At 67.7% G+C, this 57,671-nt stretch carries 48 protein-coding genes (1 of these 48 running past the window's edge); 29 read left to right on the top strand and 19 right to left on the bottom strand.

What is annotated here, in order from left to right; genetic code table 11:
* Window positions 1-611: the 3' portion of a GntR family transcriptional regulator gene (locus ACFFGN_RS33290; protein ID WP_380056275.1), read on the top strand. Its footprint begins 43 nt before the window's first position; only the last 611 of its 654 coding nucleotides appear in the window; its start codon lies beyond the left edge, outside the window; its stop codon occupies window positions 609-611.
* 169 nt (window positions 612-780) lie between these two features.
* Here ACFFGN_RS33290 and ACFFGN_RS33285 read toward each other — a convergent pair whose 3' ends face one another.
* Complete coding sequence (locus ACFFGN_RS33285) at window positions 781-2,097, bottom strand: ricin-type beta-trefoil lectin domain protein (RefSeq protein ID WP_380056272.1); 1,317 nt, start codon at window positions 2,095-2,097, stop codon at window positions 781-783.
* A gap of 291 nt (window positions 2,098-2,388) precedes the next feature.
* Here ACFFGN_RS33285 and ACFFGN_RS33280 point away from each other — a divergent pair, with 291 nt between their 5' ends.
* The 3 genes from ACFFGN_RS33280 (at window position 2,389) to ACFFGN_RS33270 (ending at window position 5,843) form a co-directional block, all read left to right on the top strand.
* Window positions 2,389-4,308 carry a ricin-type beta-trefoil lectin domain protein gene (locus ACFFGN_RS33280; RefSeq protein ID WP_380056270.1) on the top strand — a complete coding sequence of 640 codons (1,920 nt, stop codon included), beginning with the start codon at window positions 2,389-2,391 and terminating at the stop codon, window positions 4,306-4,308.
* Between the two features lie 128 nt (window positions 4,309-4,436).
* Entirely contained in the window at window positions 4,437-5,258 is an 822-nt protein-coding gene (locus ACFFGN_RS33275; RefSeq protein ID WP_380056267.1) for a MerR family transcriptional regulator, read from the top strand.
* Between the two features lie 225 nt (window positions 5,259-5,483).
* Window positions 5,484-5,843 (top strand): VOC family protein, encoded by a 360-nt coding sequence (locus ACFFGN_RS33270; protein ID WP_380056265.1) that lies wholly within the window; start codon window positions 5,484-5,486, stop codon window positions 5,841-5,843.
* A 169-nt stretch (window positions 5,844-6,012) separates the two neighbouring features.
* On the opposite strand, the gene ACFFGN_RS33265 is transcribed toward ACFFGN_RS33270, so the two are convergent.
* The 4 genes from ACFFGN_RS33265 to ACFFGN_RS33250 are packed head-to-tail and all read right to left on the bottom strand — an operon-like array spanning window position 6,013 to window position 9,718.
* Complete coding sequence (locus ACFFGN_RS33265; RefSeq protein WP_380056262.1) at window positions 6,013-6,318, bottom strand: ArsR/SmtB family transcription factor; 306 nt, start codon at window positions 6,316-6,318, stop codon at window positions 6,013-6,015.
* A 51-nt stretch (window positions 6,319-6,369) separates the two neighbouring features.
* Entirely contained in the window at window positions 6,370-7,593 is a 1,224-nt protein-coding gene (locus tag ACFFGN_RS33260; protein WP_380056259.1) for a phosphotransferase family protein, read from the bottom strand.
* Complete coding sequence (locus ACFFGN_RS33255) at window positions 7,590-8,234, bottom strand: response regulator transcription factor (RefSeq protein ID WP_380056256.1); 645 nt, start codon at window positions 8,232-8,234, stop codon at window positions 7,590-7,592. Before ACFFGN_RS33255 ends, ACFFGN_RS33260 begins: the two co-directional genes overlap by 4 nt.
* Window positions 8,225-9,718 (bottom strand): sensor histidine kinase, encoded by a 1,494-nt coding sequence (locus ACFFGN_RS33250; protein ID WP_380056253.1) that lies wholly within the window; start codon window positions 9,716-9,718, stop codon window positions 8,225-8,227. The genes ACFFGN_RS33255 and ACFFGN_RS33250 overlap by 10 nt, the downstream gene beginning before the upstream one ends.
* A 132-nt stretch (window positions 9,719-9,850) precedes the next feature.
* Here ACFFGN_RS33250 and ACFFGN_RS33245 point away from each other — a divergent pair, with 132 nt between their 5' ends.
* On the top strand, window positions 9,851-10,531 hold the full coding sequence (locus tag ACFFGN_RS33245) for a DedA family protein (protein ID WP_380056251.1): 681 nt from the start codon (window positions 9,851-9,853) through the stop codon (window positions 10,529-10,531).
* Window positions 10,532-10,654: 123 nt separating this feature from the next.
* Window positions 10,655-11,203, top strand: a complete 549-nt coding sequence (locus ACFFGN_RS33240) for an NADPH-dependent FMN reductase (RefSeq protein WP_380056248.1) — start codon at window positions 10,655-10,657, stop codon at window positions 11,201-11,203.
* A 194-nt stretch (window positions 11,204-11,397) separates the two neighbouring features.
* Here the strand turns inward: ACFFGN_RS33240 and ACFFGN_RS33235 are convergent, their stop codons facing one another.
* The 4 genes from ACFFGN_RS33235 to ACFFGN_RS33220 all read right to left on the bottom strand — a co-directional run bounded on the left by ACFFGN_RS33235 (window position 11,398) and on the right by ACFFGN_RS33220 (window position 16,617).
* Entirely contained in the window at window positions 11,398-12,189 is a 792-nt protein-coding gene (locus tag ACFFGN_RS33235) for an aminoglycoside 6-adenylyltransferase (protein ID WP_380056245.1), read from the bottom strand.
* Between the two features lie 306 nt (window positions 12,190-12,495).
* Window positions 12,496-14,979 (bottom strand): ABC transporter permease, encoded by a 2,484-nt coding sequence (locus tag ACFFGN_RS33230; RefSeq protein WP_380056242.1) that lies wholly within the window; start codon window positions 14,977-14,979, stop codon window positions 12,496-12,498.
* A complete protein-coding gene (locus tag ACFFGN_RS33225; protein WP_380056239.1) occupies window positions 14,976-15,779 on the bottom strand; it encodes an ABC transporter ATP-binding protein in 804 nt (267 codons plus the stop codon). Before ACFFGN_RS33225 ends, ACFFGN_RS33230 begins: the two co-directional genes overlap by 4 nt.
* Before the next feature lie 244 nt (window positions 15,780-16,023).
* On the bottom strand, window positions 16,024-16,617 hold the full coding sequence (locus ACFFGN_RS33220) for a TetR/AcrR family transcriptional regulator (RefSeq protein ID WP_380056236.1): 594 nt from the start codon (window positions 16,615-16,617) through the stop codon (window positions 16,024-16,026).
* A 97-nt stretch (window positions 16,618-16,714) separates the two neighbouring features.
* Here ACFFGN_RS33220 and ACFFGN_RS33215 point away from each other — a divergent pair, with 97 nt between their 5' ends.
* From ACFFGN_RS33215 to ACFFGN_RS33190, 6 genes are all read left to right on the top strand, one after another.
* On the top strand, window positions 16,715-17,749 hold the full coding sequence (locus ACFFGN_RS33215) for a hypothetical protein (protein ID WP_380056233.1): 1,035 nt from the start codon (window positions 16,715-16,717) through the stop codon (window positions 17,747-17,749).
* A 251-nt stretch (window positions 17,750-18,000) separates the two neighbouring features.
* Window positions 18,001-19,398, top strand: a complete 1,398-nt coding sequence (locus tag ACFFGN_RS33210) for an extracellular solute-binding protein (RefSeq protein WP_380056230.1) — start codon at window positions 18,001-18,003, stop codon at window positions 19,396-19,398.
* Between the two features lie 2 nt (window positions 19,399-19,400).
* Complete coding sequence (locus ACFFGN_RS33205) at window positions 19,401-20,336, top strand: carbohydrate ABC transporter permease (protein WP_380056228.1); 936 nt, start codon at window positions 19,401-19,403, stop codon at window positions 20,334-20,336.
* Window positions 20,333-21,157 (top strand): carbohydrate ABC transporter permease, encoded by an 825-nt coding sequence (locus tag ACFFGN_RS33200; protein ID WP_380056226.1) that lies wholly within the window; start codon window positions 20,333-20,335, stop codon window positions 21,155-21,157. Before ACFFGN_RS33205 ends, ACFFGN_RS33200 begins: the two co-directional genes overlap by 4 nt.
* Before the next feature lie 85 nt (window positions 21,158-21,242).
* Window positions 21,243-22,682, top strand: coding sequence for a sensor histidine kinase (locus ACFFGN_RS33195; protein WP_380056223.1), 1,440 nt, complete (start codon window positions 21,243-21,245; stop codon window positions 22,680-22,682).
* Complete coding sequence (locus ACFFGN_RS33190; RefSeq protein WP_380056220.1) at window positions 22,658-23,296, top strand: response regulator; 639 nt, start codon at window positions 22,658-22,660, stop codon at window positions 23,294-23,296. The genes ACFFGN_RS33195 and ACFFGN_RS33190 overlap by 25 nt, the downstream gene beginning before the upstream one ends.
* Window positions 23,297-23,347: 51 nt before the next feature.
* Here ACFFGN_RS33190 and ACFFGN_RS33185 read toward each other — a convergent pair whose 3' ends face one another.
* Complete coding sequence (locus ACFFGN_RS33185) at window positions 23,348-24,832, bottom strand: PxKF domain-containing protein (RefSeq protein WP_380056217.1); 1,485 nt, start codon at window positions 24,830-24,832, stop codon at window positions 23,348-23,350.
* 185 nt (window positions 24,833-25,017) lie between these two features.
* On the opposite strand from ACFFGN_RS33185, the gene ACFFGN_RS33180 reads away from it, so the two are divergent.
* The 4 genes from ACFFGN_RS33180 to ACFFGN_RS33165 all read left to right on the top strand — a co-directional run bounded on the left by ACFFGN_RS33180 (window position 25,018) and on the right by ACFFGN_RS33165 (window position 29,818).
* Entirely contained in the window at window positions 25,018-26,310 is a 1,293-nt protein-coding gene (locus ACFFGN_RS33180; RefSeq protein WP_380056214.1) for a M16 family metallopeptidase, read from the top strand.
* Window positions 26,307-27,659, top strand: a complete 1,353-nt coding sequence (locus ACFFGN_RS33175; RefSeq protein WP_380056211.1) for a M16 family metallopeptidase — start codon at window positions 26,307-26,309, stop codon at window positions 27,657-27,659. Before ACFFGN_RS33180 ends, ACFFGN_RS33175 begins: the two co-directional genes overlap by 4 nt.
* A gap of 22 nt (window positions 27,660-27,681) precedes the next feature.
* Window positions 27,682-27,996 carry a DUF4190 domain-containing protein gene (locus ACFFGN_RS33170; protein WP_380056208.1) on the top strand — a complete coding sequence of 105 codons (315 nt, stop codon included), beginning with the start codon at window positions 27,682-27,684 and terminating at the stop codon, window positions 27,994-27,996.
* Between the two features lie 112 nt (window positions 27,997-28,108).
* Complete coding sequence (locus tag ACFFGN_RS33165) at window positions 28,109-29,818, top strand: S8 family peptidase (protein ID WP_380056206.1); 1,710 nt, start codon at window positions 28,109-28,111, stop codon at window positions 29,816-29,818.
* A 64-nt stretch (window positions 29,819-29,882) separates the two neighbouring features.
* Here the strand turns inward: ACFFGN_RS33165 and ACFFGN_RS33160 are convergent, their stop codons facing one another.
* Window positions 29,883-30,314 (bottom strand): CBS domain-containing protein, encoded by a 432-nt coding sequence (locus ACFFGN_RS33160; protein WP_380056204.1) that lies wholly within the window; start codon window positions 30,312-30,314, stop codon window positions 29,883-29,885.
* Window positions 30,315-30,425: 111 nt separating this feature from the next.
* Between ACFFGN_RS33160 and ACFFGN_RS33155 the strand changes: the two genes are divergently transcribed.
* From ACFFGN_RS33155 to ACFFGN_RS33140, 4 genes are all read left to right on the top strand, one after another.
* On the top strand, window positions 30,426-31,652 hold the full coding sequence (locus ACFFGN_RS33155; protein ID WP_380056201.1) for an MFS transporter: 1,227 nt from the start codon (window positions 30,426-30,428) through the stop codon (window positions 31,650-31,652).
* Window positions 31,653-32,226: 574 nt separating this feature from the next.
* Entirely contained in the window at window positions 32,227-33,138 is a 912-nt protein-coding gene (locus tag ACFFGN_RS33150; RefSeq protein ID WP_380056198.1) for a hypothetical protein, read from the top strand.
* A 212-nt stretch (window positions 33,139-33,350) separates the two neighbouring features.
* The gene (locus ACFFGN_RS33145) at window positions 33,351-40,106 is read left to right on the top strand and encodes an Ig-like domain-containing protein (protein WP_380056196.1); all 6,756 of its coding nucleotides are present in this window, start codon (window positions 33,351-33,353) and stop codon (window positions 40,104-40,106) included.
* Window positions 40,107-40,236: 130 nt separating this feature from the next.
* Window positions 40,237-40,938, top strand: coding sequence for a hypothetical protein (locus tag ACFFGN_RS33140; protein ID WP_380056193.1), 702 nt, complete (start codon window positions 40,237-40,239; stop codon window positions 40,936-40,938).
* On the opposite strand, the gene ACFFGN_RS33135 is transcribed toward ACFFGN_RS33140, so the two are convergent.
* The 5 genes from ACFFGN_RS33135 to ACFFGN_RS33115 all read right to left on the bottom strand — a co-directional run bounded on the left by ACFFGN_RS33135 (window position 40,925) and on the right by ACFFGN_RS33115 (window position 44,961).
* Window positions 40,925-41,452, bottom strand: coding sequence for a GNAT family N-acetyltransferase (locus tag ACFFGN_RS33135; protein WP_380056190.1), 528 nt, complete (start codon window positions 41,450-41,452; stop codon window positions 40,925-40,927). The genes ACFFGN_RS33140 and ACFFGN_RS33135 overlap by 14 nt on opposite strands.
* Window positions 41,453-41,505: 53 nt before the next feature.
* Complete coding sequence (locus ACFFGN_RS33130) at window positions 41,506-42,399, bottom strand: RNA polymerase sigma-70 factor (RefSeq protein ID WP_380056187.1); 894 nt, start codon at window positions 42,397-42,399, stop codon at window positions 41,506-41,508.
* Window positions 42,400-42,453: 54 nt separating this feature from the next.
* Window positions 42,454-43,005, bottom strand: a complete 552-nt coding sequence (locus ACFFGN_RS33125; RefSeq protein WP_380056185.1) for a carboxymuconolactone decarboxylase family protein — start codon at window positions 43,003-43,005, stop codon at window positions 42,454-42,456.
* An 88-nt stretch (window positions 43,006-43,093) separates the two neighbouring features.
* On the bottom strand, window positions 43,094-43,441 hold the full coding sequence (locus ACFFGN_RS33120) for a hypothetical protein (protein ID WP_380056182.1): 348 nt from the start codon (window positions 43,439-43,441) through the stop codon (window positions 43,094-43,096).
* 59 nt (window positions 43,442-43,500) lie between these two features.
* The gene (locus tag ACFFGN_RS33115) at window positions 43,501-44,961 is read right to left on the bottom strand and encodes a SulP family inorganic anion transporter (RefSeq protein WP_380056179.1); all 1,461 of its coding nucleotides are present in this window, start codon (window positions 44,959-44,961) and stop codon (window positions 43,501-43,503) included.
* A gap of 368 nt (window positions 44,962-45,329) precedes the next feature.
* On the opposite strand from ACFFGN_RS33115, the gene argC reads away from it, so the two are divergent.
* Genes argC through argH form a run of 7 tightly spaced genes read left to right on the top strand, consistent with a single transcriptional unit; the run spans window position 45,330 to window position 52,487 of the window.
* Entirely contained in the window at window positions 45,330-46,361 is a 1,032-nt protein-coding gene (argC, locus tag ACFFGN_RS33110) for an N-acetyl-gamma-glutamyl-phosphate reductase (protein WP_380056176.1), read from the top strand.
* A complete protein-coding gene (gene argJ / locus ACFFGN_RS33105; RefSeq protein WP_380056173.1) occupies window positions 46,358-47,560 on the top strand; it encodes a bifunctional glutamate N-acetyltransferase/amino-acid acetyltransferase ArgJ in 1,203 nt (400 codons plus the stop codon). Before argC ends, argJ begins: the two co-directional genes overlap by 4 nt.
* The gene (gene argB, locus ACFFGN_RS33100; RefSeq protein ID WP_380056170.1) at window positions 47,557-48,441 is read left to right on the top strand and encodes an acetylglutamate kinase; all 885 of its coding nucleotides are present in this window, start codon (window positions 47,557-47,559) and stop codon (window positions 48,439-48,441) included. The genes argJ and argB overlap by 4 nt, the downstream gene beginning before the upstream one ends.
* On the top strand, window positions 48,438-49,637 hold the full coding sequence (locus ACFFGN_RS33095; RefSeq protein WP_380056167.1) for an acetylornithine transaminase: 1,200 nt from the start codon (window positions 48,438-48,440) through the stop codon (window positions 49,635-49,637). The genes argB and ACFFGN_RS33095 overlap by 4 nt, the downstream gene beginning before the upstream one ends.
* Window positions 49,634-50,566 carry an ornithine carbamoyltransferase gene (gene argF, locus ACFFGN_RS33090; RefSeq protein WP_380056164.1) on the top strand — a complete coding sequence of 311 codons (933 nt, stop codon included), beginning with the start codon at window positions 49,634-49,636 and terminating at the stop codon, window positions 50,564-50,566. Before ACFFGN_RS33095 ends, argF begins: the two co-directional genes overlap by 4 nt.
* Complete coding sequence (locus ACFFGN_RS33085) at window positions 50,563-51,087, top strand: arginine repressor (RefSeq protein ID WP_380056162.1); 525 nt, start codon at window positions 50,563-50,565, stop codon at window positions 51,085-51,087. Before argF ends, ACFFGN_RS33085 begins: the two co-directional genes overlap by 4 nt.
* Window positions 51,084-52,487 carry an argininosuccinate lyase gene (argH, locus tag ACFFGN_RS33080; protein WP_380056160.1) on the top strand — a complete coding sequence of 468 codons (1,404 nt, stop codon included), beginning with the start codon at window positions 51,084-51,086 and terminating at the stop codon, window positions 52,485-52,487. The genes ACFFGN_RS33085 and argH overlap by 4 nt, the downstream gene beginning before the upstream one ends.
* A gap of 219 nt (window positions 52,488-52,706) precedes the next feature.
* On the opposite strand, the gene ACFFGN_RS33075 is transcribed toward argH, so the two are convergent.
* The 3 genes from ACFFGN_RS33075 to ACFFGN_RS33065 form a co-directional block, all read right to left on the bottom strand.
* Complete coding sequence (locus ACFFGN_RS33075) at window positions 52,707-53,222, bottom strand: GNAT family N-acetyltransferase (protein ID WP_380056157.1); 516 nt, start codon at window positions 53,220-53,222, stop codon at window positions 52,707-52,709.
* A 105-nt stretch (window positions 53,223-53,327) separates the two neighbouring features.
* Window positions 53,328-53,936, bottom strand: a complete 609-nt coding sequence (locus tag ACFFGN_RS33070; RefSeq protein ID WP_380056154.1) for a DNA-3-methyladenine glycosylase — start codon at window positions 53,934-53,936, stop codon at window positions 53,328-53,330.
* A gap of 3 nt (window positions 53,937-53,939) precedes the next feature.
* Window positions 53,940-54,896: an LLM class flavin-dependent oxidoreductase gene (locus ACFFGN_RS33065; RefSeq protein WP_380056151.1), complete on the bottom strand. Its 957-nt coding sequence runs from the start codon at window positions 54,894-54,896 to the stop codon at window positions 53,940-53,942.
* Window positions 54,897-54,963: 67 nt separating this feature from the next.
* Here ACFFGN_RS33065 and ACFFGN_RS33060 point away from each other — a divergent pair, with 67 nt between their 5' ends.
* Together ACFFGN_RS33060 and tyrS are read left to right on the top strand one after the other, a co-directional pair.
* Window positions 54,964-55,992, top strand: a complete 1,029-nt coding sequence (locus ACFFGN_RS33060) for an App1 family protein phosphatidate phosphatase (RefSeq protein WP_380056148.1) — start codon at window positions 54,964-54,966, stop codon at window positions 55,990-55,992.
* 72 nt (window positions 55,993-56,064) lie between these two features.
* On the top strand, window positions 56,065-57,351 hold the full coding sequence (gene tyrS, locus ACFFGN_RS33055) for a tyrosine--tRNA ligase (RefSeq protein ID WP_380056145.1): 1,287 nt from the start codon (window positions 56,065-56,067) through the stop codon (window positions 57,349-57,351).
* Window positions 57,352-57,671: the final 320 nt, after the last annotated feature.

The raw sequence follows: 57,671 nt of genomic DNA, 5'->3' as shown, positions 1-57,671 counted from the left end.
TGGCCGATGAGGTGGCCGACAGCATTCGCGAGGCCATCTTCAGCGGCGTGTACGGCCCGGGCCGGCAACTGCGCGAGGTGGAACTCTCCAGCGCTCTGGAGGTCAGCCGCGGCCCAGTTCGCGAGGCCTTACTCCGGCTCGAAGGCGAAGGCCTGGTCCGAAGCGCCTGGCATCGCGGCGCGACGGTGACCGCCTTGTCGGCCGAGGACATCGCCGAGCTGGACAGCCTGCGCGACGCGTTGGAGCAACTCGCGGTCAAACGAGTCATCGCGCACGCCTCGGAAGACGACCTCGCCGCCATCGAACTCGCCGCCAGCCGGATGGACCGAGCGGAGGACGAACACGCGATGGTCCGTTGCGATATCGCCTTCCACGACGCGGTGTACGCTGCCGCCCGGCACCGCCGTCTCCAGGAGGCCTGGCAGGCCATTCGTTGCCAGGTGCACCTATTCCTGCTGACACGCATCGGGGTCAGTACGGAGAACTACCACGGCAACATCCCGCACGAGCACCACGAACTGGTCGCCGCCCTCCGCTCCCGCGACACCAAAACCGCCCTACTCCTCTTCGCCACCCACCGCCACCACGCCGTAACCATCCTCACCCCCTAACCCGGGTTGTATACCGTTCATCGGACGCTTGTTACCAGGCGTGTCGCGGTTCATCGGACGCTTGTGACCGCTTTGCGGCGGGGAGTCTTTGGCAGGGCCAGAACGCGGCAACGCCCGAAGGCCTGGGGCGTGGCCTTCGGACGTTGTGCGATTCCGCCGCGGTTGGGGTTTAGCTGACGTTCCACTTCTGGTTGGCGCCGCCACCGCAGGTCCAGATCTGGGTTGGCGTCGCGTTGGCCGAATTGTTGCCGGTGACATCGAGGCACTTGTTGGCCAGCGGGTTCACGAGATCTCTCGCGCCCGTGTAGACCCATTGCTGGGCGGCATTCCCGTTGCAGGTGGCGATTTGCACGCGAGTGCCGTTGGCGGTGTTGGCGCCGGCCACGTCGAGACACTTGCCCAGGGCACGGATTGTGCCGTCACCTGGACGGGTCCACTGCTGCGCCGCCGTACCGTTGCAGTCGTACAGCTGCACCGTCGTACCGTCGGCCGAGTTGGCGCCGGCGACGTCGAGGCACTTGCCCGCGAGGCCGGTGATCTGGCCGCCGCCGCTGCCGCCGCTGGTCAGTTCGTAGACGCGCACGTAGTCGATCGCCATGGTCTGCGGCATCACCGTGCTGCCGTCGGGATAGCCCGGCCAGTGACCGCCCACCGCGACGTTCATGATCATGAAGAACGGGTGGTTGAAGACCCACGGGTCGCCGCCGAGATCGGCCGGGGTCTTGCGGGCGAACTGCTGGCCGTCGACGTACCAGGTGACGGCGTTCGGCTCCCAGTCCACCGTGAAGGTGTGGAACGCGTCCGCGAACTGCTGGCCGTTCGGCAGGGTGTAGCGCGAGCTGACGGCCTCGCCGGCGGAGTAGCCCGGGCCGTGCAGAGTGCCGTACGAGTTGCTCGGTTCGCGGCCGATGTTCTCCATGATGTCGATCTCGCCGTTGTTCGGCCATTGCGCGCCGCCATCGCCGAGCATCCAGAACGCGGGCCAAAGGCCTTGGGTACGAGGCAGTTTGAGGCGCGCCTCGAATCGGCCGTACTGCTTGGCGAACGTGCCGGCCGTGAGCAACCGGGCCGAGGTGTACTCACATGGGCCGTAGTGGCAGTTGTAACCACCTTCGCGGCGTGCGGTGATCACCAGGTTCCCGTTGCCGTCGTGGGCGGAGTTGCGCGTGCTGTTGGTGTAGTACTGGCGCTCGTTGTTGCCCCAGCCGTGGCCGCCGATGTCGTAGCGCCACTTGCTGGAGTTGGGCGGAGTGCCCACGGCGGCGTTCATCTCGTCGGACCAGACCAGCGGGCCGACGGCGGCGGGTGCGTTCACGGCGCTGGCCGCGGTTGTGGCTGTCGCCGCGGTTTCGGCTGTGGGGAGAGCGGTGGATTGGGCGCTCGCGGTGGGCTGGATCAGGCCGGAGCCGGCCAGCAGCGCGCCGGTGGCGATCAAAAAGGCGGTACGGCGACGCCGCCGCCGGGCGGACAGGGTGTTCGGAAGCATTGTGGAGCCTCTACTTTCGCTCGGCCGGCGGGGGCACCGGCCACGGGGGCGGGTACGAACGAGGCAGGGGAATCGCAGACGCAGCCTGCGGGTAGAACGGGGTCGCGGTCAAGACCAAGTATTAATACAAGTCTTAAAGAAAGTCGATGGCGAGTCGTTGACACTGCTCGCGGACAGGTGGTTACCTCGGGTTGACCAGTTGTTGCGGCGCGGGCAGACGCCGGGAACGCGGGCATTCGCCGGCTGGTCGTCAGCCTCTGTAAAGCCCTTGGCACAAAGGGAGATCCCGCCATGCCCCGATCCGCCCTCATCGCCCGCCTGGCTACTGCCGGCCGGTCCCGCCCGAACTTTCGTACGGCTATTGCCGGCCTTACCGCGGTCTGCGCGGTCGCCGCAGGTCTCACCGTTCTTGAACCTGCGGACTCGGCGTACGCCGCCGGCGAGCAGGTCAACGTTTGGCTCACCACCACGAACGACAGCGCCGGGCGGAACGTGACGAGAGGCCTGCAGCAGCAGACGCCCGTCAGCTTCGGTCCGGCCGGTGGCAGCGCCAACCAGACGATCACGGTCAACGAGAACACCACGTACCAGTCGTTCGAAGGCGGCGGCGCGTCGTTCACGGACAGCGCGGCCTGGTTGCTCAACAGCAGCAACACGATCAGCGCGACCACCCGCAACCAGGTGATGCGCGACCTGTTCGACCCGGTCAACGGCATCGGCCTCGCCTTCATGCGCAACCCGATGGGCGCCTCGGACCTGGCCCGGTTCAACTACTCGTACGACGACACCTGCTGCGATCTCAACGACTTCACCATCAATCACGACCTCGCGGACGTGGTGCCGTTGACGAAACAGGCCCGCCAGCTGAACCCGGCGCTGAAGGTCAAGGGCGCGCCGTGGAGTTCCCCGGCGTGGATGAAGGACAACAACAAGTTCACCAACCGTGGCTGGCTCAAGTGGGAGTACTACCCGATGTACGCCCAGTACTTCGTGAAGTACGTCCAGCAGAACGCTGCCCAGGGCAACCGCATCGACTACGTCTCGGTGCAGAACGAGCCGACGTGCTGCGGTACCGACGACACCGGCTACGCGTCGATGAACTGGAACGGCGCGGGCCTGCTCGAGTTCACCAAGAATCACCTGATTCCGGCGTTCCGGGCGGCTGGCATCACGACGAAGGTGATGGTGCTGGACTACAACTGGGGCAACTACAACGACCTCGGATCGGTGCCGTTGGCCGACGCGGCGTTACGCAATGACCCGCTGTTCGGCGGCATCGCCTGGCACGGGTACGGCGGTGACGTGAACCTGCAGACGACGGTCCACAACCAGTACCCGGCGGTCAACCACTACATGACCGAGCACTCGGGTGGTACCTGGATTCCGAACCAGCAGGTCGAGGACATGAACAACCTGATCGACTACACCCGCAACTGGAGTAAGTCCTGGGTGAAGTGGAGCCTCGGGCAGGACCAGAACATGCTTCCGTACGTCGGTGCCGGGTGCAACGTCTGCACGGGCCTGGTGACGATCCAGCGTGGTGGGCCGCGTGCGGGTCAGGTCGACAAGACCGTCGAGTACTACACGATGGGCCACCTGACGAAGTTCGTGAAGCCTGGCGCGGTTCGGATCGAGTCCAACGCCAACAGCGCCGTGAAGAACGTCGCGTGGAAGAACCCGGACGGCTCGAAGGCTTTGATCGCCTTCAACACGACGAGTGGCTCGCAGTCGGTACGGGTCAACTGGGGTGGCCAGTCGTTCGTTTACACCTTGCCGACCAAGACCTCGGCCACGTTCACGTGGTCGGGTAGTCAGAGTGGTGGCGGGGGTGGGACCACCGGGGCCATTACTGGTCTCGCGGGCAAGTGCGTCGATGTGGCGGGTGCGAATACCGCTGACGGCACGGTGGTCGACTTGTACGACTGCAATGGCACCTCGGCTCAGCAGTGGAACCGGCCCGGCGACGGAACGCTGCGGGCGCTTGGGAAGTGCTTGGACGTCAATGCGGGTTCGACGGCCGACGGGGCGAAGGTGCAGCTCTGGACCTGTAACGGGAGTGCGGCCCAGCAGTGGAACTACACGGCTGGCAAGGATCTCGTGAATCCGCAGGCCAACAAGTGTCTCGACGTCACTGGGAACAACTCTGCCAACGGCACGCCACTCCAGATCTGGAGCTGCTCCGGTGCCGCGAACCAGAAGTGGAACCTCTAACTCTGACCGATCACTAGTCCCGCCTCAGGCAGCTCGGGTGGGGACTTCGCGTCGGCCCGTGGCCAATTCGGTCGCGGGCCGGCGACGGCGTTTGACCCTCCGGTAGCCGGAGGGTGAATGCTAGGCACATGACCGCATCGGTGACCGTCGGGGAGTTCTCCCGGCTCACGCATTTGAGCGTGAAGACGCTGCATCACTACCACGACATCGGCCTGCTCGAGCCGGCCCGGATCGACACCTCATCCGGCTACCGGCAGTACGAGACGTCCCAAGTGGCTGTGGCCCAGCTGATCCGCCGGTTGCGTGAACTGAAGATGCCGCTGCCGCAGGTCCGTGCCGTCATCGAGGCGCCGGACGTGCCGACGCGGGACCAGGCGTTGCGTGCTCACCTAGATCAGATGGAGAGCGAACTCGTCCGGACGCAGCAGGTGATCGCCTCACTCCGGTCGATGCTCACACTGGCCGTTCCGCCGGCCCAGGTGGAGTACCGGTTCATTCCCGCGTTCCGGGCGTTGACGATCACCGACCAGGTCAACCGCTCCGAGATCGACTCGTGGTGCTCAACCACCTTCGAGCGCCTCGGCGGAGTAGCCGCTGCTCTAGGCATCAACGCCACCGCCGGTGCGACGTACGACGACGGGTTCTTCACCGACGACGTCGGCGAGGTGGTGGCCTTCCTCCCGGTCTCACCCGGGCAAACGCCGTACGGCGGCTTGGACCTGACCGACCTACCAGCCGGGTACTTCGCGATCTCGGCGCACGAAGGTTCGTTTGCCGACTTCGACCGGACGTACGGCGCACTAGGCAGCTACGTCGCCGAAAACTGCGAAGTGGCTCCAGGCCCGATCCGCGAGCTGTACGTCGTAGGGCCCGACGCCACGACCGACGAGACCGCCTTCCGAACCGATGTCTGCTGGCCAATCCAGGCTATCCCCGGCGTACCCAAGTAGCAGCCGCTCCAGCTTTACTCCACGAACTAGCCACGGCGGCGGCGCTCGCGATCAACACGCGCGACGACGCCATCACGGCCATACCCAAAGCCACCCCGACACGACGCGACCAACGCCGTGCCGAACCGCATCCACGCGCTGACGCCTGCAAGACGTGCGCCAAATCCACATCGACGCGACGACGCATTCAAAGGCGTGTCCGAATCAGTGAAAGGTTTGAACCACATGTCCATCCACCTTGAGCATGTCACCTTCGACGCGGCCAACGCCGCCGACCTCGCGGCCTTCTGGGGCGGCGTCTTCGAACGCCCTGTCGACGCCGACGCGACCCAGTACTTCGCCACTGTCGGCCGTACTGACGGCGGGTTGTCTCCGGTACTGATGTTCATCCAGGTGCCAGAAGAGCGCGCCGGCAAGAACCGCCTTCACCTCGACCTGGCCACCACCAACTGGCCCGCCGAGATCGACCGCCTGGTAGACCTCGGCGCCAAGCGACTCGGCGAGTACGACGAATACGGCGCCCACTGGGTCACCCTCGCCGACCCCGAAGGAAACCTCTTCGACCTAGCCGAAATTCGCGCCTAACACTCGGGCCCGCGTCGCCGCCTCCATCCATCCGGCCGTCGATCCGCGTCCTTCGGGCGTCCGGTCTCGGCTCCCGCCAACCGCTTCCCTCGGCTGTTCCGTCTCCGGCTTCAGCCTTCAGCCTTCGGTCGAAGGTGGCGGGTCGCCAGATCGGTTTGGAGGGGGCGGTCTAGTCCATGGTGTCGAGGTGGCGTTCGAGGGCGTCCAGGCGGCCGTGCCAGAGGTCGCGGTAGGGCTCGAGCCAGGCGTCGATCTCGGTAAGTGGCTCGGGGCGAAGGCGGTACCACCGTCGCTGCGCGTCCTGCCGAACTTCGACCAGCCCGGCGTCGCGAAGGATCTTCAGGTGCTTCGAGACGGCGGGCTGGCTCAGGCCGAGGTGGTCCACCAGGTCGCCCACCGGCCGTTCGCCAGCGCGCAACAGGTCGAGGATCTCGCGTCTCCGCGGCTCCGCCAGCACCTCGAACGTAGTTGCCATACCAGCAATATAACCAACGCGGCACCAACGCGCAGCTCAATCAGGTGGGTCTCAGGTGAGGTGACGCCAGGGCGCGGGCGGATCGGCGGCGAAGAACTGAAGTAACCCGAGCACCCGGCTGGCAGGTGGCGCCGTCCAATGTCGCTCACCTGGCCGCGGGCCGTTGGCGAGGCCGGACAGCCCCCAGCTGAGGTGATACCAAAGAGCACGAGCGGCGATCTCGTCCGTATCCGACCCCCTGACGCCGCGGTCACCGTGCTCGCCGGTGTCGCCGGTGTCACCGGTGTCACCGGTGTCGCCGGTGTCACCGTAGCCACCGGGGCCGCCCCCGCTGCTCGTGTAGCCGCGCAGCGTGGCGGCGACATCGCGCAGTCTCAGCTTGGCGAACTCCAGGCCAGGTTCCGCCCAGGCCGCGTCACCCCAGTCGATCAGGCCGGTCAGTTTTCCAGTGCTTGGGTCGGCCATGAGGTTCTGCGGAGCGATATCCCCGTGCACGAGCACGACCTGCTTGCTCGCAGGGAATCTCGCCGCCAGCCGGTCGAACCATTCGATCAGCCAGCTCGCCGTGGCCGGATCGACGTACCCCTCTCGTGCCAGGCCTTCCACGCTCAGCCGCGGATCGCCTTCCGAGTCGAACGCGACGCCGGGAAGTGGCCCTGCGACCTCGGGTGTCACCTGATGCAACACCGCTAGTTCTCGCCCGAGCGCGGGCCAGGCCTCGGCCGCAGGCTCTTGACTGGTGAGGTCCACGCCGGGCTGCCGCTCAAGCACCACGTACGGCGTATCGACCAGGCTCCGGCTTTCGTCGAACTCGACGATCGCAGAGGTCCGAACGCCGGCCGCCCGAGCCACTGGGATGACGCCAACCTCCTTTCGCAGGTCCGCCACGAACTCATGGCTCCGCGGGATTCGCAGCACTAGTCGATCGCCGAGCAGGTACACGTGATTCGCCATCCCACCCGGAACGCTCCGGACCTGATCGCCCTGGACGCCGTACCGTCCGGCGATGGCCAGCACCTCTCCTGTGACCATGAGCCTCGCGGCGTCCCCCGCGCCCACGGGCCCCGTGTGGTCACCCGCGCCCACGAGTCCCGCGGCGCCCGCGCCCACGGGCCCTGCGTCGGCGCCCGCCAGCGGAGGCCCAGCGGCAGGCGTTCGGGCGGACATCGCCACGCGAGCGGTCGTGTCCGGCTGGGCGGGAGTGGCCGACACACCCGAGACCGCTTCGGTGTTGGTCAAGGTGGCGCCGTCGTCTTCGGCGAAGTAGCTGGTCATGAGCCGAGGTAGTGAAGGATGGCCAGGACGCGACGGCTGTACCCCGTCGTGGGAGCAATGCCGAGCTTGTCGAAGATCGCGTTGACGTTCTTTTCTACGGCGCTTTGCGAGATGAACAGCTCGCCGGCGATCCCGGCGTTGGTATGTCCTTGTGCCATTCGCTGAAGTACCTCCGATTCCCGGGCGGTGAGCTGGGCGAGCGGATCGCTATGGCTACTGCGTGAGAGCAACTGGCGAACGACTTCGGGGTCGAAGGCGGCGCCCCCGTTGCCGACGCGTTCCAGGGCGTCGAGGAATTCCTCCATCCGCATCACCCGGTCCTTCAGCAGATAGCCCACGCCATCCGCGTCAGCGGTGATGAGCTCTGCCGCATAAGACCGTTCAACGTATTGCGAGAGGACCAGAACGCCCACGCTCGGCCAGCGGCGGCGGATCTCCAGCGCTGCCCGCAGGCCTTCGTCGGTATGTGTCGGTGGCATCCGCACGTCGACCACCACCACGTCCGGCTGGTCGGCGGACACCGCGGCAACAAGCGCGTCTCCATCGCTGACCGCGGCCACCACCTCGTGGCCTTCGTCGACGAGTAGGCGAACCAGCCCTTCCCGCAGCAGCGTCGCGTCTTCGGCCAGGATCACCCGCATGGCAGCTCCGCTCGAACCGTGGTCGGACCGCCCAGGGGACTGGTCACGCTGAATCGGCCGTCCGTGGCAGCCACCCGTCCGGCCAGGCCGGTAAGTCCGCGACCGGCAGGATCGGCTCCACCCCGCCCGTTGTCGACGACCGTCACGGTGATCGAGTTCAGCCTCGCGATGGCAGACTCGCCTCCGTTCTTGCCGCCCCTGCCGCCCACGCGGTCCGTTCGGCCCTTGTCGCCCGTGCTATTCGCTGGGCCCGTGTCATCCGCATGGTCTGGGTGGTCGGTTCCGCTCGTGGGCACGGCCGATCCACTCGGGGCCGGACCGTGGGGTGGCGAATTCGTTCCGGGGCCTGGCTGGCTACCAGGGCTCGTCGTACCAGCCGGCGTCGAGACAGCGCCCACTATTGCAGGCGCGGAGGTTTGCGTCGTTGTGGACGAGTTCGCGGCCGTCACCGCCGCGGAAGAGGTGAGCCCATACGTCGCACGGGTTGAAGAATTGCCGGTGACGGTGATCTCGACCCGGTCCGCGCCCGAGTGCTTGACGGCATTGCTGACGGCCTCCGCGATGACGAAGTAGGCGACCGTTTCGGTGGATGCGGGTGGCCTGCCGTCGAGTTCGTACCTCAGGGTGACCGGGATACCCGCGCGATCGGCCACGTCGACCAGCACGTCATGCAGCCCGAGCTGATCCAGCACTGTCGGGTACACCCGCCAGGCGACATCCCGGAGGTCGTGCAGCGCCTGTTCGGACTCCTCGTGCGCCTGGCGGACGAGGTCGGCGGCCTTCGCTGGGTCCTTGCTGTGGCGGGCGCGGCTGAGCAGTAGGCCGAGGGCGACAAGGCGTTGTTGCACCCCGTCGTGCAGGTCACGCTCGATGCGGCGGCGCTCGTCGTTCACCGCCTGCACGACCTCCGCGCGACTGGCCGACAATTCGGACACACGGCGGCGGAGCAGGTCGTTGGCTGACGGCCCGAGATAGCGCGTCGCGATGAATGCCTCGAGATCGGCCACACCCAGCAGGCCCATCACGTCGAGGTAGAGCAGCACCACACCGGGAATGCTGGCGGAGAGCAGCACTTTGTGGGTGACCCGGTCGTCGCCCTCCTCGATGTAGCCCCATGAGCCGCCCGTGATCCACGCGCTGATCATCGAGACGGCCACAGTCAGCCCCAGCAGCAGCAACAACATCACCACCGCGCCGAGCAGTCCGACTAGCCAGCGCACGGCCAGATAGCTGACAGCGCCACGATCGGTGTAGGTGCGGACGTCATCGCGGCCGAGATACCGGCGCAGCCGCCAGAGCTCGAAGCGGGTCAGTTGCCGAGCGCAACGGTAGACCGGCCGTCGTAGCCCTGGCAGCGCCTTACCGCCGAGCAGTAGGGGGCCGGCGACGATCAGGAAGACGAGCTCGATCAGGGCGGAAAGCGAGCCGACACTGACGCCCAGCGCCGTCCGCCCGCTTTGCTTCATCAGTTCCGCCGCGCTCATGGGCTCGAGAGTAGTCGGCGCGACCGGTTCGCAAACTGTGGTTTTCCACAATTCAGTACTGTGGAAAAACCGCCGCCAACCGGGTGGCGAACCCCAGTGTGCGCGAAGCGCCGCATTCCTAGGGTTGACGGCATGATGTGGACGAATGTGGTGGTGACCTCGCTAGCAGGAGCGGCAGTCGACGAACCGACCGGTGGTGTGGCGGGCTGGGCCATCGACATGATGGAGAAACTCGGCGGGCCGGGAGCTGGCCTGGCGATCGCGTTGGAAAACCTCTTTCCACCGCTGCCGAGTGAGGTGATCCTGCCGCTGGCGGGATTCGCGGCCAGCCGCGGCGACTTCGGCCTGGTCAGTGCCATCGTCTGGACCACGCTCGGTTCGATCGTCGGCGCGCTCGCGTTGTACGGCATCGGGGCCGTGCTCGGGCGAAAACGAACCAGAGCACTGGCCGGCAAGCTTCCTCTGGTCAAGATCGAGGACGTCGACAAGGCCGAGGCCTGGTTCGAGCGGCACGGGCCGAAGGCGGTGTTGATCGGTCGGCTGGTTCCGGTGGTGCGCAGCCTGATCTCGGTCCCGGCGGGCGTGGAGCGGATGAACATCGCCCTGTTCTTGGCCCTCACCGCGACCGGCAGCCTGATCTGGAACAGCCTGCTGATCATCGCCGGTCATCAACTGGGCGAGCAATGGCACCTGATCGAGCAGTACGTCGGTGTGCTGCAGAAGGTTGTGATCGTGGCAGTGGTCGGCGCGGTCGCCTGGTTCGTGTACAGCCGGATCCGGCGCAAACGTCCGACAGATGAGAAAGTCCAGTAACGCACTCGACTTTAACTAGGCTCGGGTCATCACCCGATCTCTTGCTGGGAGAAATGCCCGATGCCTTCAGTCGCCTTCGAGCCGCGGTTCCTTCCTGATCCGCCGGTGTGGCCGCAGTCCGTCGTGACCGTCGTCGGTAATCCCAAGCCCGCCTCGCGGACGGCAAACGCCGCCGCTTGTGTGGCCGAATTGCTGGCGTCGGAACTCGGCGCGCCTTTCAAGATCGATCAGCTGGTAGATCTCGCGACCTTCGCGCCCGCGTTGTTCCAGCAGGCAGGTGAGTCGGATGAGCAGATCGCGCTGGCTGATGCGATCGACCTGACCACTTCGGCCTCGGTGCTGGTGCTGGCCACGCCGGTATACAGGGGCAGCTACACCGGCTTGCTGAAGTCGTTCCTAGATGTGCTGGCGCCGGGAGCGTTGGCTGGTTCGGTGGTGGTACCGGTGACGATCTCGGCGTCGCCGGCGCATCGCCTGCTGGCAGATCTTCAGCTGCGGCCAGTGCTGGCAGAGCTGGGAGCGAGTGTGCCCACGCCACCGGTTGCCCTGGATGAACGCGATCTCGAGGACCTCCAGTTGGCAGTCTCCGGCTGGGTGCGGCGCAACGCAGGCCTAGTACGGGCAGCAACCAACGCCCTCCAGCCCGTTGCCGAGCCCACCCCCGCGCGCTAACCAACAGTCGACGGCAACCGCCTCTCGTCGTACGGACGCTCGCTCGACGAGCGGTGATCGACCCCGTGCCGGACGCCGGACGCCGGTACCGGACACCGGACAGCGGTACCGGACGCTGGCACCGGACATCGGGCGTCGGTGGGCGGGCGGTGGGTGGCCGGGGCCGAGCGGGGGCGGTCAAGCGGTGGTGGTGGTCAGGGGGTGGCGGGGAGGCCTCGGAGGAGGAGAAGGTCGTTGCCCCAGTCGTCTAGGACGGAGGCGTGGCCGGCGGCTCGGGCGTGCGGTTCTAGGCCGTTGAAGAGGGTGTGGATGGCCTCGACGGTGTCGCCGGTGTGGGCTTGGACTAGAAGGGGGAGGAGGGTTTCGGCGTCCCATTGGGGGTGGGAGAGGGGGAAACGTTCGAGTTCCCAGGCTAGGTACTTGTTGTACGGGCGTACTCGATCGTGGAGGGCGAACACGTAGGTGAGGTAGGGCGAGATGGCCTCGGCGCCGTCTAGGCGAGCGGCGACGGTATTGCCGTCGCGGTTGTTCTTCAGGCAGCGGTAGGCGCTGTTGAGGAAGCCGTCGAGGATTGCCGGTGCCAACTGTGCCGCTTCGGCGGGTGAGAGTTGGGCCTTTGCCGCGGCCAGTTCGGCGATGAGGCCGTCAGGGGTGTCCTTGAGGATCTTGGCGTGGGTGAAGCCATAGCGGTTCCACTCGACGCCTGAGCCGGGCAGTGCGTGGGTGCGGAATTCCGTGAGGGGGATCGTTGATACGTCCAGGCGTGAGTCGCGGCGGTGTTCTGCGGTGAATTGCGTTTCTGCGGCGTCCTCGACGACCAGCAGTACGTCGTAGTCCGAGTAGGTGGTTGCTGTGCCCTCGCGGGCTTGGGAACCACTCAGGATCACGCCGAGGATCCGCGCGTCAGCGGTGGATCTCGTCAGCAGGGCAGCGAATTCTTCCGCGGCGGCGAGTGCATTGGCTTCGGTAGAACCGGTGTCGGTCACCAGTTCAACCAACCACGCGCTCGCGGCCTGGCGCACGGCATTTTCGCTGCCGCCACGAGCTGAGTCTGGTTCGGGCTGCCGGGCCGGGCTGAGTCTGATTCGGACAGCCGGGGCGGGTTGAGCCCGACCCGGACAGTCGGGTCGGGCTCAACGGCAGGACTGGCATCAAGCGCCAAGTCAGGGCTCGCCATGGAGCGACGTATGGCGAACGGCGGCTGGCAGGCGAAGGGTGACTGGGCGGCGAGGGCCGAATGGCGGAGGGCGACTCGGCGGGGGAGGCGGACGGTGGGGAGGTCGGTAGGTGGGTTATTCGATCCGGGCGGCGGCTTCGGCGGGGCGGGAGCGGAGGGAGAGGGTGGTGGGGAGCAGGGTGGCGGTCAGGGTGAGGAGGAGGGCGGTGGCGACGATGCCGAGGTAGATCCAGGGTGGGCCGCTCGGCAGGACCGAACCGGACAGCGACTGGGCGAACGGCATCAGGCAGGCGAGGGCCACCGCAGTACCAAGGGCCAGGCCGGCCACTGCGACCAGAAGGCCTTCGGTTGTCATCATGCGTACGACCTGCAGCCGGGTCGAACCCGTCAGTCGTTGCAACGCGAACTCGCGGCGCCGGCGGATCGTCGACGAGGCCAAGGTGTTGATGACCGAGACCGCCGTGTAGGCGATGATCATGCCGACCAGCAGGTAGTTCACCCACGCCTGGGTCTGCAGGCCTTCCTCGTTGTTCTTGATCAAGGTCTCCCGATCCGCGACAGCCACGCCAGGCGGCAGCGAGGCGAAGACCGGCTGCGCGCCAGGTTCGGTGCGGATCAGGATCTGCTCGGCCAGCCCGTTCGTGGTGTGTGCCGCGAGGAACTCGGCCGGCAGCAGCAGGCTCTCGTAACCACGCTGCGCCTCGAACGTCGCAACCACCCGCAGGTCCACCCGAGCGCCGTCGCCAAGAGTCATCGTGATGGTGGAACCAGGCTGCCGATCGATCTTCTCCGCCAGCTTGGTCGGCAACGCGACGGTCCGCCCGGTCAAGGCCTTCAACGAACCGGACGCCACCGTCACCTTGGTGGTCCCGTCCGTGCCGATGCCTTGCAGGAGCCAGCCATCGTCATTACGGCCACGGGCGGGTTCGTCGATGACGCCCAGGCTGCGAACGTACGGAGAGGCGCTCGCCACGCCAGGCGTACGGCGTACTTGGTCGAGCAGGTCGGGGGCGAGTCCGCCCGTGGTGGAGACTAGTACGGCGTCTGCCTGGAGGTCGTCCGTGAACGCCTTCGCAGCGGCGTCGACTTGAGTCGTCTGCATGTAGAGATTGGCCGTCGCGATACCGGTGGCGAGCATGACCGGCATGACCGCGGCGGACATCGCCACGGTTCGGGCGGTCACGTTGCGTACCGCGAGCCGCCCGTTCACACCGGCGAAGGCCTGCACCGGCCAACGCACCAGCGCGAGCACAGCGGCGGTCATCGCAGGGCCGAGCAGTGCGACGCCGATCGCCAGGCAGAGCACCGCGGGTCCAGCCGTTGCAGAAGCCAGCGGACCACTCATGACGGCGGCGGTGATGATCAATAGTGCGACGCCACCTGAGAGGAAGAGCAGGCCAGCCACAAGCCGGGTCCAGGTGAACCACTTCCGGCCAAGACCGGCCTCGGTGAGCGCCTCAACCGGACGGGCCTTCCCGGCCCGGCGTCCGGCGATCACGGCCGCACCGATGGCGGCGAGTACGGCGGCTCCAGCCCCGGCGCTCAGCGGGATCCAGCCCTGCGAGTAGGTGATCAGCGGCGAGGTGACTCCCTGCGCCGCGAGCCGGTCGAACAGGAACCGCCCGAGCGCCAGGCCCGGCAGGCACCCGATCAGTACGGCGGGCAGGCTCACGACCATCGCCTCGCCGAGCACCATCCGGCGTACCTGCGCCGGGGTGGTGCCAATCGTGCGCAGCAGCGCGAGCTCCCGCTGCCGCTGTTGCGTCGACAGGGTCAACGTCGACGCGACCACGAACATCATCGTCATCGCGGCGATACCGCCGAGGGAGCCGGCGAGCGCGATCAGGTTCTCCCGATCGGTGAACTCCGGGTGTTCCGCGAGTCCACGATCCGTGCCCTGCAAGACGACCGCCCGGCCGTCAACAGCCTGGCGCAAACCATCCAGGTCGGTGCCAGGGGCAACCGTCACGCCGATGGCGTCGATCTGCCCGGGCCGTCGGGACAACCGCGAGGCCTCCGCGTGGGTGAAGAAGGTGGCGCCGGCGGGTCCGGCGGCGATGCCGCGAACGGTGAACGTCGACGCCGAGCCCCGAACCAGCAGGCTGACCTTGGATCCGGGCTTGGCGTTCATCCGGTTGGCCGTCGCCTCATCCAGTACGACGTCCCCGGCGCGGGCGGGCGCCGTACCGGCCACCAACCGGTACGGGGCGAGTCCGGCAGCGGCCCAGTTGTGGCCAGAACCGCTGCCAGGTAAGGGCTGTCCGTTGTCGAGGGCAACCACTGGGAAGGAGATGTCCGGAATGGCCGAGGTGACTCCGGAGACGGCCCGCACGGTCGCGACCAGGTCGGACGAAAGGCGGACGCGTTCGGTCAAGGGAACCGATTCGGTCTCGTCGCCCGCCTGCCAGCGGTGGCTCTGATCGGCCGTGACCACGATCGGCGCGGCGGCGTACCGCTCGGCGGGAATGTTCGACCGGATGCCGGTCTCCATCAGGCCACCGCAGGCCATCACGATCGCGGCGCCGAAGGCCACCGCGACGAAGGTGGCGACGAAACCGCCCTTGCGATAGCGCAACGTGCGCAGGGCAAGCCGCATCATCGTGCACCACCAGCGGACAGCGCAGCGGCGGGGGAGCGGTCGGCCCAGGCGCCGAGGTGGGTCATCCGGTCGGCGATCTGCTCGGCCGTCGGGGCGATCAGGTTGCCGACCAGAACGCCGTCGGCGAGGAAGACGACCTGATCGGCGTACGACGCGGCGACCGGATCGTGTGTCACCATCACCACGGTCTGGCCGTCGGTGCGAACTGGTCCGCGGAGAAGATCCAGCACGTCGGCGGCGGTGCGGGTATCAAGGGCGCCGGTCGGTTCGTCGGCGAAGATGACCGCCGGTCGCGCGACTAGGGCCCGCGCGATCGCCACTCGTTGCTGCTGGCCACCAGACAGTTCAGCCGGGCGGTGCTTGTGCCGATCACCGAGGCCGACCTGGTCGAGCACGGCCGCTACGGCCCGTCGGTCCGGACTGCGGCCGCCGAGTTCGAGCGGCAGGGTGACGTTCTGCCAGACCGTCAACGCAGGCAACAGGTTGAACGCCTGGAAGATGAAACCGACCCGGTCGCGGCGCAGCCGGGTCAGCTGCGCCTCCTTCAGTTCGGCCAGTGGGGTGCCGTCGATCAGCACCGAGCCGGACGTCGGGCGGTCGAGGCCCGCGGCGCAGTGCAGGAAGGTGCTCTTGCCGGAGCCGGATGGGCCCATCACCGCGGTGAAGGTGCCGCGGGCAAAGGAGATGCTCACTCCGTCGAGCGCGGCGACGGCGTTTCCGCCGCGGCCGTAGACCCGGCGTACGTCGTGCAACTCCACCGCGTCCGCTGCATCGGCCCCGCGCTCGTATCTGTTCTTCATGGTTGCCCCTCGGCTCACGTCTTACTCGCTGTCAACGCGAAAGACGCTACGGATCACCGACGGAGCTCCCCAGGGCGCTGAACCGCCTTCTGGGGTAGACTTAACTCCCCAAAGCCACTGGCGCCGGCGGGCCTCATCAGACCGGCCGTCGAGCTTCAGCCGACGAGGCTCATGGGGCTTAGCAGACGAGGCCCGCGGGCTAAGCAGACGAGCCTCGTGGGCTAAGCAGACGAGCCTCGTGGGCTTAGCGGATGAGCGCGGCGAGCCCGGCGGTGTAGCCGGCCGGTGTTACGTCTCCCAGGATCAGCCGCTGCAGGACGAACCCGGGGATCAGGCCGAACAAAACCTGCGCGACCTGTTGCGAATCGGCGTCGGCCGCGATCGTGCCGTCGGCCTTCGCGCGGTCGGCCACGTCGACGAAGTACCCGCGGAGCAGGGCGTACTTCGAGCTGGCCGTCGCGTAGATCGCCTCGTTGTGCAACGCCTCGGCCCACGCTTGTACGCCGACGCGGGTGACGTCGCCTTCCGGTCCCTCCGCCGCCGTCACGACGTACTCCAGGGCGGTCCGGAGGGCGTTGACCGGCGTGACCGGTTCGGCGCTCGCGAGGATCGCGCGGAAGACCTGATCGACCGAGCCGAGGGCCTCGTCCGCGATCGCCGCGACCAGCTCCTCTTTGCTCTTGAAGTAGCTGTAGACGGCACCGGCGGACAGGCCGGACTCCTTGATGACGTCGGCCATCGTCGTCTTGTGGAAGCCCTGCGCGATCACGCAGCGGCGAGCCGCCTCGACGATCTGGCTGCGGCGGGCCGTGCGGTGCTCATCCGTGACCTTGGGCATACGTCGACAGTAAAACGAATGTCCGTTCTTGACAACTTGATCTCTCGCTGGCACGCTCGAATCCAAGAGAACGAACATTCGGTTTAGGAGCGATGGAATGACCGAGAGCACCCGCCTTGAGACCAGGCAGCCCGATGAGGAAGGCAAGCGCACGCCGCCGGTGGCCGCGGTGGTCACGCTGTTGACCGTGGTGCTCACCGTTTTGCTGATCGCCTTCGCGTGGCCGGCGAGCCGGTCGGAGCCGCGCGACCTGCCGATCGCGCTCGCCGCGCCCGCCCCCGTCGCCGCCCAGATCACCGGCGCGCTGAACGGCGCGATGCCTGGCGCCTTTGAGGTCAAGACGGCCGCCGACCGGAATGCCGCGTTCGAGGCGATCAAGGACCGCGAGGTGTACGGCGCGATCGTGGTGGGGGAGAAGGGCCCAGAGGTGCTCACGGCCTCCGCTGCGAGCCCGGCCGTCGCGCAGATCCTCAGTCAGCTCGCGACCAAATTGTCCCAGCAGCAGCCTGGTGCGGCTGTCACCGTCACGGACGTCGTACCGGTGCCGGCGGACGATCCGCGAGGTGCGGGTCTTGCTGCGGGCGCCTTGCCGCTGGTGCTTGGGGGAATCCTCGCCGCGGCAGGGCTGACCAAGCTGGTTCCAGCCGGTCGCCGCCGGATCGTTGGCGCACTGGCATTCTCGGTGACGGGGGCGCTCGCGCTCACCGCCGTACTCCAGTACTGGCTTGGATCGCTCGGGGGTAACTACTGGGCGAACTCCTCAATCATCGCGCTCTCGGTGGCTGCCGTCTCGATAACGTTGCTCGGCCTCGAGTGGCTGCTCGGCACGGCTGGTCTCGGTCTAGGCGCTGCCACGATGATGCTGCTCGGTAACCCGCTGTCGGGTCTCTCCAGTGCGCCCGAGATGCTGCCGACTGGGTGGGGTGCGTTCGGCCAGTTCCTGCCGCCGGGAGCGGCTGGTACGGCGCTTCGCTCGGTCTCGTTCTTCGACGGCGCCGGCGCGGGTCGTTCGCTGATCGTGCTGGCGGCCTGGCTCGCGTTCGGTCTGGCCCTGGTCGCGATCGCCGCCGCCCGCACCCGCCGTACCGCCATCACCGCCGCCCCAACCACCACTGCCGCCGTAACCGCCTAAAGGAGCTCTCCGAACTCGCAGCGGCGGCAGTCGTCCCAGGCCCTCGTAGCCCTCATCTGAGGGTGCGGGGGCCTTGTGGTGTCAGGTGATCGGATTGTTATGTCAAAGTCACGCGAGCTCGGCGACAACGTTGTCTACCAACCATTGACTTCGATGGTCCAGGACTTCTACGGTCACGGACTAGGCCGACTGTTTACCCCCGCAGTCGAGCGACCCGACGCGATGACAACGATTGCCAGAAGGTGGACGCGATGGTCCTGAGGAGCGGTATCAAGCGGGCGGGAATTCTCGCCACGGGTGTGGTCTTGCTGGCGCTGTCGGCCTGTAGTCAGGGCTCGACCACCAAGCAGCCCGATGCCGGTGGTTCGCAGAGCGCCGGCCCGGCGAACATCAAGATCGCCTACCAGCAGTGGGGCCCCGGCACGGTGATGAAGAAGTTCCTCACCTCCGCGAAGGCCGAGTACGAAGCCGCGAACCCTGGTTCGACCGTGGAGATCGTGCCGATCGTCGCCAGTGAGAACGACTACTACACGAAGATCCAGTTGATGATGCGGTCGCCCAACACGGCGCCGGACATCGTTTACGAGGACACCTTCCTGATCAACTCCGACATCACCGCCGGGTATCTCAAGCCGCTTGACGACTACATCAAGGACTGGCCGGACTGGAACCAGTTCGAGGAGACCGCGAAGGGTGCGGCGAAGGGCCAGGACGGCAAGATCTACGGCATTCCGGACGGCACGGACACCCGTGCGCTCTGGTACAACAAGGAACTGTTCGCCAAGGCGGGTCTGCCGGCTGACTGGACGCCGAAGACCTGGGACGAGGTTCTGACCACCGCGCGCACTATCAAGCAGAAGGTGCCGGGAGTCATCCCGCTGAACGTCTACTCGGGTAAGCCGATGGGTGAAGCCTCGGCCATGCAGGGCCTGGAGATGCTGCTCTACGGCACCAAGGACACCTTGTACAACTTCGACCAGGCCAAGTGGGTCGTAGGCAGCCAGGGCTTCAAGGACTCGCTCGGGTTCATCAAGACGATCTTCGACGAGGGCCTGGCCCCGCAGCCCAAGCAGGCTCTAGACCCGAACTGGGGCAACAAGGTCGGTAGCGATCTTCTGCCCAACAGCAAGCTCGCCATCGCGCTCGACGGCTCCTGGCTCTACAACAACTGGATGAAGTCCGGTGCGAAGCCATGGCCGCAGTGGTCCGAGGTGCTCGGCCAGACCGCAATGCCGACTCAGGACGGCAGTGGCAAGGGCAAGGTCAGCCTCTCCGGTGGCTGGACCTGGGCCATCCCGGCCAAGTCGAAGGCGCCCGACGCCGCCTGGAAGTTCATCCAGACCCTGCAGACGCAGAAGAATGCGACCCGCTACGCCACCGAAGGCGCCCAGATCGCCGTACGGAAGGATGTCGCGGCTGACCCGGGCTACAAGTCCTCGGCCAAGAGCACGCAGTTCTTCACCGACCTGGTGTCGGTGACGGTCTATCGCCCGGCGCTGCCGGAGTACCCGAAGATCTCCAACGAGATCATCACCGCGATGGAGGCCGTGATGACCGGCCAGTCGTCACCCGAAGAAGCCGCGAAGAACTATGACGAGGCCGTCGAGAGCATCGTCGGCAAGGACAAGACGACCACCGAGAGCCAGTAACGGTGACTTCCACGATCGCCCCTGCGGTGCCGGGTTCCGTCGGCGACGGACCCGGCCCGGCGGGGCCACCGCGCGGTGCCAAGCTGGTGAAGATGTTGCCGTTGGCACCTTCCATCGTGCTGATGCTGGTCTTCCTGGCCGGCCCGATCCTCTACTGCCTGTACGCCGCCTTCACCAACATGGCGCTGACCGGTACGGGCGCGGCCGAGGTCGAGTTCATCGGCCTCGACAACTTCCGTAAGGCCTTCGGCAGCAACGCGTTCATCAACTCGATCTGGCTCACGCTGGTCTTCACGCTGATCTCCGCGATCATCGGCCAGAACACCCTTGGCCTCGGGCTGGCGCTGCTGATGCGCCGTTCGACCAAGCTGGTCCGCTCGCTGGTCGGTACGGCGGTGATCGGCGCGTGGGTCTTGCCCGAGGTGGTCGCGGCGTACCTGCTGAGCGCCTTCCTCAACTCCGACGGCACGCTCAACGTCATTCTCGAGAAGGTCGGCCTCAACGGCCAGGACTGGTTGTACGGCGCCCCGATCATCGCGGTCTCGATCGCGAACATCTGGCGCGGTACGGCGTTCTCGATGCTGGTCTACTCGGCGGCGCTGAGCGAGATCCCCAAGGAGATCGAGGAGTCGGCCGAGATGGACGGCGCGGCCGGATCGCGGCGGTTGTGGTGGGTCACGCTGCCGATGATCAGCCGGGCCATCCTGACCAACCTGATGCTGATCACGCTGCAGACGCTGAGCGTGTTCGGCCTGATCTACGCGATGACCCGTGGCGGTCCGGGCACCAAGAGCCAGACCCTGCCGCTGTACATGTACGAGCAGGCCTTCAGCTTCTCCCAGATCGGTTACGGCACGGCGATCGCCCTGGTGATGCTGGCGATCGGCGCGGTCTTCTCGCTGATCTACCTGCGCGGATTGAACTCGGAGGCGGCATGACCCGGGCCCAAGTCAGCAAACTGACGGCCAACCTCGTCCTGCTCGGCATCGGCGCGCTGTTCGTACTGCCGCTGCTGTGGGTGTTGTTCGCCTCGATCAACTCAACGGCAGGCCTTCGGGTGGAGTTGCCGGATCGCCCGACGTTCGACAACTTCCGGGCCGTGCTGAACGTCGATACGACGTACCGGCCGATGTTGAACGGTCTGATCCTCTGCGGCGGCTCTGCCCTCTTGACCCTGCTCTGCGCGGTCTTGGCGGCTTATCCGCTGTCTAGGTTCAAGACGAAGTTCAACCGGCCGTTCCTGCTCACGGTGCTCTTCGCGACAGGCCTGCCGATCACGGCGGTCATGGTGCCGGTCTACGGCCTGTTCGTGCAGCTGAACCTGGTGGACACGATCGGCGGCACGATCATGTTCATGGCGACCAGCTCGTTGCCGTTCGCGATCTGGCTCACCAAGACCTTCATGGACGGCGTGCCGCTGTCGCTGGAGGAGGCGGCCTGGGTGGACGGCGCGGGCAGTATGCAGGCGTTGTTCCGGATCGTGTTGCCGCTGATGTGGCCCGGTATCGCGGTGGTGCTGATCTTCACCTTCATCGGGATGTGGGGCAACTTCTTCGTACCGTTCATGCTGCTGCTCTCACCCGAGCGGTTGCCGGCCTCGGTCAGCATCTTCACGTTCTTCAGCCAGTACGGCGAGGTCAACTACGGCCAGCTCGCGGCGTACTCGCTGATCTACACGATGCCGGTGCTGATCCTCTACCTGCTGCTCAGCAAGAAGCTCGGCGGCGCCTTCGCCCTCGGTGGCGCGATCAAGGGCTGAGCAAGCGGCAGAAGCAACCAACAGCGGTCGCTAGCCGCACACTGCCCTTCCGGCGACCTTCGCGGGGGGCGTACGGTCAGTGACTATGGGCCATGGGGGCACGCTTAGAGCGCGAACCGCGGCCTGGCGAGCCCAGGAACCGGCGACGGCCGTCATGGCGGCCGTCGCCGCCTGCGTTGTCGGTACGGCGATCGTGGTGGGCCAGCCCGGGCTAGTGGTCGGTTCGCGCAACCCGGCGGTCCACCTGGTGCTCGAGACGGCCGACGCGGGTATCGCGCTGCTACTCGCTTACCTGGTCCTAGGAAGGTTCCGTCGCACTGGCCGTTGGCAGGACCTCCTGCTGTTGCAGGCGCTTCTACTGCTGGGAACGGCCAGTCTGCTTCACACCGTCACGCTGGCCCGGAACGACCAACCGGGCGAACTGGCGTTCTGGCTGCCGCTAGCCGTTCGCGTTCTCGGGGCTTTGTCCCTGGTCACAGCCGCCCTACTAGCCACTCGGGTGGTTGGTCGGCGGCTCGGCCGCGGTTGGGAGTTGGCGCCGGCGTCGCTGGCCGCAACCACTCTGGCTTTCGTACTCTGGCGGCTCGCGCCTTGGCTTCCCGAAGCGTCCTGGTTACGGCTGCAGCGTTCCAGCGATGGCCATCCGCTTCTGTCCGGCGTTCAGGTCTTTGCTTTTCTTTGCTTTGCCGTCGCGGCTACGGCCTTCGCGATCCAGGCGCACCGCCGCCGCGACGACGTACTGCTGCGGTGGCTGGCGCCCGCCTGCGTGTTAGGCGCGTTCGCCCGGCTGAACTACCTGTTGTTCCCCTCGACTCATCCGGACTGGTTGTACAGCGGAGACGTACTGCGGACCGGCTGCTACTTCCTACTGCTGATTGGCGCCGGCCAGGAGATCAGCCGCTACTGGGCCTCGCAGGCACAACTAGCGGTCGCAGGTGACCGGAGGCGCCTCGCCCGGGAAATGCACGACGGCGTACTGCAGGAACTCAGCTATATCCGCTCCGAGGTGGTCGCCTTCGGTACCACCGACGGGCCCAGGGTGAACCGCATCCTCGCCGCCAGCGAACGTGCGCTGGACGAGGCACGGGACATGGTCGACGCGCTCGGCCGGGAACCCGACGAGCCACTGAGTACGGTGCTCGCGCGGGCGGTTCATCACCTGGCGGACCGCCACGACGCCAACGTCGAACTGGATCTCGACGAAGCAGTGCGAGTGTCTCCGCAGCAGCGGCATGCGCTGGTACGGATCACGCGGGAGGCGGTGCTGAACGCGATCCGGCATGGACGGGCGGGCCGGATCGACGTACGGCTGGAACGGGACGGGAACAACGCGCTGCTCACGGTGACCGATGACGGCGAGGGGTTCGATCCGAGCCGGCCCGCGCGCCGCGGCAGCGGGTTCGGCCTGATCAGCATGCGGGAACGAGCGGAGGCCCTGCCGGGCTCGTTCGACATCGTCGCGGCCGCGGGTGGCCCGACCACGGTGAAGGTGAGGTGGCCATGGACCAGCCGATCCGGGTCGTGATGGCCGACGATCATCCGCAACTGCGGCACGGTATCCGGGTCGCGCTGGAGGCGGGCGGATTCGAGGTGTGCGGTGAGGCCGCGGACGGGCCTGGAGCGATCCGCTTGACCGAGCAGCACCGGCCCGACGTAGCGCTGCTGGACATCCACATGCCCGGTAGCGGCATCCGGGCGGCAGGCGAGATCCGCCGCCTGGTGCCCGAGACCGCGATCGTGATGCTGACGGTCTCCCGTGCCGATGCCGACCTGTTCGACTCGCTTCGTGCCGGGGCGTCCGGCTACCTGCTCAAGGACACCGATCCGGCGCGGCTGCCGGCGGCTCTGCGCGGCGTACTGGCCGGTGAGGCGGCGATCCCGCGCTCTTTGGTGGCGAGGATTCTGGACGAATTCCGTGCGCCCGGCCGTCCCAGTCGCCGTACTCCTGCCGCCAGCCGGCTCAGTTCCCGCGAGTGGGAGGTGATGGAGCTGCTGTCCCAGGGCTTGACCACCGAGGCGGTCGCGGAGCGGCTCTTTCTCGCGCCGACCACGGTGCGCGTGCACGTCTCGTCGGTACTGCGAAAGCTTCGGGTCACCGACCGGCAGGCGGCGATCGACCTGCTGCGCGATGACCACTAGCAACGCCGGCGAGTGCGGGATTCGACCCGTCACTCGCCGGCGTGCTGCTCCTTACTTGCGGAGATCGACCTGTGCCACGACCGGAGCCAGGAAGCTCGGGTCCGAAACAGTGATCCGGTAGGTGCCGGCAACGAGTGCCGCGCCGGTCTGCTGGCTCAGCTTCGTCGACAGGTTGTAGATGTACTGCGGTTCTGCCCAGCGCATGGCCAGGCCGTTGGTCGGCACGGTGTCCAGGCTCGCCTCGTTGATCGAGCCATCCGGTTGGGAGTCGAGCTTCGTCAGCGCGACCGCCGGGCTCAGCGTGGTCACGGGGGCGCCGTCGCAACCCGTCACCTGAACCTTGACCGGAATCGTGCTGCCCAGCTTGAACACGCTCCGGGTACCAGCCGCGTTGATCGGCTGCATCAGCGTGCCCGGCGTGTTCTTCGTCGCGAAGGCAGCGGCGGCCGTGTCGGCGCCCTGGTCGTCGTCGGTCACGGTGATGCCGATCTGGTAGCTGCCGTTCGCCGGGTACGTGTGGCTGCCGGCAACCGCCGTGGCGGCCGAGGAGTCGATGATGCCGTCGCCCCAGTTGATCGCCGCCGTGTGGGTGTCGGCGCTACCCGCGTCGGTGAACGCGGCGCTGACCGTGACGGCGCAGGCGCCGGTCCGCGTGGTGCTGACGCTGCCGACCACCGGCGCGACGTTGTCCGCGGTCCAGGCGAAGGTCTGCGAAGCGGTCTCGTGCTCACCGTCCGAGGCGCGCACCTGCACCGTGCCGGTGGCGTCGTCGTTGGTGCTGTGCTGCCACGACCAGGTCCCGTCACCGTTGTCGGTGATCGAGCCGGCTCCGCTGACCTGGCTGATCGTCAGCGTGTTGTTGCCGTCGGCATCGGTGAACGAGCCGGCGGCTGACAGCCCGGAACCCTCGGTGCCGTTCTCGTCCGAAGGTGCGTTGGCTGCCACCGGCGGGTAGGAGTTGTCGTCGCAGGCGTTGCCGAGGGTGTCGCCGTCGGCGTTGGCCTGCGTGGGATTCGCGACGGTGGGGCAGTTGTCGGTGCTGTCCGGAACGTTGTCGTTGTCGCCGTCGGCCACGGGCGGCGGTGCGGTGACGACGATCGGGATGCCGACGACGTTCTGGAACGAGCCGTCCCCGGTGGTGTTCTCGGTGATCTTCGCGGTCACCGTGCCGCTGACGGCGTTCGCCTGCGCGGCGAAGCTGACCGGGAGGGTCTGACAGCTGGTGAAGGTGAGCGTGGCGGGCGTTGCCACCACGCCGGCCGGAGTCACCAGCTCAATTGTCAGTTTCTCGTCGTCGTCGATGTTGCAACCGTTGTCGCCGTCATTCTTGTTCTCCACCACCTTGACCGTGGCGCTGCCCGTGGAAGCGGGATCGCCGGCCGTCAAGATAATGGGAGTGTCGCTGCTGTCGATCGACGCGTTGATGACGTCGGCCCGCGCGATCCCGGCGGCCAGTAGCGCCACCGTCGTCAGCACCGCTGCCGCACCGGCCGCGGTCCCTCCCCGCCGGACAAGTCGAGTGGTGGTCCATCTCATGGTGTTTCCTCCCCTGGTGACGAGCACCCCTCCGCGCCCATCTGGTGGTAACCGTAGGTAGCCGCCGCCGGGAGGCATAGGGCCTTTGGTCCTCTCAAGCGTTCAACTACCTAAACGGGCCGGAGCTTCGCGGGGCCTGTGGACAACGCCGTGAACGAGGTCCGGTCGCCACGTAGGGTGGCGTCATGCCGCTGACCTACCCCATCGCCGAGCAGACGCTGGACAACGGGCTCCGTGTTGTCGTCAGCTCGGATCGCGCCGTCCCGATCGTCTCCGTGAACCTCTGGTACGACGTCGGGTCGCGCCACGAGCCGCCGGGCCTGACCGGTTTCGCGCACCTTTTCGAGCACCTGATGTTCCAGGGATCGCGCAATGTCGAGTCCGGGCAGCACTTCGCCCTGCTCGAGGCCGTCGGCGCGAGCCTGAACGCGACCACCTTCTTCGACCGGACCAACTACTTCGAGGCCCTGCCCAGTGGCGGTCTCGACCTGGCCCTGTGGCTCGAGGCCGACCGGATGGCCTACCTGCTCGACGCGGTGAACCAGGAGAACCTGGACAACCAGCGCGACGTGGTCAAGGAAGAGAAGCGGCAAAGCTACGACAACCGGCCGTATGGCGACTCCTACGAGCGGCTCGTCCGGCTGGCCTTCGGCGACTCCCATCCGTATGGCCATATGACGATCGGCTCGATGGCCGACCTGGACGCTGCCACCGTCGAGGACGTGCACGCGTTCTTCCGCACCCACTACGGGCCGAACAACGCCGTGCTGTCGATCGTCGGTGACGTGGCCGAAGAGGACGCGTTCGCCGCGGCCAAGCGCTATTTCGGGCACATCCCGGCCATTCCGAAGCCACCCGCGGCGCCGGACGGCACGATCGGCCCGCTGCAGGGCGTGTTCCGCGACGACGTGGTCGAGGATGTGCCGTCCGACCTGGTGACGATGCTGTTCCGCCTCCCGGCCGACGGCACGCCCGAGCTGGACGCGGGGGCGCTCGCCCTCGACGTACTGGCCGGTGGTCAGAGCAGCCGGCTCAACCGCCGCCTGGTTCGGGACGAGCAGATCGCCCAGTCCGTATCGGGTGGTGCGCTGCCGCTGATCGGCGGCGTCTCCTTCGGCACCTTGACGGGGATCGCGGTCGAGGGCGTTGAGTTGCAGCGTGTCGAGGACGCCATCGCCGAAGAGGTCGAGAAGCTCGCAGCCGAGGGCGTGACCGAGGAAGAACTGCTGACCGTGCAGGCCCAGGCCGAGCGCGACTGGCTGGAGCAGCTGTCGACGTGTTCCGGCCGGGCAGACGAACTGTCGCATCACGCGCTGCTGTTCGGGGATCCGGACCGCATCAACCGCCGGATCGACGACATTCGCGCGGTCACCGCTGAGCAGGTGCAGGCCGTCGCGGCCGAGTGGATCCGCGCGGACCGCCGGGCGCAGGTCACCTACCGCAAGCCGACCGACACCACCGATGGGGAGCAGCAGTGAGCAGCCCAGCCGTGACCACCCCGCCCGCCGTCGCGCCGCCGCGGCCGTGGAAGTTCCCGACCGCGGTCACGACGCAGACCCGCGCCGGTACGCCGGTGCACGTCTTCGAGCGGCCAGGGCAGTACGTCGCCACCGTGCGAGTGACTGTCGCGATGCCTCTGTCGGCCGAACCGCGTGAGCTCGAGGGCGTCGCCACGATCATGTCGCGCACGCTCGACGAAGGTACCGAGCTGCGATCGGCCAACGAGTTCGCTGCCGCTCTGGAGCGCCACGGCGCGGCGTACGGCGTGGACGTCACGTCCGACGCGCTGCACGTGGAGATCTCGGTGCCGGTCTCGCACTTGAGCGAGGCCGTCGCCCTGCTCGCCGAAGCCATCACCAAGCCGGCGTTCAACCCGGACGATGTCGGGCGCCACGTCACGATCCGCCTCGGCGAGATCGGCCAGGAGCGTGCCGGCGCGGCGTACCGGGCCCGTGAGGCGTTCGCCGCCGCCATCTTCGATCCCTCCGTACGACGCTCCCGCCCGACCGGGGGTACGCCGGAGACCGTGCGCGGGCTCACCCCCGAGGCGGTGCGCGAGTTCTACCAGCGCAATATCGGACCGGGCCGCGCGCAGATCCTGTTCGCGGGTGATTCCGGTGGGCAGGACGTGGCCGCGCTGATCGACGAGGCCTTCGGTTCATGGACCGCACAGGCCGAGCCGGCGCCGGAGACGCCCGAGCCGATCTTTGTCCCGGGCAACCGGATCGTCGTGGTGAACCGCCCGGGTTCGGTGCAGAGCCAGCTGATGATCGGCTGCCCGGGACCGGACCGGCGCGACGCGGTCTGGGGCGCCGCCGCGGTGGCTTCGCACGTGGTCGGCGGCACGATCAGCTCCCGCGTCGACCGGGTCCTGCGTGAGGAGAAGGGCTACACCTACGGCACGCGATCCAGCTTCGCGGCGCCGAGCAAGGGTGGCCTGTTCAACCTCGGTGGCTCGGTGCGGACCGACGTGACCGGCGCGTCCGTCGAGGACGCCGTGCGGATCCTGCTCGAGGCCCGCGACGGCCTGACCGATCGCGAGGTGGCCGACGCGAAGGACAGCCTGATCCGGACCGCGCCGCTGCGCTACGAGCAGGCCGACTCGATCGCGACCCAGGTCGGCAGCAACATCGCCGCCGGGGTTCCGCTGGACTTCGCCGACACCTACCTGGCGCAGATCGCGGCGACCACCGCGGACTCGGCCACCGGGGCCTACCGCGAGTACGTCGGAACCAACGGCCTGCTGATCGTCGTCGTAGGGGATGAGCCGGCCATCACCGGTCAGCTCAGCAGTCTCGGCCTCGGTGACGTCACCGTCGTCGAGTGATGCCCAGCCAGAGGAGCCGTTGATGGCGCAATTCCAGCCCGCGCCGGCGCACGCCGTACCGCAGGACAATCGCAACGCCACCGTCGCGCTGGTGTTCGGCATCGTCGGCCTGATGATGGGCCTCGTGGTGGTCGCGCCGGTCGCCTGGATCTACGGCCGGAAAGCACTCAACGAGATCGACGCGTCACCAGGTGTGTACAAGAACCGATCGGTCGCAACGGCCGGCTACTGGTTCGGCATCATCGGCACGGTGCTGCTGGTTTTGCTGGTGCTGTTCTGGGTCGTGATGGCCGTCATCGTCGGTGTGTCGCTGAACGAACTGGGCAACGACTACTGATCAGACGTTTGTTTGCTTGCCCCTGACAACATAGAACCACTCCGAAGTCTGGTCTGACGGGCTCACCGGCCCTACGGTGAGCCCGTCATGCTGTCCTTGGGAGGGGAAACCAGTGAGGGATTTCCGTCGAACTCTGGGCGTTGCCGCGGGTGCGTTGGCACTTGTCGGGGCTTCGCTCACGATCACACCGACCGCGGTGGGGGCCGCGGCCGCGAGTACCACCGAATACCTGGTTCTGCTGGAACCGGGCGCTGACCGCTCCGCCGCGCTGGCCGCCGTTGAGGCCGCCGGCGGCACGCTGGTCAAGGAGAACGTCAACCTCGGCACGATGACCGTGCGCGGACCGGCGGCCGGATTCAGTACGAAGGTGGCGGCCTCGCCGGCCATCGACGGCGCCGCCCGGAACCGTTCGATCGGTTCCGTGCCGCAGCCGAAGTTCAACCCGGTCGAGGAGGAGCACCTGATCGCGGGTGCCGCGAAGGCGGGTGCACCGAAAGCGGGCGCACCGAAAGCAGCGACGGCCGTCGGCATGGACCCGCTGGACGACAAGCTGTGGGGCCTGCGCATGGTCCGGTCCGACCTGGCCCGGCAGGTGCAGCCGGGCAAGAAGCTCGTCAAGGTGGGCGTATTGGACTCCGGTATCGACGCCCGCAACCCGGATATCGCGCCGAACTTCGACTGGAACCTGTCGCGCAACTTCGCGCCGGACATTCCCGAGATCGACGGCCCGTGTGAGTTCGCCGGTTGCTTGGATCCGGTCGGCTGGGACGACAGCGGCCACGGCACGCACGTGGCCGGCACGATCGGCGCCGCCGCGAACGGCCTCGGCGTCTCGGGTGTTGCCCCGAACGTCAGCCTGGTGATGATCCGGGGAGGCCAGGACAGCGGTTTCGTCTTCCTCGGCCCGGTGGTCGACGCGCTGACGTATGCGGGTGACGTACGGCTCGACGTGGTGAACATGTCGTTCTACATCGACCCGTGGCTGTACAACTGCATCGCGAACCCGGCCGACAGTCCGGAGGCGCAGGCGGAGCAGCGCACGACCATTCGTACGGTTCAGCGCGCGCTGGAGTACGCGCACGACCGCAAGGTGACCCTGGTCGGTTCGCTCGGCAACAACCACGAGGACCTCGGTAAGCCCCGGATCGACATCTCGAGCCCGGACTACGGCGACGTACCGCCGTACCCGCGTCCGATCGACAACGCGACGTGCTTCGACCTGCCGATCGAGGGGCCGCACGTGATCGGTGTTTCGGCTCTGGGCCCGTCGGGCAAGAAGGCCGACTACTCGAACTACGGCCTGGAGCAGATCGAGGTGTCGGCGCCGGGTGGCTGGTTCCGCGACTACTTCGGTACGCCGAACTACCGCGTGAACGAGAACCTCATCCTGTCGACGTACCCCGTGAACAAGCTGCAGGTGCTCGGGTTCGTTGACGCGGCCGGAAACATCACGCCTGCCGGTGTAACCGGTGGCATCCAGAAGCAGTGCCCGCCGGGGGAGACCGAATACACCCGCTGCGGCTACTACAACTGGCTGCAGGGCACTTCGATGGCCTCGCCGCACGTTTCGGGTGTAGCCGCTCTGATCGTCAGCGAGTACGGCAAGGGCGCCGGCGCCAAGTTCGGCCTTCCGCCGGACCAGGTGCACAAGCGGCTCTTCGCGACGGCGCAGGAGCGTTCCTGCCCGGAACCGCGCCTGCAGACGTACACCAACGAAGGACGCTCGGTGGAGTTCAACGCGCTCTGCGAAGGCGACCGTAGCTTCAACGGGTTCTACGGCCACGGCATCGTAGACGCCTTCGGAGCTGTCACCGGCCGCTAGAACATGCAAGTGGGCCCGGGAGGAATCTCCCGGGCCCACAAGCATGACTACCGACTAAGAGGCTCTAGCCGGAGCTGGCGATGTAGTTCGACAGCTGCTCGCGCTCGAACTCCAGCTCACCGATGCGGGTCTTGACCACGTCACCGATGCTGACGATGCCGGACAGCGCGTTGTCCTTCAGCACCGGAACATGCCGGATGCGGCGATCGGTCATCAGCCGCATCAGGTCGTCGATATGGGTGTCCGGATCACAGGTATGGACCTCAGCCGTCATGATCGCGGCCACCTGGGTGTGCAGGCCCTCGGCGTCGCGATGGATCAGGCGAACGATGTCGCGTTCGGACACGATGCCGTCCACGGAACGGCCGTCGGCGCTCACCACGAGCGCGCCGACATTGTGCTCGGCCAGCAGAGCGAGCAGCTCGCTGACGGTGGCTTCTGGTGAGATGGTCACGACTTCGGTGCCTTTACCGCGCAGAACGTCGTTGATCTTCATAGAGCCTCCTGCTCGTCATCGGAGCCCAAAAGCCAAGGCTAGCCAGGATCTTGCTTCCCGTCAGTAGTAAATGCATTGCCGGGTTGTAACGACCTCTGACACGATCCGCCGGTGAGTTCCGACCGCTCCGGCTGGCGAGCCGATCTGGCCGTACTCCGGCACAGCAGCGTTCGGACGTTCCTCGGCGCCCGGTTCGTCTCAGTGCTGGGCTCGTCGATCGCCCCCATCGCCCTGGTTTTCGCCGTACTGGACATCTCCGACTCGGCCACTGCCGTCGGCATCGTGCTGGCCGCGCGCAGCATCCCGCAGGTTGTGCTGATGCTGGTCGGCGGTGTGATCGCGGACCGGTTGCCGCGGAATTTTGTCATCGTCGCGGCCAACAGCGTTTGCGCGATCACCCAGGTGCTCGCGGCGACCCTGCTCGTCACCGGTCGTGCCGAGGTCTGGCAGCTGGCCGTGATCGAGGCGATCAACGGAGCCGCCTCGGCGTTCGTTCTACCCGCCATGGTGGGAATTCTGCCCGCGCTGATCGACCGTGCGGAACTGCCACAGGCCAACGCCCTCGCGGGATTCGTCCGGTCCAGCGCGGTGGTCGGCGGCGCGGCGCTCGCGGGCGTGATCGTGGCGTTCGCCGGCTCGGCCGCGGGTCTGTACGTCGACGCCTTCACCTTCGCGCTCGGCGCCTACCTGATGTCGCGATTGCGGATGCCGCCGATCGAACGCAGCGGCCAGTCGGTGCTGTCCGAACTTCGTGTCGGCTGGACCGAATTCACTTCCCACCAGTGGGTCTGGGTCATCGTCGCCGCCTTCTGCCTGATCAACGTGACCTGGGCGGCCTGCTGGTCGACCCTCGGCCCGGTGATCGCCGACGACACCTTCGGCCGGGCCGGCTGGGGCGTGGTCAGTGCGGCCTTCGGGGCTGGCCTGATCGCGGGCGGCGCCCTGATGGTGCGCGCCAAACCGCGATATCCGCTGCGCGTCGGCATGGTAGGCACCTTCCTGGCCGCGCCGGTTCTGCTCTGCCTGGCGGTCCTGCCGACCACTTGGGCCGTCGCGTCCGTCGCGTTCCTCACCGGTACCGGCCTCGCGATCTTCGGTATCGGCTGGGAAACCGCCCTCGGCCAGCACATCCCGCTCGACAAGATCTCCCGCGTCTCGTCGTACGACGCTCTCGGCTCGTACGTCACCATCCCGATCGGCCAGCTCACCGCGGGCCACCTGGCCAACGGCATCGGCATCCGCACCGTCGAGCTCTACGGCGCCGCCGCCATCACCCTCCTGGTAGCCGCCACCCTCCTCCTCCCCAGCATCCGCAACCTCCCCCGCTCCACCACCTAACCCCCGCCACCCCGCCGTGCCGCCTCCCCGGCGCGCCGGTATCCCGGTCATCGGACCCTTGTGACGCGGCGTGTCGCCGTTCATCGGACCCTTGTGACCAAAGCCTTGTGTCCAAGGCGCCTGGGCCACCCGTTCCTTTGCGTTCATTCGTCGGCATCCGCCCTCAGCCGCCGCTTACCTGCGGCAGGCGCGCTGAGTTGAGGGCGGATGCCGACGAATGAACACAAGACCTGAGGCGGATGGTCAGAAGCGTCCGACGAACGGCGACATGCCGCGTCCCAAACGTCCGATGAACCGAGACACGCCAGGTCACAAGCGTCCGACGAACGGCGACACGCCGCGTCGGAAGCGTCCGATGAACGGCGACACGCCGCGTCAGAAGCGTCCGATGAACGGCGACACGCCGCGTTACAAGGGTCCGATGAGCGGGATACCGGCGCGCCGGGGGAACGGTGGGGTAACGGAGGGTGGTGGGTGCGTAACGTGGGGGAGTGGTGGGGCGTTAGGGAGTACGCAGGCCCGTCGCCCCGTGGCCCGTGCATCCGGCTGGGGAGTTTCGTACGGGAGGGGATCGATGAGGTCGCTGGCTGCCTTCGCGGTGGTGGTGACGTTGGTGGTGTGTTCGGGGTGCGGGGGACAAAACCGCGAGCCGGCTTCGCGAACCGACGCGTTCTGTAAGCCGGCCAAGGCCCATGGCGCCGCCGCGCTGACCGATGACCGCGGGGCGATTCCGGCGAACAACGTCGTGCCGGTGGCTACCACGACCGGTCAGTTCCGTACGGTGCTTGCGCTTACCGCCACGATCTCGCGGGCGATCTCGCCCGCCGACGTCGAAAAGGTGGCCAGGGCAACGAATGCCACTCGCGCCAAGGCTGTTTCGGCCGCGCTCGCCGATCTGGACGGGCTGCCCGCGAAGTCCAGGGTGAAAACGATGACCGTCGGCGTACCGGCTGATCGTTCGGCGGGCGCCGTTGCCGCGTTGTACGCCGCCGCGTTGCTGCGGGCCGATGTCGCGGTCACCACCCGTCGGGTAGCGGACGCGAGTACGGCGCTGCGCGAGCTCGGCGCGGGCCGGATCGGCCTGGTGCCGTTGGCGCTCGGCTCGGTCGCGAAAGCCGTTGGCGCGCCGGCCGGACCGGGGGAGTTGCAGGCCCGGTTGCAGGCCGTTTCCACCGCCGCGATGAAGCACAAGGTGGTGATCGGTGCACCGACTCAGGTGGCGGATCAGCCCGTGCTGGCGTTGTCGCCGTCGGTGGCGAGTTCGCTGTCGGTGCATACGATCGCGGGCCTGATCGAGCTTTGCGGCCGCAAGGGCCTGGTGATCGGCGCGACCGCGAAGGCGCACGACGCCGCGACCGCCTTCACTCGTACGTATGGATCTCCCGTCACTCCACTCAAGGGCACTAGCGCGCTGGCGGCGCTCGAGTCCGGGCAGGTGACGGCCGTTCTGGTCACGGCGAAGGAGCTGGCCATGACGCGCCGCTGAGCGATGTTGCCGCGAACACTCTGTTGCTTGAAGCAACTTCATGAGATGTTGCCTCAGGCAATAAGTCAGCACGCGGTAACGCAGCACGCGGTTAACGCAGTAGGCAGTTACGCGGTAGCCAATCACGCAATCAGCACCACACCGAGCAGTAACTCGAGAATCGCTAGGTCTGCGCCCGCCCCGCAGCCGACGCCTGAAACATTGGGATGGGCATGTACTTGACAGCGGGGGCACGTCGCCGACGTGCGTTGATCGCGGCAGCGGCCGCACTGGGCCTGATAGTGCTCGGCGCCAGTCCGGCCGCGATGGCCTACCAAGTGCCGGACACGGCATTCACCCAGGGCGCGACGAGCGGTACCGGCACGATGCCCGGTTCGGCGCTGACCCAAACGATCAGCACCACGGGTAAGACCGGGATCCTGGCAGCCACCACGGCCGGAGCGCGCGGCACCACGGCAGCGACGTACTCGCCCGGTATCGCCACCACCACCCCGGCGCAGGACATCATCGTGAACACCGGTGACTGCGCCAGCACCGGAACCTGCAGCAACCGGGGCACGGTGACGATCACCTTCTCCCAGCCCGTCCTGAACCCGATCCTGCACATGGCGGGTATCGGCGGTGTTTCGACCGAGAGCGTCGGCGGAACGGCGACGGCTCAGTCCGAACTGCATGCGATCTTCACCCTGGCCACGGCCGGCGTCACCTTGAGCAAGGCCAGTACGGGCAACAACCTCGCGGTGACCAGCAACACCATCACCGCGACCAATCACGACACCAGCCCGTCGTGTATCTCGACGTCCACCGGCACCGGCGGCCCGGCCGCGGGCGCGACGGCGGCCTGTGGTTCGGTCCAGGTCACCGGGCTGGTCACCTCACTGACCTTCAACATGACCGCGATCTTCACCAAGAACCCGAGCCTGCCGGCGCACAACCAGGCGAGCTCCGGAGACGGCATCTCGATCGTCGCCTCGGTCGGCCAGGACTTCGGCGACGCCCCCGCGTCGTACGACGCCGGTAACGCGGCCCGCGCCGTGCTGAGCAACCTCAAGCTCGGCAGCACGGTCACCGAGGACAACCAGAACGTCGCCAACTCGGCCACCAGCCCGAACGCGGGCGCGAGCGCCACCGGGGACGGCGGCGACGACGGTGTCACGCTGACGCCCATCCTGACCACGGCCACCACCTACTCGGCCACGGTCGCGCTCAGCGGCGCGACCAAGCCCGGCCAGGTGTGCGGCTGGATCGACTTCAACAAGAGCGGCACCTTCCAGGTGGGCGAGCGCGCCTGCGCCGCCGTCGCGTCGGGCCAGACCAGCGCGACGCTCACCTGGCCGGGCCTCAGCGGCCTGACCGCCGGCGCGACGTACGCGCGGTTCCGGGTCGGGTACACCACCGCCCAGGTCCAGAGCCCGACGGGCGCGTCGGACTCCGGTGAGGTCGAGGACTACCCGTTCACGATCGTGGCTCCGCAGCCGCCGACCGCGACACCGGATACCGACACCACCCCGCAGGACGTCAACGTCACGGTCAACCCGCTGACCAACGACGCCGCGGGCACGGGCGCGGTCCTGGTTCCGGGCAGCGTGGTGCTGCGCGATCCGGCCGACGGCACGTTCAAGAAGACCGTGACGATTCCGGGCGAGGGCACTTACACGGTCGCGGCCGACGGCCAGGTCACGTTCGATCCGCTGCCGGCCTTCACCGGTACGGCGACGCCGGTCACCTACCGGGTCGCGGACAACGCGGGCCAGACGGCGACCTCGACGATCACGATCACCGTCGCTCCGGTCAAGCCGGACGCGGTGAACGACACCGAGACCACGCCGTTCAACACCCCGATCACCGTCGGCGTACTGACGAACGACAAGCCGGGTCACCCCAGCGCCCCGCTGGTTCCGGACAGCGTGTGCATCGTCAGCGGCGCCAACTGCGTCAAGACGCTGACCACGCCGCAAGGCTCGTACACGGTGAACGCCAACGGCACGATCACCTTCGATCCCGCCGACGGGTACACCGGTACCACGCCGCCGATCACCTACCGGGTGGCCGACGACAACGGCACCACCGACACCGCGACGCTGGTCATCACGGTTCCGGCCCCGGGTAAGCCGGCGGCGACGCCGGACACCGACACCACCAAGCAGGACGTCAACGTCACGGTGAACCCGCTGACGAACGACACCGCGGGCACGGGTGCGGTCCTGGTTCCGGGCAGCGTCTGCTTCCCCGCCGGTGACGAGTGCGTGAAGACGCTGACGGTTCCCGGCGAGGGCACCTACACGGTTCAGCCCAACGGCACCGTGGTGTTCGACCCGCTGCCGTCCTTCACGGGCGAGGCGAAGCCGGTTCCGTACCGGGTGTCCGACAACGCGGGCCAGACGGCGACCTCGACGATCACGATCACCGTCACCCCGATCAAGCCGGACGCGGTGAACGACACCAACACCACGCCGTACAACACGCCGGTGACCACCAGCGTGCTGACCAACGACAAGCCGGGTGACCCGACCGCGCCGCTCGTACCGGCCAGCGTGTGCATCGTCGTCGGTACCGAGTGCGAGAAGACCCGTACGGTTCCGGACGAAGGCACCTACACGGTCAACCCGGACGGCACGATCAAGTTCGACCCGGTGCCGGGCTTCACCGGACCGACCACGCCGATCACCTACCGGGTGACCGACGACAACGGCAGCACCGACACCGCGACGCTGATCATCACCGTCACGCTGCCGGCCCCGCCGGTCGCGGTGCCCGACGAAGGCACCACCCCGCAGAACGTGAACATCACGATCAGCCCGCTCGGCAACGACTCGGCCTCGCCGGGTGTCACGCTGGTCCCGGGCTCGGTGGTACTGCGCGATCCCGCGGACGGCACCTTCAAGAAGACGGTGACGATTCCGGGCGAGGGCACGTACACGGTTCAGCCGGACGGCAAGGTCGTGTTCGACCCGCTGCCGCAGTTCACCGGCCCGGCCACCTCGATCGGTTACCGCGTCACCGATACGACCGGGCAGACCGCCGAGTCGACCATCGCGATCACGGTCACGCCGGTCACCCCCGAGGCGGTCAGCGACTCGCGCACCACGCCGTACAAGACGCCGGTGACGATTCCGGTGCTGGAGAACGACAAGCCGGGCTCGGACACCACCTCGCTCAACCCGGCGAGCGTCTGCATCGTCGATGGCACCGAGTGCGTGAAGACGCTGACGGTTCCCGGCGAGGGCACGTACGCCGTGAACCCGGACGGCACGGTCAAGTTCACTCCCGTGGACGGGTTCCGCGGCACCACCACCTCGGTCACCTACGAGGTGAAGGACAGCAACGGCACGCCGACCCGCGCCCAGATCACCGTGTCGGTCGAGGCCCCGGCACCGCCGGTCGCCAACCCCGACGAGAACACCACTCCGCAGGGACAACTGGTCAACACCGGTGTGCTCGGCAACGACCAGCCTGGGCCGACCGGTTCGCCGCTGGTTCCGGGCAGCGTGTGCCTGGTCGACGGTGACACCTGTGGCAAGACCCGGACGGTCCCTGGCGAGGGCACGTACACGGTCAAGGACAACGGCAGCATCGACTTCCAGCCGGTACCGGGTTTCACCGGTGAGGCCAAGCCGGTGGACTACCGGGTCACCGACGGCAATGGCGCGAACGCCTCGTCGACGCTGACGATCACCGTCACGCCGGTCAAGCCGGACGCGGTGGACGACAGCGCCACCACGCCGTACGACACTCCGATCACGGTGCCGCTGCTGGGCAACGACAACCCGGGCAACCCGGCAGTTCCGCTGGTGCCGGGCAGCGTGTGCCTGATCAGTGGTGACACCTGTGTGAAGACGTTGACGGTTCCGGATGAAGGCACCTACACGGTGAACCCGGACGGGTCCATCAAGTTCGACCCGCTGCCCACGTTCACCGGCAAGGCCACCCCGCAGACCTACCGGGTCGCGGACGAGAACGGCACCACGGCCACCGCCGTCGTGACGATCACGGTCACCCCACCGCCCGCGCCGGAGGCCAAGCCCGACACGGGTACGACCCCGCAGAACGTGAACATCACGGTCAGCCCGCTCACCAACGACGAGGCCGGCACCGGTACGACGCTGGTCCCCGGCAGCCTCTGCCTGATCAGCGGCGAGACCTGCGTGAAGACGTTGACGGTTCCGGGTGAAGGCACCTACACGGTGGCTCCGGACGGCAAGGTCACGTTCGACCCGCTGCCCACGTTCACCGGCGAGGCGAAGCCGGTGCCCTACCGGGTAACGGATTCGCTCGGGCGGACCGCGACGTCGACCATCACGATCACGGTCACGCCGATCACGCCGCAGGCAGTCGACGACAAGGGCACCACGCCGCACGACACTCCGGTCACGGTGCCGGTGCTGACGAACGACGACCCGGGCGCGCCGACGGTACCGCTGGTACCGGGCAGCGTGTGCCTGGTCGCCGGGGACGAGTGCCTGAAGACCCGGACGGTTCCAGGTGAGGGCACCTACACGGTGAACCCGGACGGATCCATCAAGTTCGACCCGCTGCCGACGTTCTCCGGTCCGGCCACGCCGGTGACCTACCGGGTGAGCGACGAGAACGGCACCACCGACACCGCGAAGCTGACGATCACCGTGGGCGAGGCGCCGGACGCCGATCCGGACAACGGCACCACGCCGCAGAACGTCGACATCACGGTCGACCCGCTCACCAACGACAAGCCGGGTACGGGAGCCGACCTGGTCCCGGGCAGCGTCTGCCTCGTTGACGGCGGCGACTGCGTGAAGACGTGGGAGGTTCCGGGCGAAGGCACCTACACGGTGGCTCCGGACGGCAAGGTCACGTTCGACCCGCTGCCCAGCTTCACGGGTACGGCGACCCCGGTCACCTACCAGGTCAAGGACACCGACGGGCTGACGGCGACGTCGACCATCGGTATCACGGTCACGCCGATCAAGCCGACGGCCGTGGACGACGCCACCACCACGCCGTTCGATACACCGGTCACCGTGCCGGTGCTGGGCAACGACAAGCCGGGCGCCGACACCGCGCCGCTGGTACCGGGCAGCGTCAAGCTGAAGGACCCGGCCGACGGCGAGTACAAGGCCACGGTCACGGTTCCGGGTGAGGGCACCTACACGGTCGACCCCAACGGCTCGGTCACGTTCACCCCGGTGAACGGGTTCGAGGGCGTCACCACGCCGCTGACCTACCAGGTCGAGGACGGCAACGGCACACCCGCGACCGCCCTGCTGACGGTCACGGTCGGCGACGCGCCGGACGCCAACCCCGACACCGGTACGACGAAGCAGAACGTCAACGTGACGGTGGATCCGCTCACCAACGACAAGCCGGGTTCCGGCGCGACGCTGGTCCCGGGTTCGGTCCAGGTGTTCGACGAGGGCACCCAGACCTGGGGTAAGACGGCCACCGTGCCGGGCGAGGGCAAGTACACGGTCGACCCGGTGACGGGACAGATCACGTTCGATCCCGAGCCCGGGTTCACCGGTCAGAGCTCAGTGCCCTACCGGGTCTCGGACTCCGACAAGCACACGGCGGCGTCGACGGTGACGATCACGGTCGCACCGATCAAGCCGGTGGCCACCGACGACTTGGCCACCACGCCGTTCAACACCCCGGTCACCGTGCCGGTGGTGGCGAACGACAAGGCGGGTGACCCGAGCGCCCCACTGGTGCCGAGCAGCGTGATGCTGATCGATCCGGCGACCGGTTCCGCGGTCAGCACGTTGAAGGTTCCCGGCGAGGGCACCTTCACGGTCCAGCCCGACGGTGGCATCCGGTTCGTACCGGAGCCGGGTTTCACCGGTACCACCACGCCGGTGACGTACCGGATCAGCGACACGAACGGCACGCCCACCACGGCGACGCTGACCGTGACGATCGGGGTCAAGCCGGTCGCCGTACCGGACACCAAGACGACCAAGCAGGACGTGCCGGTCACGGTGGACCCGCTGGCCAACGACAAGCCGGGCGGCGGCGCCAAGCTCGATCCGTCGACGCTCTGCCTGATCTCGGCCGGCAAGTGCGTGCAGAAGCTCGTGGTTCCGGGCGAGGGCACGTACACGGTCAAGGACGGCAAGGTCGTCTTCGATCCGCTGCCGGACTTCACCGGTAAGGCCACCCCGGTGACGTACGAGGTCAAGGACAGCAACGGCAACCCGGCGCGGTCGACGATCGGCATCACCGTCACGCCGATCCGGCCGGACGCGGTGGACGACGTTCGCAAGACGCCGTTCAACACCCCGATCACGGTCGGTGTGCTCGGCAACGACAAGGCCGGTGACAGCACTGCGCCGCTGGTACCGGGCAGCGTCTGCCTGGTCTCGGGCACCAAGTGCGTGAAGACGCTCACGGTTCCGGGCGAGGGCAAGTACGTCGTCAACGCGAACGGCACCATCACCTTCACCCCGGTGAAGGGATTCACGGGTCAGACCCAGGTGCCGTACCGGGTGACCGACGCGAACGGATCGACCGCCAAGGCGACGCTCACGATCACCGTGGGCAAGCCGGGTGGCGCGAAGGCCGAGCCGGACAGCGGAAACGGCCGGCCGGGCAAGCCGATCGTGATCAACCCGCTGGCCAACGACAAGCCGAGCACCGGTGCGATGTGGAAGCCGGGCACGGTCTGCCTGATCACCTCGACCGGGGACTGCGTGAAGAAGGTCGTCGTACCGGATGTCGGTACCTGGACCGTGCAGAAGGACGGCACGGTGCGGTTCGTGTCCGACCCGGACTACACCGGTACGGCGCGGATCGGTTACCGGGTCACCGACACCGACGGGGTGACGGTCGAGTCGCGGATCACGATCAAGGTCGGCGACCAGCCGGCACCGCCGCCGGACGACGAGGAGGAACTGCCGGACACCGGTGGCCCGTCCACCTTGTTCTTCACGCTCGGTGCGTTGCTGGTCGCGATGGGTGGCGCGCTGCTGATGATGGCGCGCAGGAGAAGACCGTAGTACCGAACTGAGTGATGGATCGGTGGGACCCCGCTGCACAGCGGGGTCCCACCGCGTTAGGCAACATTTCGACGGTCGTCGGCGTCTGCAGAGATAGGGACGTGTCGACCGCCTTCCGGAGGAGATGCACGTGTACGTCGGACCAGGGACGCCGGGTGCCGAGAACGGGCCGGGCCCTGACTTCGCGGCCCCTCGCGCGGTTGCAGCACAGCCGAGCCCGGGTGAGGCCGCCATCGAGCGCGGCCAGACCCGGATTCAGGTGACCACCTCGGACGGTTATGTGCCGTTCGGCCAGCGGGTGGTCGCCGCCGGAGTGCTGGAGGGCTGGACCGGCTCCGCCTGGGTGCCACTGCCCGGGCGGGACGTCACCGTGAGCGGTGGACCGGACGATCCCGCCGCCCGGCATGTGGTGACGAACCAGGGCGGCGCCTACGCGACCAACGTCGAGGCGATGTACTCGTTCGAGGCGGGCCGGGCCCATTTCGCGGGAGACGGCGACTGGTCCGAGTCGTTCAGCCATCCGTTCGTGCAGGTGCATGCCCGGCTGACGTGTTCGCCGAGCGACGCGGTTGTGCCGGTCGGCCGGGAGGTCCAGGTCTCGGGCAAGGTGGTGCCCGGGCCGATGCCGGTCTGGCTCGAGTGCCACGACGGCACCGGCTGGCACCGGGTCACCGAGCCGGTGCTCGCGGACGACGAGGGCCGTTATGCCCTCGCGTACCGCGCGGACACGGCCGGGGTGTTGCGGATGCGGGTGTGGACCGACGGCACGGACCCGGGCAGTCGGTCGGGGGTGCTGCCGTACTTCCGCGAGTTCACCCTCAGCGTGGGTTGAGGCTCATCACCAAGGTGAGCTCGTCGCGGTAGTCGTGCTCGTTCAACCGGATCGCGCGCGGGTGAGTGCCGGCCACGCGATAGCCGAACCGCTCGTAGAAGTTCTCCAGGCCCTCACCGCCGCGCACGGTCAGCTTCAGGTGCTCCAGACCCAGGTCGCGGGCGGCCTCGTGCAGACCGGACAACAGCAGCGTGCCCGAGCCGCTGCGCTGGTACTTCGGGTGCACCATCACGCGCAGCACCGTGCGCCAGTGCTCGAACAGCGCGCCGCTGTTCGACACCAGCAGGCCCATGCCGACAAAGCGGCTGCCATCGTGCAGCGTGCCGAGAACGTCCTGACCGGCGGCCACCCGTTCCAGCGCGAGATCGAGCGTCACCGCGACCTTGTGCACCGGCGCCGGGGCCACGAATCCCACGCTGCCGCCCGCGTCCGTGGCCGCGATCCAGGTGTCGAGCAGATCGGCCCGCAAAGTCGGGTTGGTGACGTCGGACGGATCGATGACGGCGAACTCCACGAGGCTCCTCCAGGTGCGACCAGGTTGCAGAAGCAACCTTAAGCCCGCCGCCCTCAGCCGAGCTGGTTCAGCGCGGGGAAGCCGGTGAGCTTGTCGGGATTGCGAACTACGTAGAAGTCGGTGATCAAGCCGCTTTCGTCGAGTTCCACAAAGGACACGTTGTCGAGTTCACCGTCCATGTACGTCACGAGCGCCTGCTCGCCGTTAACGGTCATGAAACGGTAGGCGAAGCTCTTGTCCTGTTCGCGCCGCAGTACGCCGAACAGCCAGCGTGTGACCTTCTCAGCGCCCTGGATCGGCCTGAGCGCGGCAGACTTCTTACCGCCGCCATCACTCACCAGCAGGACGTCCGGCGCCAGCAAGGCGACTACGCCCTCGAAGTCGCCCTGGGTGGCCCGTTCCAGGAAGGACGCTGTCACCTCGGCGTGGCGGGCCTTGTCCACGGTTTGCCTCGGCCGACGGGCGTGGACGTGTTCCCGGGCCCGATGGGCCAACTGCCGTACAGCCGTCTCCGATCGCCCGAGTGTCTCCGCGATCTCCGCGAACGGCAGATCGAACACCTCGCGCAAGACGAACGCCGCCCGCTCCAAGGGCGACAGCGTCTCCAGTACGACGAGCATGGCCATCGACACCGAGTCGGCCACTTCCGCCACCGCGGCCGGGTCCTCCGCCTCCGAGGTCGTCGCGATCGGCTCGGGCAGCCAAGGGCCGACGTACTGCTCGCGCTGGGTCTTCTGCTGGCGCAGCCGGTTGAGCGCGAGCCGGGTGGTGATCCGGACCAGATACGCCCGGGTGTCCCGGACCTCCGTGCGATCGGCCGCCGCCCAGCGCAACCAGGTCTCCTGAACGACGTCCTCCGCGTCGGTCATGCTGCCGACCACCCGGTACGCCGCACCGAGCAGCACCGGCCGGTACGTGTCGAACTCCTTCGCCAGGAGGTCACTCACCACGATTCCCCTTTGTCGAGGTTGCGCGCGCGCCGTGCGTCGTACGTGCCGTCATCATGCCGGTCGCAGTTCGCATTGTTCCTTGAAGCCCTGGCCGGTGAGACCGGCGGCGGCGTTGTTGCGGGAGCGCTGGTTCTCCAGCGCGATCATGGCGGTCAACTCGACCACCTGCTCGTCGGTGAGTTCGGCGCGCAGCTGCTCGACCATCTCGTCGGTCACCTGCGGGGGAGTGACCGTCATCGCCTCGGCGTAGGCCAGCACCTTGCGTTCGAGGTCGGTATAGACGTCACTGTCGCGCCAATTGGACACCGCCCGCAGTTTCTCCGCCGGTACGCCGCGGTGGTGGTGCTCCCAGTAGCCGAAGTCCAGGCACCACGAACACCCGATCAACGCGGCAGGCCCCATCGTCGCGAGCGCGGTCAGCGTTGGGTCCAGGCTCTTCCATCGGGTAACGGTGCTCTCGGTCAACGCCATGGTGAGCAGCACCCGCCGGTTGTGCAGCGCGACGAGCCCTGGATCGAGCTGTGCGCCGAACTTGCGCCGGTTCACCCATTGCACGAACCGGACCATCGGCGTCTGGCGGTGCTCCAGCGGAATTCGCGACATCGTTCCTGCCTTCCTCGTGCGGCTGGTGGATTCACCAGCACGACACGGAGCAGGCGCGGGATGTGACATGACCTCGGTCACACCGTCGTCAGGAGGCCGCCTCGGTGATCCACCACACGCCCACTCCAGCCGCGGCATACGCCCAGAAGAAGACGGTTCCGATCAGCACGGGGTATCGCGTGCCAGGGCGCGACCAGTACAAGGCGGCCACCGTGACCAGGCTGACGATCACCGTGCCGATCAGCACAGGCAGGCCGACCACCATGCCGACGACGAACACCAGCAGTTCGATGTCAGCGGAGCAGCCGAAGCCCTGATCAGCGCACTTCGCGCCACCATCCGGGGCAACCAGGAGCGCGACGACCCAACCCACGATCACCAGCACGGCCCACCCGAATACCGCCGTCAACGCCCGATTCCGCTGCCTGAGCTCCATGCCGTTCAGCCTGCCAGCACCCCCGGTCGGGCACCCGAGCACAACTACTCAACCCGAGGTCAGTGCTCCGCGTTGAGATTGCCGGTCAGGTGATGATGGCGTTCGGCGCTGGCGGGGTTGAGGCCGATGATCTCGACGGTTTTGCCGTAGCGGGCGTACTTGGTGGTGATCGCGTCCAGGGTGGCGACGGTGGAGGCGTCCCAGATGTGGGAGTTGGTCAGATCGATCACCACGTGCGCCGGATCTCCCGCGTAGTCGAACTGGTAGACCAGATCGTTGCTCGACGCGAAGAACAGCTCCCCGGTGACGGCGTACACCTTGGTCCCGTCGTCGGGATGCGCCACCTCCGCGACGCTGGTGAAGTGCGCGACCCGGCGGGCGAACAGCACCATCGCGATCAATACGCCGGCCACCACGCCGATCGCCAGGTTGTGCGTCAGTACGACGACCAGCACGGTGGACAGCATCACCAGGGTCTCGCTCTTCGGCATGCGCTTCAGCGTGCTGGGGTGGATGCTGTGCCAGTCGAGCGTGCCGACCGAGACCATCACCATCACCGCGACCAGCGCCGCCATCGGGATCGTGCCGACCAGATCGCCGAGGCCGACCACCAGGATCAGCAGGAACACGCCGGCCAGGAAGGTCGAGATCCGGGTCCGTGCGCCGGAGGCCTTCACGTTGATCATGGTCTGGCCGATCATCGCGCAGCCGCCCATGCCGCCGAAGAAGCCGGTGATCACGTTCGAGGCGCCCTGGCCCCAGGCCTCACGGGTCTTGTCGGAATGCGTGTCGGTGACGTCGTCGACCAGCTTGGCGGTCATCAACGACTCGAGCAGGCCGACCAGCGCGACCCCGACGGCGTACGGCGCGATGATGCGCAGGGTGTCGAGCGTCCACGGCACGGTCGGCCAGAACAAGGCGGGCAGACTGTCGGGTAGTTCGCCCTCGTCGCCAACGGTCGGGACCGTGGCCGAGGTGGCCACGACCACCAGCGTGACGGCCAGGATCGCGACCAGCGGCGCCGGCACGACCTTGGTGATTTTGGGCAGGAACACCATGATCGCGATCCCGGCCGCGACCAGGGGATAGACCAGCCACGGGACCCGGATCAGGTGCGGCAGTTGCGCCACGAAGATCAGGATGGCCAGGGAGTTGACGAAGCCGACCATCACCGACCGCGGAATGAACCGCATCAGCCGGGCCACGCCGAGCACGCCCATCGCGATCTGCAACAGACCGCCGAGCATCACCGTCGCGATCAGGTAGTCGAAGCCGTGATCGCGCATCACCGGCGCGATCACCAGTGCGACGGCCCCGGTCGCGGCGGAGATCATCGCCGGGCGGCCGCCGAGGAACGAGATCGACACCGCCATCGTGAACGAGGCGAACAGGCCGACGCGGGGATCCACTCCGGCGATGATCGAGAAGCTGATCGCCTCGGGAATCAGCGCCAGCGCCACCACCAGCCCGGCCAGTACCTCGACCCGAAGACGGCTTGGCGAGCGCAACGCCGCCAGCACGGAGTCAGGGCGCCTCGAGTCCCGGCGATCGGAGTCAGATCGAGCGGGGTCAGGACGAGCGGGTTCGGGGCGGGCGGATTCGGGCGCGGCCGGGGACATGCAGCTCCAGGAGGTAGTTCGGCCCGAACGGGCCGTGCGATCCGGCGCCTCGTCGCGCCAGGGAAGTACCGGGGCCGCAATGCCTCCGGACCGCACCACCCTAACCGCTCCACTTCCTGGCATTCACGCGACCGATGAATGCCAGGGTGGGCGCCAGGTGAGCGACACGCCGTCGGGCTGCTGTGGAGTGGTGTGGGCGATGGGGAAGGTGGGTACGAGACCGGGAAAGCTGGTTGGATATTCTTTCAGTTGATGGCATACTCATTCACATGAGCTTGAGCATCGCCGTCGCGGGGGCCAGTGGTTATGCGGGCGGAGAACTGCTTCGCCTGCTGGTCGCGCACCCTGGGGTAGAGATCGGCGCGCTGACCGCCGGAGGCAACGCCGGTACGGCGCTGGGGCAGCACCACCCGCACCTGCTACCGCTTGCCGGGCGCATCCTCCAGGAGACCTCGGCCGAGACGTTGCGCGGTCACGACGTGGTGTTCCTGGCACTCCCGCACGGCCAGTCGGCCGAGATCGCCGGGCAACTCGGTGAAGACGTCACCGCCATCGACTGCGGCGCGGATTTCCGGCTGATCGACTCCGAGGCGTGGGTCGAGTTCTACGGCGGCAAGCACGCGGGCCACTGGCCATATGGCCTACCGGAACTCCCCGGCCAGCGCGAAAAGCTGCGCGGGTCCAACCGGGTGGCCGTGCCCGGGTGTTATCCGACCGTTTCCACTCTCGCGCTGCTGCCCGCCGTGCAGGCCGGACTGGTCGACGCGAACGACCTCGTGGTCGTGGCCGTCAGTGGTACGTCGGGCGCGGGCAAATCCCCGAAGGCGCATCTGCTCGGCTCCGAGGTCATGGGCTCCGCCACGGCGTACGGCGTTGGTGGCGTGCATCGGCACACCCCGGAGATCGAGCAGAACCTCAAGAGCGTGACGGATGAGCCGGTTTCGGTCTCGTTCACGCCGGTGCTGGTGCCGATGTCGCGAGGCATTCTCGCCACCTGCACCGCGCCGATCCAGCCCGGTGCGACGGCGGAGAGCCTGCGCGCGGCGTACGAGGTTGCCTACGGCAACGAGCCGTTCGTGCACCTGCTGCCGGAGGGCCAGTGGCCGCAGACCCAGGCGACGCTCGGCGCGAACACCGTGCAACTGCAGGTCACGCTCGACGAGCGGACCGGCCGGGCCGTGATCGTGGCCGCGATGGACAACCTGACCAAGGGCACTGCCGGCGCCGCCGTGCAGTGCATGAACCTGGCCGCCGGTCTCGACGAGACCACGGCCCTTCCCCTCGTAGGAGTAGCCCCGTGACGCTCGCAGTCACCCCGCAGGCACAAGTCGATCGGAGCGCCGGGGTCACCGCGCCGGCCGGCTTCCGCGCGGCCGGTGTGATCGCGGGCATCAAGCCTTCGGGCAAGCCCGATCTCACCGTCGTCGTGAACGACGGGCCCGACCAGGCCGCCGCCGGGGTGTTCACCACCAACAAGGTCAAGGCCGCGCCGGTGTTGTGGTCCCAGCAGGTCCTGACCGCCGGCAAGCTGAAGGCCGTCGTACTGAACTCCGGTGGCGCGAACGCGTGCACCGGGCCCGAGGGCTTCCAGGACACACATGCCACCGCCGAGGAACTCGCGGCGGTCCTGCAGGTCGGCGCGGCCGAGATCGGCGTCTGCTCGACCGGTTTGATCGGCGAACGGCTCCCAATGGAGAAGCTGATCCCGGGGATCACCCAGTGTGTCGACGCGCTGGGGGCATCCGCCGAGCACGGTCTCGCCGCGGCGACCGCGGTGATGACGACCGACAACGTGCCGAAGCAGGCGGCGCTGACGCATCCGGACGGCTGGCACATCGGCGGCTTCGCGAAGGGCGCCGGTATGTGCGCCCCGAACATGGCCACCATGTTGTCGGTCATCACCACCGACGCGATCGTCGCGCAGCCGCAGCTGGATCACGCGCTGCGCAACGCGGTCGAGCACACGTTCAACCGGCTCGACGTCGACGGGGGAACGTCGACCAACGACACCGTGCTGCTGCTCAGCTCGGGCGCTTCCGGGGTGACGGTGCCGGCCGACGAGTTCGAGGCGGCCCTGACCGCGCTGGCGGCCGACCTGGTCAAGCAGCTCCAGGCCGACGCCGAAGGTGTCACCAAGCACGTCAGCATCACCGTGAAGGGCGCGGCCACCGCGGCCGAGGCCGTCGCCGCCGCCAAGGTCGTTGCCGAGGACAACCTCTGCAAAACCGCGTTCTTCGCCTCCGATCCGAACTGGGGACGGATCGCGATGGCGATCGGCAACGCGCCAACGGCGTTCGATCCCGCGCTGCTCGACATCACCCTGAACGGCGCGCCGATCATGGTTGCCGGTGGCAAGGGCGTGGACCGGTCCGAGGCCGATCTGAGTGGGCTGGAGATCGACGTGCAGATCGACCTGCACGCCGGCGACGCGTCGGCCACGGTGCTGACGACCGACCTGTCGCACGCGTACGTCGAAGAGAACTCGGCGTACTCCTCATGACCAACACCCACGCGGGAGCCGTCGAGAAGGCGGCGGTGCTGACCGAGGCGCTGCCGTGGCTCAAGGAGTTCCACGGCAAAACGATCGTCGTCAAGTACGGCGGTAACGCGATGGTGGACGAGGAACTGAAGCAGGCCTTCGCCTCCGACATCGTGTTCCTGCGGCATTGCGGCGTGAAGGTTGTTGTCGTACACGGTGGTGGTCCGCAGATCAGCGAGATGCTCGCGCGGCTCGGCATCGACAGCGAGTTCCGCGGTGGCCTGCGAGTGACCACGCCCGAGGCGATGGACATCGTCGGCATGGTGCTCGTCGGCAAGGTCGGCCGCGAGCTGGTCGGCCTGCTGAACGCGCACGGCCCGTTCGCCGTCGGTATGTCCGGTGAGGACGCCGGCCTGTTCACGGCCGAGCGGCGCGGCGCCATGATCGACGGCGAGTCCGTCGACATCGGGCTGGTCGGCGACGTCGTGAACGTGCGGCCCGAGACCGTGCTCGACCTGATCGACGCCGGCCGGATCCCGGTCGTATCGACGATCGCGCCGGACGAGGACGGCCAGGTGCACAACGTGAACGCCGATACCGCCGCTGCCGCGCTGGCGATCGCGCTGAAGGCCGAGAAGCTGGTGGTGCTGACCGACGTCGCGGGGCTTTACCGCAATTGGCCGGACAGCGAGGAGATCGTCACCCAGATCGACGCCAAGGAACTGGCCGCGCTGCTGCCGTCGCTGGCCTCGGGCATGGTGCCGAAGATGGAGGCCTGCCTGCGGGCGGTCGAGTCCGGCGTGGTGTCACGGGCGACGGTGATCGACGGCCGGGTGCCACACTCGTTGCTGCTGGAGATCTTCACCGACGCCGGAATTGGAACCCAGGTGATCCCGTCATGACCGAGCTCGTCACCGTCGAAGGTACCGGCGCTGCCCTGACCGAGCGCTACACCGGCGCTCTGATGAACACCTTCGGCGCGCCCAAGCGCGTCCTCGTCCGTGGTGAGGGCTGCTACCTGTGGGACGCCGACGGCCGCAAGTACCTCGACCTGCTCGGCGGGCTCGCGGTGAACTCCCTGGGCCACGCCCATCCGTTCATCGTGTCGGCCGTCACCAGCCAGCTCGCCACCCTCGGCCACGTGTCGAACTTCTTCGCGAGCTCACCGCAGATCGCCTTGGCCGAGAAGCTGCTCAGCCTGTTCGACGTACCGGGCAAGGTGTTCTTCACGAACTCCGGTACCGAGGCGAACGAGGCCGCCTTCAAGATCACCCGGCGTACCGGCCGGACCAAGATCATCTCCACCGTCGGCGCCTTCCACGGCCGGACGATGGGCGCGCTCGCCGTGACCTACAAGCCGGCCTACCGCGAGCTGTTCGCACCGTTGCCGGGTGACGTGACCTTCGTGCCGTACGGCGATGCCGAGGCCCTCGCGGCCGCGGTCGACGACCAGACGGCGGCGGTCATCCTCGAACCGATCCAGGGCGAGAACGGCGTCGTCGTACCGCCCGACGGTTATCTGCGCAAGGCGCGCGAGATCACCACCGAACACGGCGCGCTGCTGTGGCTCGACGAGATCCAGACCGGCATCGGGCGTACGGGCGACTGGTTCGCTTTTGACGCCGAAGGAATCACGCCGGACCTGGTCACGGTGGCGAAGGGCCTCGGCGCGGGTATTCCGATCGGGGCCTGCATCGGCCTCGGCGCCGCCGCCGAGCTGCTCCAGCCCGGCAACCACGGCACCACCTTCGGCGGTAACCCGGTGTCGGCCATCGCCGGGCTCGCCGTACTGACCGTGATCGAGCGCGACGGCCTGCTCGCCAACGTGGTGGCCGTCGGCAACCACCTGGCCGAGTCGATCGAGGCGCTGGACCATCCGCTGGTCGCGGGCGTGCGCGGGCGGGGCCTGCTGCTCGCGATCGAGCTGACCCAGCCGGTGTCGGACCGCGTCGCCGAGCTGGCGCTGCAGGCCGGTTTCGTGATCAACAACCCGGTGCCGAACGCGATCCGGCTGGCACCGCCGTACATTCTGACCAAGGCCGACGTGGACGCCTTCGTGGCGGCCCTGCCGGACATCCTGACGGAGGCGACCGCATGACCCGGCACTTCCTGCGCGACGACGACCTCAGCCCGATCGAGCAGGACGAGGTGCTGACGCTGGCCGAGCAGATGGTGGCCGAGCGGTTTGTGCACAAGCCGCTGGCCGGGCCGCAGACGGTCGCGGTGATCTTCGACAAGACCTCCACCCGGACCAGGATCTCGTTCGCGGTGGGCATCGCGGATCTCGGCGGCGTACCGCTGATCATCGACGCGCAGACCTCGCAGCTGGGCCGGGGCGAGCCGATCGCCGATACCGCTCGCGTGCTCGAGCGGATGTGCGCCGCGATCGTGTGGCGGACCGCGGGGCAGAGCCGGATCGACGAGATGGCCGCCGCGTCGAACGTGCCGGTGATCAACGCGCTGACCGACGAGTTCCACCCGTGCCAGATCCTTGCGGACCTGCTCACGATCCGGCAGCACAAGGGCAAGACCCAGAGCCTCAAACTCGTCTACCTCGGCGACGGCGCGAACAACATGGCCCACTCGTACCTGCTCGGTGGCTTGACCGCCGGGATGGACGTGGTGATCGCCTCGCCGGCGGACTACGTACCGGATCCGGGCATCATGCTGAAGGCCGACAAGATCGCCGCGCAGACGGGCGCCAAGGCGTGGTGGACCTCTTCGGCCGAAGAGGCGGTTGCCGGTGCGGACGTGATCGCCACCGACACCTGGGTTTCGATGGGCCAGGAGGCCGAGGCCGCCGACCGCGAGGCGCCGTTCGTGCCGTTCGCCGTCACCGAGCAGCTGCTGGCCAAGGCCAAGGACGACGCGATCGTGCTGCACTGCCTGCCGGCGTACCGGGGCAAGGAGATCGAGGCCGCGGTCATCGACGGCCCGCAATCCGTCGTCTGGGACGAGGCCGAGAACCGGTTGCACGCCCAGAAGGCGCTGCTGGCCTGGTTGCTTGCTAGAAACTTCAGCTCATGAGCATGGTTGTCCCCACCACCAAGACCGCCCGGCAGCAGCGCATCGTCGAGTTGCTCGGCCGGCAGCCCGTCCGTTCGCAGACCGAACTGGCCGATCTCCTGGCCGAAGCCGGTCTGGTCGTCGGCCAAGCCACCTTGTCCCGTGACCTGGTCGAACTCGGCGCGGTCAAGGTCCGCGAGTCCTCCGGCCAGCTGGTGTACGCCGTACCGGGGGAGGGCGGTGACCGTACGCCGCGCGCGGGCGAAGCCGCCGCCTTCGAGGCCCGGCTGGCACGCGTCGCCTCGGAACTGCTCGTCTCGGCCGAAGGCAGCGCGAACCTGGTCATCCTGCGTACGCCGCCGGGTGCCGCGCAGTACTTCGCCTCGGCGATCGACCACGTTGGCCTCGACGACGTACTCGGCACGATCGCGGGCGATGACACGGTGATGGTCGTCTCGCGCAATCCGGTCGGGGGCGTTGCCCTGGCCAACCGCTTCCTCAACCTCGCCGCCCGCACCGATTTCAAGGAGAACCAGAAGTGAGCAATACAGGTACGGGCGAAGGTCAGCTCTGGGGCGGACGCTTTGCGGGTGGTCCAGCGGACGCGCTCGCGGCGCTGAGCAAGTCGACGCACTTCGACTGGCGGCTCGCGCAGTACGACATCGCCGGGTCGAAGGCCCACGCCAAGGTACTGAACCAGGCCGGGCTCCTGACGGACGAGGACCTGGCAACGATGCTTGCCGGGCTGGACCGGCTCGCGGCGGATGTAGTGTCCGGGGCGTTCGGACCGGCCGAGAGCGACGAAGACGTGCATGCGGCGCTGGAGCGGGGTCTGCTCGAGCGGGTTGGCAGCGAGGTCGGTGGACGGCTACGGGCAGGGCGTTCGCGTAATGACCAGGTGGCGACGTTGTTCAAGGCCTTCCTGCGTGATCACGGCAAGGCCATCGCAGCCCTCGTGACGGACCTCGCGGCCATACTGGCGGACCGGGCCGAGCAGCACCACGGAGTGGTCATGCCCGGGCGGACGCACTTGCAGCACGCCCAGCCGGTTCTGCTGTCTCACCACCTCATGGCGCACGCTTGGCCGTTGGTGCGCGACTTGGACCGCCTGCGCGAGTGGGACGCCCGGGTCGCGGCGGACTCGCCGTACGGCTCAGGGGCTCTTGCTGGTTCCTCGCTCGGGCTGGACCCGGTATTCGTCGCGAAGGAGCTCGGCTTCACGAACAGCTCGCCGAACTCCCTCGACGGTACGGCGGCTCGCGACTTCGTGGCGGAGTTCGCCTACATCACCGCACAGATCGGCGTGGACGTGTCCCGGCTGGCCGAGGACGTCATCATCTGGGCGACGAAAGAGTTCGGTTTTGTCGTCCTGGACGACGCGTACTCCACCGGGTCGAGCATCATGCCGCAGAAGAAGAACCCGGACATCGCGGAACTGGCCCGGGGCAAGTCCGGCCGGCTGATCGGCAACCTGACCGGACTACTGGCCACTTTGAAGGCGCAGCCGATCGCGTACAACCGTGATCTGCAGGAGGACAAGGAGCCGGTCTTCGACTCGGTCGACACCCTCGAGGTACTGCTCCCGGCCGTCACCGGGATGATGCGCACGCTCGTCTTCAACGTCGACCGTCTCGAGGAGCTCGCGCCGCAGGGCTTCTCCCTCGCGACGGATGTCGCGGAATGGCTGGTCCGGCAGCGGGTCCCGTTCCGCGTGGCCCACGAACTGGCCGGCACCTGCGTCCAGGAGTGCGAGAAGCGCGGCATCGAACTGTGGGATCTCTCCGACGAGGATCTCGCCGCGATCTCTCCGGCCCTGACGCCCGAGGTCCGCACCGTCCTCACGGTCCAGGGCTCCGTAGCCTCCCGCAACGCCCGCGGCGGCACTGCCCCCACTCGCGTAACCGAGCAACTAGCCGAACTCCGCACCCGCCTGGCCGTCTAACCAGCCAACCAGCCGCGCGACGCACGGCGCCCGCTCCGCGGCACTCGCCGCCTCCGGTAGGTGGCGAGTGCCGTACAACTTGTCGTCCAGGTACCGCGGAAACATCTGCACATGGTGATGCCACGTGTCCTGGTACCCCACCGGCTCGTTGTGCTGCTCCCGTCTGCCACTACCGCGCAAACGGACACCGCTACCCACCCGGCGCAAAGAGTTCTGCGGCTAGAGCGCGGAGGTGGCGGGCTTCGTCCTGGTCAGCAGGACGACCGTGTTGCCGTCCTCCTCGTAGTCGCGGATGTGCTGGAAGCCGATCTTCTTCAGCAACGCGATCGACGCGACATTCGGCTCGGCCACGGTCGCGTGGACCTCGGCCAGTCCGAGCTCGGCGAATCCGTAGTCGACGATGGCCTCGGCCAGCTCGGTGCCCAGGCCGCGACCCCACGCCGATTTGGCCAGCGCGTAGACGAGTTCATGCCCGTCCACGGCTTTGGCCGGTTTGATCTCGGCATGCCCCACGAATGCGCCGTCCAGCCGGACCGCCCAGACATCGAACTTGTTCTCTGCGTAGACCTTCGTGAAGATCCGGCCGAACAGGGCCCGATCCTCAGCCTCGGTCTCCGGCCCGTCGCCCATCCACTGCGACACCCTGGTGTCCTGGAACAAGGCGACGAAGTCGTCCTCGTCGGCCGGCACATACGGCGTGAGCAGCAAACGCGCGGTGCGCAGTGTCGGGGTCATGCGCCGGACGCTATCCGCACCCCAACCGCCAGGCAACGCAATTCAACCTGCATCGCAGCGGTAACCACCTCATCTCTATGCGACTCGTCGCAAAGGATGCTGCGGCTAGAGCGCGGGCGCGCGGGGGCTGCGTTTGTACGTCGAGACGGTCGGGTCGTCGGTCAGCCAGAAGCGCCAGGGGGTTTCGGCGGCGACACTGATGCCGACGCGGGGGCCGGCCGTGATGGCGGCGGGTTTGATCCGGCGGCCGGGCTCGAGCCGGACCTCCCCTTTGCCGAGCAGGTTGGCGCCGTTCTGGTCTTTGCCGAGGGCAAGGGCCTGCGCCAGACAGGCCGGGCCTCTCGCCAGCGAACGCTCGGCCACCTTCGCGCCCCGGCGCAACCACGCGAGCTCGGCGCCCTCGATCACCCGGCCAGCGCGCAGCAGCACGGCCGAGGCCTCGCCGTCCGGACCGGTCACGACGTTCGCACACCAGTGCATGCCGTACGTGAAGTACGTGTAGAGGAATCCGGCCGGCCCGAACATCACCTCGTTCCGCGGCGACGGCCCGCGATACGCATGCGAGGCCGGGTCGGCGGCCCCGGCATACGCCTCGACCTCGGTGATCTCCACCGTCACCGTGCCGGCTTCGGTGGTGTGGCTGAGGGTCCAGCCGAGCAGCTTCGGCGCGACCTGCGGCGCCCGGCGGCTCAGCAGCTGTTGTGGCTCGGCCATCGGCTACCGATTGGCGAGGGCGATCACGTGATCGATCTGGCTCATCGCCAGGTCGACGTCCGCCAGCGGGAACAGGCCGATGTGGTGCACACCTTCCGCCTCCAGCGCGTCCAGGTGCGCGGCGGCGTCGGCCAGTGTGCCGATCGGGCCGATCTCGCTCCACCATTCCGCTGGGATCCCGGTCAGCGCGCCGGTGCCCTTGGCGTCGTACAAGGCGGTGAGCTCGTCGAAGAACGGCACCGGCACGAGCGACGGGTTGCGGGTCTCGATCATGGTGCCGAGCCAGGGCGCCATGATCTGGTACGCCGTGGCGCGATCCTCCTGCACGCAGACCGAGCTGAACACGGCGACAACAAAGTCCTCCGGTCGCCCGGCCTGATCGAGCGCGAGGCGCACGGTGGACGGCGTCGACGGCTCGGCCAGCACCACGCCGCCCGCGATCTTCCCGGCGAGGGCCAGTGATTTCGGCCCACGCACACCCGCGAGCAGCGGTGGCACCTCGGCCGGCGGGGGATCGAGGCGCACGTCGGTGAGCCGGACATACTTCCCGTCGGTGGTGACGGTCTCGCCCGCCAGCAGACGGCGAACCGCGTCGATGACCTCTTCGAACGCGCCGAGTGGTGACTTGGCCCGCACGCCCATCTGCTCCATCCACTCCTGCACGCCATGACCGAGCCCGGGCAGCACCCGGCCGGGGGCCAGGCCGATCAGCGTGGTCAGCTCCATCGCGGTGATCGCGGGATTGCGCGCGACGACGGGCAGGATGCCGAGGCCGATGTTCAGCCGCTCGGTCACCGCGAGCGCGGCCGCGGCGAGGCTGATGCCGCCGGTGTAGAAGCAGTCCTCGATGATCCACAGCCGGTCGGCGCCACCGGCGTCGAGGCGGCGCGCGACGTCGGTCACGAGCGCGGGCGGGAAGGTTCGATCGAAACAGAAGCCGACACCGGCGGAGCTGGTCATGCACAAGACCGTAACGGCTGGCACCGACAATCTGCGCGGGCACCCTTCGCCCGGTAGGTTCGGACCTATGGCCCGCCCGCACTACGCATCCCGCCTCGAGGACTGGTTCAACCTAGGCCTGCAGGCGATCCTGCGCCGGAAGGGCTGGCGTGAGCGGATCATCCCGCACATGGGGTACGGAAACGGCGAGTTCGTCCGGGTGCTCGCCCGCGTCGTGCTCAGCCGCGATCCGCGCAGCCAGCCCCGGTACGACGAGGACCAGGTGGTTCGCGGCTGGCGCGTGTTCGTCACCGCGCCGGCGGTCGGCGTACCGGTCTCGATCGTTGTCGGCGGGGAGACGTACGAAGCGGTCACCGACCGCGGCGGTTTCGTCGACCTGTCGGTGCCGCAGAGCCTCGATCCGGGCTGGCACGAGATCAGCCTCGGCGTGGACGGCGAACAACGCGCCCGTGGCAAGGTGCTGGTCTTCGATCCGAACGCGGAAGTGGGCCTGGTCAGCGATATCGACGACACGGTGATGCTGACGATGCTGCCGCGGCCGTTGATCGCCGCCTGGAACACCTTCGTCCGGGACGAGCAAGCGCGCCGGGTGGTGCCGGGCATGGCCGAGATGTACCGCGACCTGCTGGCGGAGAACCCGGGCGCGCCGATCTTCTACCTGTCGACCGGTGCCTGGAACACGGCGCCGACGCTCACCCGGTTCCTCGCCCGGCACGGTTATCCCGCCGGGCCGATGCTGCTGACCGACTGGGGTCCGACCAACACCGGCTGGTTCCGCAGCGGCCGCGAGCACAAGGCCACCGCCCTCGCCCGGCTGGCCCGCGAACTGCCGAACGTGAAGTGGATCCTGATCGGGGACGACGGCCAGCACGACCCCCAGCTGTACGGCGATTTCGCGCGCACGCATCCGGAACACGTCCGGGCCATCGGTATCCGTCAGCTGACCCCGACCGAGCAGGTGCTGTCGCACGGTCTGCCCGTGCCGAACCCGGACCCGGGCGCGCACGATCCGGAGCGCCCGATCGCCGCCACTGTGCACGGCCCGGACGGGGTCGCGCTGTCCGGCATGCTGCGCCAGGTGCTCGAACGGGAGTAACCAGTTGTCCTTCGCCCGGGTCCATGCGGCAGGCTAGTGCTCGTTCCTACGTAACTCTCGAGGAGAGCAAAAGTGACCGACAGCCGCACCGCGGTACTGGATGATCTGGAATGGCGCGGCCTGATCGCCCATTCCACCGACCTCGACGCCCTGCGCGCCAGCATGGCGAACGAGCCGATCACCAGCTATGTCGGTTTCGACCCGACCGCGCCCAGCCTGCACATGGGCAACCTGCTGCAGCTGCTGACGCTGCGCCGGCTCCAGCTCGCGGGGCACAACCCGATCGGACTGGTCGGCGGTGCCACCGGGCTGATCGGTGATCCGAAGGAGACCTCCGAGCGCACGCTCAACCCGCAGGACATCGTACACGGCTGGGTCGAGCGGGTGCGCGGCCAGGTCGAGCGGTTCATCGACTTCGACACCGCGCTCGCGAATCCCGCGCGGATCGTGAACAACTACGACTGGACGAAGGACCTCAACACCCTCGACTTCCTCCGCGACATCGGTAAGCACTTCCCGGTGAACCGGATGCTCGGCCGCGAGGTGGTGCGGGCCCGGCTGGAGCAGGGGATCAGCTACACCGAGTTCAGCTACGTGTTGTTGCAGTCGATGGACTACCTGGAGCTGTTCCGGCGGTACGGATGCACCTTGCAGACCGGTGGCAGTGACCAGTTCGGCAACATCACCGCCGGGGTCGAGTTGATCCGCCGGGTCGAGGCCGCGAAGGTGCATGCGCTCGCGACGCCGCTGGTGACGAAGGCCGACGGGACGAAGTTCGGTAAGACCGAGACGGGCACGGTGTGGCTCGACGCCGAGCTGACCTCGCCGTACGCGTTCTTCCAGTTCTGGTTCAACGCCGACGATCGCGACGTGATGCAGCTGGTTCGCTACTACACGTTCCGTACGCCAGCGGAGATCGCGGCGCTGGCGGAGGCGACGGCGGAACGGCCGCACCTGCGGGAGGCGCAACGCGCGCTCGCCGATGAGCTGACCACCTTGGTGCACGGAGAGGCCGAGACTCGGCGCGTGCAGGAGGCCTCGAAGGCGTTGTTCGGCCAGGGGGAGTTGGCCTCGCTGAACGGCGAGACCTTGGTCGCCGCGCTGCGGGAGGCGCCGCACGTCGAGCTCGGTGCCGGCGAACCGATGCCGACGTACGCCGATCTGCTGGTGAAGACCGGGCTGGTGGCGAGCAAATCGGCTGCCAGGCGGACGATCTCCGAAGGTGGCGGCTACCTGAACAACGTGAAGGTGAGCGATCCGGAGTTCGTGCCGGGTGCTGATGATCTGCTGCCCGGTGGGGCGCTCGTACTGCGGCGCGGTAAGCGTTCGTTCGCCGGCGTACTGACCGCGGGAAGCTAGGTTCTCGCGCGGCCCGGAGGGAGAGTACGGCTCTCCGCTCCGGGCCGCCAGTATTCGATTTGACTCTTACCCCGCAGGCTACGTAATGTTCTTCTTGTTGGAGCGAGTGCGGGACGCGGAAGCGGCCGGACGCTCCGAACCCCCTTCAGGCTCACAGCCACCGAGACTCGTCTCCGGACGAGGTCGCGGCGCTTGTGGCATGGCAGGGAGCCGGTTCAAAATTCGAGCTTGACTCGAACACCTGAGTCCGGTAAGTTAGTGCGGGTTGCCCCGGAGCGAAACATGAGAGTGTTGAGCGCGGTGTGCGTCTGATTTTTGAG

The sequence above is a fragment of the Kribbella deserti genome (genome assembly GCF_042434725.1).
GTDB classification, from domain to species: Bacteria; Actinomycetota; Actinomycetes; order Propionibacteriales; family Kribbellaceae; genus Kribbella; species Kribbella deserti.
The sequence above is the reverse complement of the archived record's forward strand: the minus strand, read 5'-3'. Positions and strand labels throughout refer to the sequence as shown.

Excerpts from the sequence above, each read along its gene's own strand:
- ACFFGN_RS33270 (WP_380056265.1), top strand. The coding sequence starts at position 5,484 with ATGTCCATCCACCTTGAGCATGTCACCTTCGACGCGGCCAACGCCGCC.
- ACFFGN_RS33170 (WP_380056208.1), top strand. The coding sequence starts at position 27,682 with ATGGCGCAATTCCAGCCCGCGCCGGCGCACGCCGTACCGCAGGACAAT.
- ACFFGN_RS33190 (WP_380056220.1), top strand. The coding sequence starts at position 22,658 with ATGGACCAGCCGATCCGGGTCGTGATGGCCGACGATCATCCGCAACTG.
- ACFFGN_RS33125 (WP_380056185.1), bottom strand. The coding sequence starts at position 43,005 with ATGTCGCGAATTCCGCTGGAGCACCGCCAGACGCCGATGGTCCGGTTC.
- ACFFGN_RS33220 (WP_380056236.1), bottom strand. The coding sequence starts at position 16,617 with ATGCCCAAGGTCACGGATGAGCACCGCACGGCCCGCCGCAGCCAGATC.
- ACFFGN_RS33250 (WP_380056253.1), bottom strand. The coding sequence starts at position 9,718 with ATGAGCGCGGCGGAACTGATGAAGCAAAGCGGGCGGACGGCGCTGGGC.
- ACFFGN_RS33145 (WP_380056196.1), top strand. The coding sequence starts at position 33,351 with ATGTACTTGACAGCGGGGGCACGTCGCCGACGTGCGTTGATCGCGGCA.
- ACFFGN_RS33095 (WP_380056167.1), top strand. The coding sequence starts at position 48,438 with ATGACCGAGCTCGTCACCGTCGAAGGTACCGGCGCTGCCCTGACCGAG.
- ACFFGN_RS33200 (WP_380056226.1), top strand. The coding sequence starts at position 20,333 with ATGACCCGGGCCCAAGTCAGCAAACTGACGGCCAACCTCGTCCTGCTC.
- ACFFGN_RS33285 (WP_380056272.1), bottom strand. The coding sequence starts at position 2,097 with ATGCTTCCGAACACCCTGTCCGCCCGGCGGCGGCGTCGCCGTACCGCC.
- ACFFGN_RS33275 (WP_380056267.1), top strand. The coding sequence starts at position 4,437 with ATGACCGCATCGGTGACCGTCGGGGAGTTCTCCCGGCTCACGCATTTG.
- argB (WP_380056170.1), top strand. The coding sequence starts at position 47,557 with ATGACCAACACCCACGCGGGAGCCGTCGAGAAGGCGGCGGTGCTGACC.
- argC (WP_380056176.1), top strand. The coding sequence starts at position 45,330 with ATGAGCTTGAGCATCGCCGTCGCGGGGGCCAGTGGTTATGCGGGCGGA.
- ACFFGN_RS33195 (WP_380056223.1), top strand. The coding sequence starts at position 21,243 with ATGGGCCATGGGGGCACGCTTAGAGCGCGAACCGCGGCCTGGCGAGCC.
- argF (WP_380056164.1), top strand. The coding sequence starts at position 49,634 with ATGACCCGGCACTTCCTGCGCGACGACGACCTCAGCCCGATCGAGCAG.
- ACFFGN_RS33185 (WP_380056217.1), bottom strand. The coding sequence starts at position 24,832 with ATGAGATGGACCACCACTCGACTTGTCCGGCGGGGAGGGACCGCGGCC.
- ACFFGN_RS33215 (WP_380056233.1), top strand. The coding sequence starts at position 16,715 with ATGACCGAGAGCACCCGCCTTGAGACCAGGCAGCCCGATGAGGAAGGC.
- ACFFGN_RS33265 (WP_380056262.1), bottom strand. The coding sequence starts at position 6,318 with ATGGCAACTACGTTCGAGGTGCTGGCGGAGCCGCGGAGACGCGAGATC.
- ACFFGN_RS33210 (WP_380056230.1), top strand. The coding sequence starts at position 18,001 with ATGGTCCTGAGGAGCGGTATCAAGCGGGCGGGAATTCTCGCCACGGGT.
- ACFFGN_RS33280 (WP_380056270.1), top strand. The coding sequence starts at position 2,389 with ATGCCCCGATCCGCCCTCATCGCCCGCCTGGCTACTGCCGGCCGGTCC.
- ACFFGN_RS33120 (WP_380056182.1), bottom strand. The coding sequence starts at position 43,441 with ATGGAGCTCAGGCAGCGGAATCGGGCGTTGACGGCGGTATTCGGGTGG.
- ACFFGN_RS33060 (WP_380056148.1), top strand. The coding sequence starts at position 54,964 with ATGGCCCGCCCGCACTACGCATCCCGCCTCGAGGACTGGTTCAACCTA.
- ACFFGN_RS33245 (WP_380056251.1), top strand. The coding sequence starts at position 9,851 with ATGATGTGGACGAATGTGGTGGTGACCTCGCTAGCAGGAGCGGCAGTC.
- ACFFGN_RS33070 (WP_380056154.1), bottom strand. The coding sequence starts at position 53,936 with ATGGCCGAGCCACAACAGCTGCTGAGCCGCCGGGCGCCGCAGGTCGCG.
- ACFFGN_RS33085 (WP_380056162.1), top strand. The coding sequence starts at position 50,563 with ATGAGCATGGTTGTCCCCACCACCAAGACCGCCCGGCAGCAGCGCATC.
- ACFFGN_RS33255 (WP_380056256.1), bottom strand. The coding sequence starts at position 8,234 with ATGCGGGTGATCCTGGCCGAAGACGCGACGCTGCTGCGGGAAGGGCTG.
- ACFFGN_RS33225 (WP_380056239.1), bottom strand. The coding sequence starts at position 15,779 with ATGAAGAACAGATACGAGCGCGGGGCCGATGCAGCGGACGCGGTGGAG.
- ACFFGN_RS33075 (WP_380056157.1), bottom strand. The coding sequence starts at position 53,222 with ATGACCCCGACACTGCGCACCGCGCGTTTGCTGCTCACGCCGTATGTG.
- ACFFGN_RS33260 (WP_380056259.1), bottom strand. The coding sequence starts at position 7,593 with ATGACCAGCTACTTCGCCGAAGACGACGGCGCCACCTTGACCAACACC.
- ACFFGN_RS33180 (WP_380056214.1), top strand. The coding sequence starts at position 25,018 with ATGCCGCTGACCTACCCCATCGCCGAGCAGACGCTGGACAACGGGCTC.
- ACFFGN_RS33150 (WP_380056198.1), top strand. The coding sequence starts at position 32,227 with ATGAGGTCGCTGGCTGCCTTCGCGGTGGTGGTGACGTTGGTGGTGTGT.
- ACFFGN_RS33065 (WP_380056151.1), bottom strand. The coding sequence starts at position 54,896 with ATGACCAGCTCCGCCGGTGTCGGCTTCTGTTTCGATCGAACCTTCCCG.
- ACFFGN_RS33230 (WP_380056242.1), bottom strand. The coding sequence starts at position 14,979 with ATGATGCGGCTTGCCCTGCGCACGTTGCGCTATCGCAAGGGCGGTTTC.
- ACFFGN_RS33160 (WP_380056204.1), bottom strand. The coding sequence starts at position 30,314 with ATGAAGATCAACGACGTTCTGCGCGGTAAAGGCACCGAAGTCGTGACC.